This window comes from Salibacterium lacus (assembly GCF_042684865.1).
In the GTDB taxonomy this organism is placed as follows: domain Bacteria; phylum Bacillota; class Bacilli; order Bacillales; family Marinococcaceae; genus Salibacterium; species Salibacterium lacus.
On the sequence record NZ_JBHUML010000004.1, the window covers coordinates 1 to 54,790 of the forward strand.

57 protein-coding genes, 1 tRNA gene and 1 other annotated feature are annotated in these 54,790 nt (G+C 49.0%); of the genes, 1 reads left to right on the forward strand and 57 read right to left on the reverse strand.

Annotation, left to right across the window (positions count from 1 at the left end):
- Window positions 1-305 precede the first annotated feature (305 nt).
- The 47 genes from lysS to ACFSUB_RS13030 form a co-directional block, all read right to left on the reverse strand.
- Window positions 306-1,802, reverse strand: coding sequence for a lysine--tRNA ligase (lysS, locus tag ACFSUB_RS12800; protein WP_380713663.1), 1,497 nt, complete (start codon window positions 1,800-1,802; stop codon window positions 306-308).
- Window positions 1,803-2,107: 305 nt separating this feature from the next.
- Window positions 2,108-3,097 (reverse strand): tRNA dihydrouridine synthase DusB, encoded by a 990-nt coding sequence (gene dusB, locus ACFSUB_RS12805; RefSeq protein WP_380713664.1) that lies wholly within the window; start codon window positions 3,095-3,097, stop codon window positions 2,108-2,110.
- 20 nt (window positions 3,098-3,117) lie between these two features.
- Window positions 3,118-3,321: a helix-turn-helix domain-containing protein gene (locus ACFSUB_RS12810; protein WP_380713665.1), complete on the reverse strand. Its 204-nt coding sequence runs from the start codon at window positions 3,319-3,321 to the stop codon at window positions 3,118-3,120.
- Complete coding sequence (gene folK / locus ACFSUB_RS12815) at window positions 3,273-3,806, reverse strand: 2-amino-4-hydroxy-6-hydroxymethyldihydropteridine diphosphokinase (protein ID WP_380713666.1); 534 nt, start codon at window positions 3,804-3,806, stop codon at window positions 3,273-3,275. The genes ACFSUB_RS12810 and folK overlap by 49 nt, the downstream gene beginning before the upstream one ends.
- Window positions 3,803-4,165, reverse strand: a complete 363-nt coding sequence (gene folB, locus ACFSUB_RS12820; protein WP_380713667.1) for a dihydroneopterin aldolase — start codon at window positions 4,163-4,165, stop codon at window positions 3,803-3,805. The genes folK and folB overlap by 4 nt, the downstream gene beginning before the upstream one ends.
- Entirely contained in the window at window positions 4,158-4,979 is an 822-nt protein-coding gene (gene folP / locus ACFSUB_RS12825; RefSeq protein ID WP_380713668.1) for a dihydropteroate synthase, read from the reverse strand. Before folP ends, folB begins: the two co-directional genes overlap by 8 nt.
- Complete coding sequence (gene pabC / locus ACFSUB_RS12830) at window positions 4,954-5,874, reverse strand: aminodeoxychorismate lyase (RefSeq protein ID WP_380713669.1); 921 nt, start codon at window positions 5,872-5,874, stop codon at window positions 4,954-4,956. Before pabC ends, folP begins: the two co-directional genes overlap by 26 nt.
- Before the next feature lie 4 nt (window positions 5,875-5,878).
- Complete coding sequence (pabA, locus tag ACFSUB_RS12835; protein ID WP_380713670.1) at window positions 5,879-6,463, reverse strand: aminodeoxychorismate/anthranilate synthase component II; 585 nt, start codon at window positions 6,461-6,463, stop codon at window positions 5,879-5,881.
- Window positions 6,447-7,937 (reverse strand): anthranilate synthase component I family protein, encoded by a 1,491-nt coding sequence (locus ACFSUB_RS12840; RefSeq protein ID WP_380713671.1) that lies wholly within the window; start codon window positions 7,935-7,937, stop codon window positions 6,447-6,449. Before ACFSUB_RS12840 ends, pabA begins: the two co-directional genes overlap by 17 nt.
- A 66-nt stretch (window positions 7,938-8,003) precedes the next feature.
- The gene (gene cysK / locus ACFSUB_RS12845) at window positions 8,004-8,933 is read right to left on the reverse strand and encodes a cysteine synthase A (protein WP_380713672.1); all 930 of its coding nucleotides are present in this window, start codon (window positions 8,931-8,933) and stop codon (window positions 8,004-8,006) included.
- A 94-nt stretch (window positions 8,934-9,027) separates the two neighbouring features.
- Entirely contained in the window at window positions 9,028-9,924 is an 897-nt protein-coding gene (hslO, locus tag ACFSUB_RS12850; RefSeq protein ID WP_380713673.1) for an Hsp33 family molecular chaperone HslO, read from the reverse strand.
- A 307-nt stretch (window positions 9,925-10,231) separates the two neighbouring features.
- A complete protein-coding gene (ftsH, locus tag ACFSUB_RS12855; protein ID WP_380713674.1) occupies window positions 10,232-12,313 on the reverse strand; it encodes an ATP-dependent zinc metalloprotease FtsH in 2,082 nt (693 codons plus the stop codon).
- A 67-nt stretch (window positions 12,314-12,380) separates the two neighbouring features.
- Window positions 12,381-12,923, reverse strand: a complete 543-nt coding sequence (gene hpt / locus ACFSUB_RS12860) for a hypoxanthine phosphoribosyltransferase (RefSeq protein WP_380713675.1) — start codon at window positions 12,921-12,923, stop codon at window positions 12,381-12,383.
- A gap of 125 nt (window positions 12,924-13,048) precedes the next feature.
- Entirely contained in the window at window positions 13,049-14,455 is a 1,407-nt protein-coding gene (gene tilS, locus ACFSUB_RS12865; protein WP_380713676.1) for a tRNA lysidine(34) synthetase TilS, read from the reverse strand.
- Window positions 14,439-14,882: a threonine/serine exporter family protein gene (locus tag ACFSUB_RS12870; protein WP_380713677.1), complete on the reverse strand. Its 444-nt coding sequence runs from the start codon at window positions 14,880-14,882 to the stop codon at window positions 14,439-14,441. The genes tilS and ACFSUB_RS12870 overlap by 17 nt, the downstream gene beginning before the upstream one ends.
- 29 nt (window positions 14,883-14,911) lie before the next feature.
- Window positions 14,912-15,670 (reverse strand): threonine/serine exporter family protein, encoded by a 759-nt coding sequence (locus ACFSUB_RS12875; RefSeq protein WP_380713678.1) that lies wholly within the window; start codon window positions 15,668-15,670, stop codon window positions 14,912-14,914.
- 28 nt (window positions 15,671-15,698) lie between these two features.
- Complete coding sequence (locus ACFSUB_RS12880; RefSeq protein WP_380713679.1) at window positions 15,699-16,706, reverse strand: serine/threonine protein kinase; 1,008 nt, start codon at window positions 16,704-16,706, stop codon at window positions 15,699-15,701.
- On the reverse strand, window positions 16,666-17,409 hold the full coding sequence (locus ACFSUB_RS12885; protein ID WP_380713680.1) for a VWA domain-containing protein: 744 nt from the start codon (window positions 17,407-17,409) through the stop codon (window positions 16,666-16,668). The genes ACFSUB_RS12880 and ACFSUB_RS12885 overlap by 41 nt, the downstream gene beginning before the upstream one ends.
- 73 nt (window positions 17,410-17,482) lie before the next feature.
- Window positions 17,483-19,981: a stage II sporulation protein E gene (gene spoIIE / locus ACFSUB_RS12890; RefSeq protein ID WP_380713681.1), complete on the reverse strand. Its 2,499-nt coding sequence runs from the start codon at window positions 19,979-19,981 to the stop codon at window positions 17,483-17,485.
- A 372-nt stretch (window positions 19,982-20,353) separates the two neighbouring features.
- A tRNA-Met gene (locus ACFSUB_RS12895) sits at window positions 20,354-20,430 on the reverse strand.
- A gap of 161 nt (window positions 20,431-20,591) precedes the next feature.
- On the reverse strand, window positions 20,592-21,014 hold the full coding sequence (locus tag ACFSUB_RS12900) for a S1 domain-containing RNA-binding protein (RefSeq protein ID WP_380713682.1): 423 nt from the start codon (window positions 21,012-21,014) through the stop codon (window positions 20,592-20,594).
- An 84-nt stretch (window positions 21,015-21,098) separates the two neighbouring features.
- A complete protein-coding gene (locus ACFSUB_RS12905) occupies window positions 21,099-21,497 on the reverse strand; it encodes an FtsB family cell division protein (protein ID WP_380713683.1) in 399 nt (132 codons plus the stop codon).
- Window positions 21,498-21,528: 31 nt separating this feature from the next.
- Window positions 21,529-22,101, reverse strand: a complete 573-nt coding sequence (yabQ, locus tag ACFSUB_RS12910) for a spore cortex biosynthesis protein YabQ (RefSeq protein ID WP_380713684.1) — start codon at window positions 22,099-22,101, stop codon at window positions 21,529-21,531.
- Entirely contained in the window at window positions 22,098-22,337 is a 240-nt protein-coding gene (gene yabP / locus ACFSUB_RS12915; RefSeq protein ID WP_380713713.1) for a sporulation protein YabP, read from the reverse strand. Before yabP ends, yabQ begins: the two co-directional genes overlap by 4 nt.
- Before the next feature lie 132 nt (window positions 22,338-22,469).
- Window positions 22,470-22,727, reverse strand: coding sequence for an RNA-binding S4 domain-containing protein (locus tag ACFSUB_RS12920; RefSeq protein ID WP_380713685.1), 258 nt, complete (start codon window positions 22,725-22,727; stop codon window positions 22,470-22,472).
- A complete protein-coding gene (locus ACFSUB_RS12925) occupies window positions 22,714-24,228 on the reverse strand; it encodes a bifunctional methyltransferase/pyrophosphohydrolase YabN (RefSeq protein ID WP_380713686.1) in 1,515 nt (504 codons plus the stop codon). The genes ACFSUB_RS12920 and ACFSUB_RS12925 overlap by 14 nt, the downstream gene beginning before the upstream one ends.
- Entirely contained in the window at window positions 24,225-25,841 is a 1,617-nt protein-coding gene (locus ACFSUB_RS12930; protein WP_380713687.1) for a putative polysaccharide biosynthesis protein, read from the reverse strand. Before ACFSUB_RS12930 ends, ACFSUB_RS12925 begins: the two co-directional genes overlap by 4 nt.
- Window positions 25,842-26,104: 263 nt before the next feature.
- Window positions 26,105-26,644, reverse strand: a complete 540-nt coding sequence (gene spoVT / locus ACFSUB_RS12935) for a stage V sporulation protein T (protein WP_090928191.1) — start codon at window positions 26,642-26,644, stop codon at window positions 26,105-26,107.
- A 199-nt stretch (window positions 26,645-26,843) separates the two neighbouring features.
- Window positions 26,844-30,380, reverse strand: a complete 3,537-nt coding sequence (gene mfd, locus ACFSUB_RS12940; protein WP_380713688.1) for a transcription-repair coupling factor — start codon at window positions 30,378-30,380, stop codon at window positions 26,844-26,846.
- A gap of 194 nt (window positions 30,381-30,574) precedes the next feature.
- A complete protein-coding gene (locus tag ACFSUB_RS12945) occupies window positions 30,575-30,808 on the reverse strand; it encodes an anti-sigma-F factor Fin family protein (RefSeq protein ID WP_090928753.1) in 234 nt (77 codons plus the stop codon).
- Between the two features lie 71 nt (window positions 30,809-30,879).
- Window positions 30,880-31,443: an aminoacyl-tRNA hydrolase gene (pth, locus tag ACFSUB_RS12950; RefSeq protein ID WP_380713689.1), complete on the reverse strand. Its 564-nt coding sequence runs from the start codon at window positions 31,441-31,443 to the stop codon at window positions 30,880-30,882.
- Window positions 31,444-31,533: 90 nt separating this feature from the next.
- Entirely contained in the window at window positions 31,534-32,172 is a 639-nt protein-coding gene (locus tag ACFSUB_RS12955) for a 50S ribosomal protein L25/general stress protein Ctc (RefSeq protein WP_380713690.1), read from the reverse strand.
- A gap of 113 nt (window positions 32,173-32,285) precedes the next feature.
- Window positions 32,286-33,236 (reverse strand): ribose-phosphate diphosphokinase, encoded by a 951-nt coding sequence (locus ACFSUB_RS12960; RefSeq protein ID WP_380713691.1) that lies wholly within the window; start codon window positions 33,234-33,236, stop codon window positions 32,286-32,288.
- Between the two features lie 34 nt (window positions 33,237-33,270).
- The gene (glmU, locus tag ACFSUB_RS12965; protein WP_380713692.1) at window positions 33,271-34,635 is read right to left on the reverse strand and encodes a bifunctional UDP-N-acetylglucosamine diphosphorylase/glucosamine-1-phosphate N-acetyltransferase GlmU; all 1,365 of its coding nucleotides are present in this window, start codon (window positions 34,633-34,635) and stop codon (window positions 33,271-33,273) included.
- A gap of 214 nt (window positions 34,636-34,849) precedes the next feature.
- On the reverse strand, window positions 34,850-35,143 hold the full coding sequence (gene spoVG / locus ACFSUB_RS12970) for a septation regulator SpoVG (RefSeq protein ID WP_093338712.1): 294 nt from the start codon (window positions 35,141-35,143) through the stop codon (window positions 34,850-34,852).
- A gap of 173 nt (window positions 35,144-35,316) precedes the next feature.
- Window positions 35,317-35,691: a RidA family protein gene (locus tag ACFSUB_RS12975; protein ID WP_380713693.1), complete on the reverse strand. Its 375-nt coding sequence runs from the start codon at window positions 35,689-35,691 to the stop codon at window positions 35,317-35,319.
- Complete coding sequence (gene purR / locus ACFSUB_RS12980; RefSeq protein WP_380713694.1) at window positions 35,691-36,527, reverse strand: pur operon repressor; 837 nt, start codon at window positions 36,525-36,527, stop codon at window positions 35,691-35,693. Before purR ends, ACFSUB_RS12975 begins: the two co-directional genes overlap by 1 nt.
- A gap of 60 nt (window positions 36,528-36,587) precedes the next feature.
- The gene (gene ispE, locus ACFSUB_RS12985) at window positions 36,588-37,451 is read right to left on the reverse strand and encodes a 4-(cytidine 5'-diphospho)-2-C-methyl-D-erythritol kinase (RefSeq protein ID WP_380713714.1); all 864 of its coding nucleotides are present in this window, start codon (window positions 37,449-37,451) and stop codon (window positions 36,588-36,590) included.
- 188 nt (window positions 37,452-37,639) lie between these two features.
- Window positions 37,640-37,822, reverse strand: a complete 183-nt coding sequence (locus ACFSUB_RS12990) for a small, acid-soluble spore protein, alpha/beta type (RefSeq protein ID WP_380713715.1) — start codon at window positions 37,820-37,822, stop codon at window positions 37,640-37,642.
- A gap of 133 nt (window positions 37,823-37,955) precedes the next feature.
- Window positions 37,956-38,210, reverse strand: coding sequence for a Veg family protein (locus tag ACFSUB_RS12995; protein WP_090928728.1), 255 nt, complete (start codon window positions 38,208-38,210; stop codon window positions 37,956-37,958).
- A gap of 200 nt (window positions 38,211-38,410) precedes the next feature.
- Window positions 38,411-39,298 (reverse strand): sporulation peptidase YabG, encoded by an 888-nt coding sequence (yabG, locus tag ACFSUB_RS13000; RefSeq protein WP_380713716.1) that lies wholly within the window; start codon window positions 39,296-39,298, stop codon window positions 38,411-38,413.
- A gap of 104 nt (window positions 39,299-39,402) precedes the next feature.
- A complete protein-coding gene (rsmA, locus tag ACFSUB_RS13005; protein WP_380713695.1) occupies window positions 39,403-40,281 on the reverse strand; it encodes a 16S rRNA (adenine(1518)-N(6)/adenine(1519)-N(6))-dimethyltransferase RsmA in 879 nt (292 codons plus the stop codon).
- Window positions 40,235-40,846, reverse strand: a complete 612-nt coding sequence (gene rnmV, locus ACFSUB_RS13010) for a ribonuclease M5 (RefSeq protein ID WP_380713696.1) — start codon at window positions 40,844-40,846, stop codon at window positions 40,235-40,237. Before rnmV ends, rsmA begins: the two co-directional genes overlap by 47 nt.
- Before the next feature lie 125 nt (window positions 40,847-40,971).
- Window positions 40,972-42,180 (reverse strand): ubiquitin-like domain-containing protein, encoded by a 1,209-nt coding sequence (locus tag ACFSUB_RS13015; RefSeq protein ID WP_380713697.1) that lies wholly within the window; start codon window positions 42,178-42,180, stop codon window positions 40,972-40,974.
- A gap of 213 nt (window positions 42,181-42,393) precedes the next feature.
- A complete protein-coding gene (locus ACFSUB_RS13020; protein WP_380713699.1) occupies window positions 42,394-43,161 on the reverse strand; it encodes a TatD family hydrolase in 768 nt (255 codons plus the stop codon).
- A gap of 90 nt (window positions 43,162-43,251) precedes the next feature.
- Window positions 43,252-45,240: a methionine--tRNA ligase gene (gene metG, locus ACFSUB_RS13025; RefSeq protein ID WP_380713700.1), complete on the reverse strand. Its 1,989-nt coding sequence runs from the start codon at window positions 45,238-45,240 to the stop codon at window positions 43,252-43,254.
- Window positions 45,185-45,340 (reverse strand): hypothetical protein, encoded by a 156-nt coding sequence (locus ACFSUB_RS13030; RefSeq protein WP_380713701.1) that lies wholly within the window; start codon window positions 45,338-45,340, stop codon window positions 45,185-45,187. The genes metG and ACFSUB_RS13030 overlap by 56 nt, the downstream gene beginning before the upstream one ends.
- 22 nt (window positions 45,341-45,362) lie before the next feature.
- Window positions 45,363-45,626, reverse strand: a binding site (T-box leader).
- Between the two features lie 417 nt (window positions 45,627-46,043).
- On the opposite strand from ACFSUB_RS13030, the gene ACFSUB_RS13035 reads away from it, so the two are divergent.
- A complete protein-coding gene (locus ACFSUB_RS13035) occupies window positions 46,044-46,328 on the forward strand; it encodes an AbrB/MazE/SpoVT family DNA-binding domain-containing protein (protein WP_380713702.1) in 285 nt (94 codons plus the stop codon).
- Window positions 46,329-46,778: 450 nt separating this feature from the next.
- On the opposite strand, the gene rsmI is transcribed toward ACFSUB_RS13035, so the two are convergent.
- The 10 genes from rsmI to ACFSUB_RS13085 all read right to left on the reverse strand — a co-directional run bounded on the left by rsmI (window position 46,779) and on the right by ACFSUB_RS13085 (window position 53,714).
- The gene (rsmI, locus tag ACFSUB_RS13040; RefSeq protein ID WP_380713703.1) at window positions 46,779-47,648 is read right to left on the reverse strand and encodes a 16S rRNA (cytidine(1402)-2'-O)-methyltransferase; all 870 of its coding nucleotides are present in this window, start codon (window positions 47,646-47,648) and stop codon (window positions 46,779-46,781) included.
- Window positions 47,645-47,914, reverse strand: coding sequence for a GIY-YIG nuclease family protein (locus ACFSUB_RS13045; protein ID WP_380713705.1), 270 nt, complete (start codon window positions 47,912-47,914; stop codon window positions 47,645-47,647). Before ACFSUB_RS13045 ends, rsmI begins: the two co-directional genes overlap by 4 nt.
- On the reverse strand, window positions 47,901-48,641 hold the full coding sequence (locus ACFSUB_RS13050) for a tRNA1(Val) (adenine(37)-N6)-methyltransferase (protein WP_380713706.1): 741 nt from the start codon (window positions 48,639-48,641) through the stop codon (window positions 47,901-47,903). The genes ACFSUB_RS13045 and ACFSUB_RS13050 overlap by 14 nt, the downstream gene beginning before the upstream one ends.
- 97 nt (window positions 48,642-48,738) lie before the next feature.
- Window positions 48,739-49,086 carry a DNA replication initiation control protein YabA gene (gene yabA, locus ACFSUB_RS13055; RefSeq protein ID WP_380713707.1) on the reverse strand — a complete coding sequence of 116 codons (348 nt, stop codon included), beginning with the start codon at window positions 49,084-49,086 and terminating at the stop codon, window positions 48,739-48,741.
- Between the two features lie 31 nt (window positions 49,087-49,117).
- The gene (locus tag ACFSUB_RS13060; protein WP_380713708.1) at window positions 49,118-49,933 is read right to left on the reverse strand and encodes a PSP1 domain-containing protein; all 816 of its coding nucleotides are present in this window, start codon (window positions 49,931-49,933) and stop codon (window positions 49,118-49,120) included.
- A 2-nt stretch (window positions 49,934-49,935) separates the two neighbouring features.
- On the reverse strand, window positions 49,936-50,922 hold the full coding sequence (gene holB / locus ACFSUB_RS13065) for a DNA polymerase III subunit delta' (protein ID WP_380713709.1): 987 nt from the start codon (window positions 50,920-50,922) through the stop codon (window positions 49,936-49,938).
- Window positions 50,923-50,937: 15 nt separating this feature from the next.
- Window positions 50,938-51,267 carry a cyclic-di-AMP receptor gene (locus tag ACFSUB_RS13070; protein WP_380713710.1) on the reverse strand — a complete coding sequence of 110 codons (330 nt, stop codon included), beginning with the start codon at window positions 51,265-51,267 and terminating at the stop codon, window positions 50,938-50,940.
- 88 nt (window positions 51,268-51,355) lie between these two features.
- A complete protein-coding gene (gene tmk, locus ACFSUB_RS13075; RefSeq protein WP_380713717.1) occupies window positions 51,356-51,991 on the reverse strand; it encodes a dTMP kinase in 636 nt (211 codons plus the stop codon).
- Entirely contained in the window at window positions 51,991-53,442 is a 1,452-nt protein-coding gene (locus ACFSUB_RS13080; RefSeq protein ID WP_380713711.1) for an aminotransferase class I/II-fold pyridoxal phosphate-dependent enzyme, read from the reverse strand. Before ACFSUB_RS13080 ends, tmk begins: the two co-directional genes overlap by 1 nt.
- A gap of 80 nt (window positions 53,443-53,522) precedes the next feature.
- On the reverse strand, window positions 53,523-53,714 hold the full coding sequence (locus tag ACFSUB_RS13085; protein ID WP_380713712.1) for a sigma factor G inhibitor Gin: 192 nt from the start codon (window positions 53,712-53,714) through the stop codon (window positions 53,523-53,525).
- Window positions 53,715-54,790: the final 1,076 nt, after the last annotated feature.

Consider the following 54,790-nt stretch of genomic DNA (forward strand, 5'->3'; position numbering starts at 1 on the left):
CTTATCTGTAATGATCCAAAAGATCATTTGAATTGACAGACGCTTGACTTTCATTCAATTTTCAAAGGACAATGTCAGTGCCGTCTCAATGACGACTTTTTAATACTAACACCGTGCATACGGTGTGTCAACATATTTTTTTGATGATTTGTGTGTGCACTGCGTTTTTCAGCGACAAATAATAATATATCACCTGCGAAATCATTACACAACCCGTACATTGAATTTTTTATATTGATTTTTTACAAAAAGTACTGAAAACAGCAGGCAGGTCCGCAGTTTGAACTGCAGACCCCCTGTTTTCATCAGTCCTGAGACTGGCTGCGCATAAGCGGGAACAATAAAACATCGCGGATCGAAGCAGAGTTGGTCAAGAGCATAACAAGCCGGTCGATCCCAATTCCAAGGCCGCCGGTCGGGGGCAGTCCGTATTCCATCGCTTCCAGGTAATCGGTGTCCATCCGGTGCGCTTCGTCGTCTCCGCCTTCCCGTTCCTGAACCTGCGCTTCAAAACGACGGCGCTGATCGACGGGGTCGTTTAATTCTGTGAAGGCGTTGCCGTGCTCACGTCCCAATATAAACAGCTCAAAGCGGTCCGTGAAGCGGGGATCCTCTTCGTTCTTCTTGGCAAGCGGGGAGATGGCAAGCGGATGACCATAAACAAAGACCGGCTGAATAAGTTTTTCTTCAACAAAGTGCTCGAAAAATTCGTTAACAATATGGCCGAATGTCATCGTCTTTGTAACCTGCACCCCGTGTTCTTCTGCCAGAGCATGTGCTTTCTCATCGCTCATATCCTCCCAGAAGTCGATGCCCGTCTCTTCCTTGATGGCATCCACCATATGAATCCGTCGCCAGGAAGGGGAAAGATCAATCTCATAACTGTCGTATACAATAGTTGCAGCTCCGATTACTTCTTCTGCAATATGGGCAATCAGATTCTCCGTCAGCGTCATGATATCGGTGTAATCGGCATAGGCTTCATATAGTTCTATCATTGTAAATTCCGGATTGTGGCGGGTTGAAACCCCTTCATTACGGAACACACGGCCGATCTCATATACTTTTTCCATTCCACCGACAATCAGGCGTTTCAGATGAAGTTCAATGGCAATACGAATATAAAGTTCCATATCAAGGGCATTGTGGTGCGTAATAAATGGACGAGCAGACGCACCGCCGGGGATGGAATGAAGCATCGGAGTTTCCACTTCAAGATACCCCTGGTCATCGAGATAGCGCCGCATCGACTGGAGAATTTTGCTTCGTACGACAAACGTATCCCGGACTTCCGGATTTACAATCAAATCCAGATAACGCTGCCGGTACCGCTGCTCAACATCTTTCAATCCATGAAATTTATCCGGAAGGGGCCGCAGGGATTTAGACAAAAGATCAAACTCCGAGACTTTCACAGATAATTCACCGACCTTGGTTTTGAACGCTGTTCCGGTCACACCGACAAAATCCCCGATATCGGTATTCTGAAATAATTCATACGTTTCTTCCCCGACCTGATCTTTACGCACATAAATCTGAATCTGGCCGGAGATATCCTGGAGGTGGGCAAAGCCTGCTTTCCCTTTGCCGCGCTTGGTCATGACACGACCTGCCAGAGATACCGGCGTTTCCTGTTCTTCCAGTTCTTCTTTCGAAAATTCATCAAACTGCTCCGCCATGGAAGCTGCCATATGGGTCCGGTCAAAACGTTTTCCGAAAGGGTCCCGCCCCTGTTCCTGCAAGGATTCCATCTTTTCCCGGCGGACCGCCATTTGATCATTTTGTTCCTGTTCCTGACTCAACAACAACAACTCCTCATATCTTAAAGTTTAAAACCATGTTCTGCTCATATAAAGAGGACTGACCCTGATTCCCAGGGGCAGCCCCGTTTTTTTTGAGGACCACATTTATCCCGGTGCAGGTGTCCGTAAACGTTCCGCCGCCGTGAGCGGAACATGACGGCCGCTGCCACTCCGGCGAGGAGACAGCACCCGCAACGAGGGACTGCAGGATGCAGGTCCATTCGGTGCTGCCACAGGGCGCGGATGGCTCCGCCTTTGCTCCTCTGACCATCAGCAGGAAACAACCTGCTGATGGGCGTCTCCTTTTATACTGCCGCTGTTTTTTCTTCCAGCTGCTCGACGAAATCGTATAGGGCTTCTGCAACATCATCCCTGTCATCCAGGTGATTGATTTTATCACGGACTTTGTTATTGCCGCGCATGCCTTTCAGGTACCAGGCTGCATGTTTTCTCATTTCTTTTACAGCTACCGTTTCTCCTTTAAGGGCAATGAGACGGTCCATGTGTATCATACATACATCTATTTTCTCTCTGGATGATGGTTCTTCGGTGAATTCTCCTGTTTCCAGATACTGAATCGTGCGGTACAGCATCCATGGATCCCCAAGAGCTGCACGTCCGACCATGACACCGTCGACCCCGGTCTGGTCAAGCATAGACTTAGCGTCCTGCGGGGTCTTGACGTCTCCGTTGCCGATAACCGGAACATTCACTGCATTTTTTACATCTTTGAGGATATCCCAGTCGGCCACGCCTTCATACATCTGCACACGGGTGCGGCCGTGCAGCGATACAGCTTTGCCGCCTGCTTCCTCAATGGCTCTGGCGTTTTCCACTGCTAAAATATGTTCATCATCCCAGCCCATTCTCATTTTTACCGTAACAGGCTTATCTACGGCTTCCACCGCTGCTTTTACCATTTCATAAATTTTATCAGGGTCAAGAAGCCACTTCGCTCCCGCATCACATTTTGTGATTTTAGGGACCGGACACCCCATATTAATATCAATGATGTCGGCATTTGTCTGCTGGTCGACCACTTGGGCCGCTTCTGCCATAGTTTCTTTTTCACCGCCGAAGATCTGGAGGCTGAGCGGCTTTTCTCTTTCATCCACATAAAGCATCTTCATCGATTTCTCGTTTTGGTTAACAATGGCTTTATCACTAACCATTTCCGCGCAGACAAGACCGGTGCCAAATTCCTTGGCAATCAACCGGAAAGCGGGGTTGCAGACTCCCGCCATCGGTGCCAGTACCACCGGATTTTTCAGTTCAATGTTATCTATTTTCAGCAACGCTTGCGCACCTCCTGCATTTAATGAGATTGAAGTTCCTCCATTGACACACCCAGAGCGTCTGCTGTCTTCTGTAAAAATTCGTCATCGGGGACCCGGCTTCCACGTTCCACCTGTCCGAGGATCGAAACAGCGATTCCCATCTTCCCGGCAAGGCTGATCTGTGTGAATCCTTTCAGCTTTCGAAAAGCCCGAATCCTCCTTGCCCAAAGCAGTTCTTCCATACATGCACACCTTCTTTTTCCCGGCTGGATAATGGAGCCGCAAGCTCCTGTATCGTCTGCCGATAATGCGATACGTAATGAGATGCAGCAATTTCACACAGGGGTATCAGCACAAAAGCTCTTTCATGCATTCTAGGATGAGGGATATTTAATTCATTCATCTTAATATTTTCATCATTGAAGAGTAAAATGTCAAGGTCTATGGTGCGGGGGCCCCAATGTTTATCCCGGACCCGGTCGAGCCTGCGTTCGATGGACTGTGTGATTTCCAGCAGTTCAAGAGGTGTAATATCTGTGCGAAGAGAAAGAACCATATTCAGAAAAGAAGGCTGATCTGTTACTCCCACCGGGGCCGTTTCATATATGGAAGACAACTCTGTTACGTGAAGGCGCGGGTGCTCTTTAAGCTCCCGGACACCTTCGCGAAGATAATACTTACGGTCTCCGATGTTGGATCCCAGGGCGATATAACTGTAATTCATCATTCCTGCGGCCTCGTCAGTTCAATGGCGACGTATTCATAATGACCGTCTATCGGCGGGTTCGGTTTTTTCACCTTCACGGTTGCCGTCTTCACAATGGAAAAGGCATGTAAAACCTCGTCGGCTATCTCTTCAGCAATGGTTTCCACCAAATTGTAACATTTCTCTTCTACGACGGTTTTCACCGCTTGGTGTGCTTCAGCATAATTGACGCTCTTTTCGAGATTGTCTTCGGCAGCTGCTTCCTTTAAATCTGCTTCCAGAACAAGATCCACACAAAAAGGCTGACCCAGCTTGTTCTCTTCCGGAAACACGCCGTGATACGCGTAAAATTCCATTCCTTTCAGAAAAATTTTATCCAACGGTTGTCACCTTTCCCTTTCCAAGCATCGCATCCATCATTTTGACTGTCCGGCTCATCTCCAGTACATCGTGGACCCGCACGATATCAGCCCCCCGTTCAATGCCGAGACTAATAGTGGCGCCGGTGCCTTCCACCCGGTCCGAAGCGGGAAGATCCAGGGTTTTTGATACAAGGGATTTACGTGAGGTGCCGAGAAGAACCGGATAATCGAGTGCCGTAAATTCCTCGAGCCTCCGCATAACTTCAAGGTTCTGATCATACGTTTTGGCAAAACCGATACCTGGATCCAGAATGATACGTTCTTTTCGGACCCCGGCATTTCGGCAGATTTCAATACTTTCTTTGATATCTGTTATCATGTCTTCCATCACATCGTTGTAGTCTGTATTTTCACGATTGTGCATTAAAATAATAGGAGCATCATAACGGGCCGCCACACCGGCCATGTCAGGATCCGCCTTGGCACCCCATACATCATTAATGATATCGGCTCCTGCCTCAAGCGCCGCACGGGCGGTTTCAGCCTTATACGTGTCTATAGATATCGGGACTGTCAAATGGGCGCTCAGTTCTTCGAGTACGGGAATAACCCGGCGCCTTTCCTCTTCCCCTTCCACCTTGATGGAACCTGGACGAGTGGACTCACCGCCGACGTCAATCATATCGGCTCCCTGCTCAATCATATCCCGGGCGCGCTGCAAAGCATTTTCTTTTTGATGATACAACCCTCCATCTGAAAAGGAGTCCGGTGTTACATTCAAAATTCCCATCACATAGGTTTTATCTTTAAAATGAAAATCCTTGTTGTTCATTTCGACCTCTCTCCTTCTCCCTCTCCGGCTCTTTCATTTCCACCGCTTTCCACAGGAAGCAGCGGTACGCGGCATAACCCTTCCGCAGGAGACGGGATGCTGTCCGCTGCTCTTCTTTGTACCTGGAGGTTCCGACTGCTTCAAGCGGTACAATTTCCTGAACTGAATTGGTCAGAAATGCTTCTTCCGCCCGGTATACATGGTCAGCCGAAAAGCGGCCTTCCCTTACATAGTACCCGTGTGCTTGTGCCAGTTCCATTACAAAAGAGCGGGTTACTCCCTGCAAAATACCTGTTTCAGACGAAGGGGTGTACAAGGTACCGCCGCGTCTCCAGAAAATATTGGAGACAACTCCTTCTGCAACAGCCCCCCGTTCCGTCAAAAACAGACCTTCCACCCCGGGATCTGCACCCGTCTCGCGTTTTCCAACGATATTGTTAAGGTAATGGTGAGACTTCAGGCGTTCCGGCGTTTCCGGTGTGTTACGAAAAGTACTCAAAAACTCCGCCGTTTTCGATGGTTCGTCCATGTCTTCCGGAGCCGGAAGAGGTTTCATATATATAATGACAACCGGGTTATCATACACCTCTGTTGAAATACCGGAATCGGCAGGACCGGCGGAAATATTGTAGCGGACATAGGCATTGTTCCACCCGTTTGCTTCCATAAGCACCTGCAGCTGGGAGAGAACGACCTCCCTGTCATATGTCCAGGCTATATTCATCCACCGCAGCCCGTCCTCCATTCTCCGGAAATGATCATCCAGTAGAAAAGGGTGACCGTTGTAAATCCGAAATGTTTCAAACAGACCCAGCCCATACATAAAACCATGTTCAAAAACAGAAAGACGAGCATCGCCCGCCTCCTGTACCTCTCCATTTATATACACGTACATCGATTCAGACTCCCTGCGGACTTTTATGGGCTTCGATGAAATTACGCAGCAGCTGTCTTCCTTCACCAGTCATAATCGATTCGGGGTGAAACTGGACACCTTCCACCGCCTTGGTTTTATGGCGTATACCCATAATTTCTCCATGGCTGGTCTCCGATGTGATCTCAAAGCAGTCCGGAAGCGTCTCTCTCTCTACTATCAAGGAATGATAACGCGTGGCCGTAAAGGGATCGGGCAGTCCTTTATAAATCGATTGGCCGTCATGATGAATCTCAGATGTTTTGCCGTGCATCAATCTGCCGGCCCGGATCACAACACCTCCAAAAACCTGAGCAATGGACTGGTGACCAAGACACACTCCAAACACCGGAATACGTCCGGCAAAACGCTTCACCGCTTCCATGCTGATACCGGCTTCATCGGGACTGCATGGTCCCGGGGACACCATAAGAAAGTCCGGCGCCATTTCTTCTATTTCTTCTAGCGTTATTTTATCATTGCGGCGGACAACCAACTCTTCTCCCATCTCTCCCAGGTACTGTACCAGGTTATACGTAAACGAGTCATAATTATCAATCATTAAAATCATATACCTGCTCCTCCTCCGCTCTTCTCATTTTTTCGTGCTTCTCTGCTTCACTCTGCTCTTTGGCCTGCCACAGTGCCTGTGCTTTCCGCAGGGCTTCCTCGTATTCCGCTTCCGGATCCGAATCAATCACAATCCCTGCACCGGCCTGGACGTAGGTTTTTCCGCCTGTTACCACCATCGTGCGGATGGAAATATTAAGCTCCATATCATTATTAAATCCAATCCATCCGAGCGATCCGGTATACATGCCGCGCCGTACCGGTTCCATTTCCTCAATAATCTCCATGGTCCGGATTTTCGGGGCTCCAGTGATCGTACCACCGGGGAAAGCTGCTTTTATCATATCATAAACATCCACCTGTTCGGCAAGCTTTCCTTTTACATTGGAAACAATGTGCATGACATGAGAATACCGTTCCACCGTCATCAGCTCATCCACTTCCACACTGCCCGGGGTGCAGACTTTACCGAGATCATTACGCTCCAGATCCACCAGCATCACATGCTCTGCGCGTTCTTTATCTGTATCCATCAACTCTTTTTCATAAGCTCTATCCGTGTCATGTGAATGGCCGCGGGGTCTTGTACCGGCAATCGGACGTGTGGAGGCTTCCGTTCCCCTTTTTTTGATGAGAAGCTCAGGCGATCCCCCGACCAGCTGAAGATCCGGGGTATGATAGTACCCCATGTACGGCGAGGGGTTCAATTCCCTTAGTTTATCATAAATGTGAAGAGGCGGCGTGAGCAGGTCCTCCGACTGACGCACCGATAAGTTGACCTGAAATACATCGCCGCGGCGGATGTATTCTTTTACCTGCTCCACCGACTCGGCAAAGCCCTCCCTCGAAAAAGATGCTTCTTTCCCGGTCTCCACAGCAAAAAGCGCCCCGCATGCATTCCCTCTGGAAAGAGAAACTTCCTCCCATACCTCTCTCCACTCCTGCCACTTCCGGGATGCTGAAGATTCTTCTCCTTTTTTATGGTGCAGAACAATCCATAATTCCTTCTTCTCGTGGTCATAAATAAACACCTGCTGAAAAGCTAAAAAGGACAGATCCGGGGTTTGAAGATCGTCCACTGCTTTCACCGGCATCTCTTCAATAAAGCGGATGTAGTCGTAACTGATCGAACCGACCACCCCCGTTTGAAAATCAGGAGCCTCCGGAATTGTTTCCACTTGAAAAGGAACAAGCCAGCGTTTCATCTCATCAAGCGGATCTCCCTTTCGGTACAGTGTTTCCTGTTTTGTATCCACCTGCAGAACCCCGTCTTTTGCGGTGAACACAGCGAACGGTTCAAGAGCTGCTATACTGTAACGTCCTTTTTGTCCGCTTTCCAGAAAAACGTGGTACGGTTTTCCTTCACTTAAAGCAAAGTACGCTGGATAAAACTGTGCTTCCGGGTATGCAAAAGAGGAGGCCATCACGGTATAGGAACCAGCGGAATCAGGAAGCGGTGATATTCCCACATTCATCATCATCACCTTCCATACAGGAAAAGCAGAGCCGCCAGGCCCTGCTTTCCCAACATACGTTTTGTTTTACTCTTCTTCTTCAAACTGGTAAAGAGGAGTACTGAGATAGCGTTCACCATTACTTGGAATAACAGCCACGACTTTTTTGCCTTTGCCGAGTTTTTTCGCTTCCTCAAGCGCCGCATAAATCGCAGACCCTGAAGAAATACCACCGAGCACTCCTTCTTCTTTTGCAGCGCGTCTGGCGTAATCAAAAGACTGTTCGGTAGTGACCGTCATCACTTCATCATAAATATCTGTATCGAGAATCCCCGGAACAAAGCCGGCACCGATACCCTGAATTTTATGAGGACCCTTATTGCCACCGCTTAGAACGGGGGAATCCGCCGGTTCGAGCGCGATAATGCGGAGGTCCGGATAATGTTCTTTCAAGAGTTTGCCTGCCCCTGTAATCGTTCCGCCTGTTCCGATACCCGAAACAAACGAATCAATCTGACCGTCCACCTGCTCCAGAAGCTCCCGTCCGGTCGTCTCACGGTGGATTTTTGGATTTGCTTCGTTTTCAAACTGCTGCGGCATGAAATAGCCTTTTTCCTCCGCCAGCTCATTTGCTTTGCTGATGGCACCACCCATGCCTTCCGGTCCGGGTGTCAAAACGAGCTCTGCTCCGAATGCCTGGAGAAGATTGCGGCGCTCCATACTCATGGTATCAGGCATAACAAGAACGGATCTGTAACCTTTTGCGGCTGCTACCATCGCAAGACCGATTCCGGTGTTACCGCTTGTCGGTTCAATGATGGTATCGCCTTCTTTCAGATTCCCGTCCCGTTCCGCAGCTTCAATCATGGCAAGTGCAATACGGTCTTTTACGCTGCTTCCGGGGTTCATAAATTCCAGCTTCAAATATACATCCGCATCGTTTTCGCCGGTCAGGCGGTTCAGCTTAACTAAGGGTGTTTCTCCAATGAGTTCGGTAATGTTATTTGCTACTTTCATTTTTATCCGTTCCCCCTCATAATACCAAGTAAATTTATTGGTTTTGTTGTCTATATAGTACCAGCCTTCACGCAGCGTGTCAAATGAAACCGCCTTATTGCATGTTATTTTCCATATTCCATGCTTCATCTTTCAATTCCTGCAGATCGTCTGCAGAAAATTGATAGATCTCATTACAGAAATGGCACTGTGTTTCTGCGCCGCCGTCTTTTTCAATCATATCCTGGATTTCTTCTGTACCAAGAGACATTAAGGCATTCGCAACCCGCTCCGCGGAACAGTGGCAGGAAAAGGAAACAGGTGACGTCTCAAGCACGTTTACTTCATCTCCAAAAATGAGATGCAGAATCTCTTCTGGTGTTTTCCCTTTTTCGATAAGTTTGGAAACCGGAGGCATCGCCTCCAGCTGCTTTTCAATACCATCGGCAAGATCCTCTTCGGCATCGGGCATAACCTGAATAATGAAACCGCCGGCAGCCATGATTGAGTTGTCCGGATTAACAAGAACACCCAGCCCTACCGAGGAAGGAATCTGCTCTGAAGAAGCAAAATAATACGTGAAATCATCGCCGACTTCTCCGGATACAATTGGTACACTTCCGGTGAAATGTTCTTTCATGCCAAGATCCTTGACTACAGATAAAACTCCTTGTGTTCCGACAGCCTGGGCAACATCGAGTTTCCCTTTATCATTCAAATCAAAATGCACCTGCATATTGTGGGCGTACCCTCTCGTATCACCGTTCGAGCTGCTGTCCACGATAATCGGCCCCATCGGTCCGTCGCCTTCCAGTTTAATAGTCAGCTTATCATCGCCTTTGAGCATAGCACCCATCATGGATCCCGCGCTCATCGCTCTTCCAAGGGCGGCCGATGCAGTAGGCCAGGCCTGATGGCGCCTTGCAGCCTCATTCACCATATTCGTCGTCTGCACCGCGTATGCCCTGATTTTTCCGTTATATGCTGTGGATTTTACCAAATAGTCTTCCATAGAGGAAAACCTCCTCTCTTTCATTTTGTTTCAGTATTTATAGATACGGGTAATCTTGGAGGTTGTTTTGCCGGGAAAGATACAGCCGGGCACCCGGCCTGTAACCTTTCGGATTATATCGCATAAATGATAGGATTTCCAAGCAATCTGCTCTCATACCCGGATTTATATCCCGGAACTTCCGCCCGGCCCCGTATCTTCAGACAAAGCTGTGTCCGCCCTGCGTTCAATACGCCAGCGTACAACATAACCAATTCTTTTTAAAAAGGGATGCCTCATTTAAGGCATCCCTTTTCTGGACAGCTGTTTATCTTCGATCATTTTCATCGTCGGAAGAAGGCGGGCTGTTGGTTCCCAGCTTTTCCGAGTCTGTCTTGTCTTCCGCCTTTTTGTCATTTGAAGAGCTCTTTCCCTGCTCCTCGTCGGCAGAAACGGTCTCGTCTGTTTCCTGTTCCTGTTTGGACTGAATGTTCACTTTTACATCACTGTCGTCCGAATCGGACGCATTCTTTGCGCCGACTTCCTCATCATCTTTATTGGAATGATGATCTTCCGGAAGTTTTCCATACTGCACAAGAGATTCAATCTGTTCGGCGTCGAGGGTTTCAAGCTCCAGCAGGGAAGCCGCGACCGCTTCGAGCTTATCCTTGTTTTCCGTAAGAATCTGCTTGCATCGTTCATAACATTCGTTGACGATGTTCTGTACTTCTTTATCAATTTCGTGAGCGATAGCATCGCTGTAGTTTTGTTCATTCTGAATGTCCCGTCCCAGGAATACCTGACCGCCGCTTGAACCGAACTGAATCGGACCAAGCTTTTCACTCATGCCGTATTCGGTCACCATTTTACGGGCGATTTCCGTTGTACGCTGGAAGTCGTTATGAGCCCCGGTACTGACTTCATTGAACATTACTTCCTCCGCTACCCGGCCGCCGAGAAGTCCGGTGATCTTATCAACCAGTTCCGGTCTTGTCATAAAGAAACGGTCTTCTTTAGGGAGCATGACAGCGTAGCCGCCTGCCTGACCGCGCGGCACGATGGTTACCTTGTGTACCATATCAGCGTTCTCGAGCTTGACGCCGACCACGGTATGTCCCGCCTCGTGGTGGGCCACAATATTCTTTTCTTTCTCAGAAATGACCCGGCTCTTCTTAGCAGGACCGGCAATTACGCGGTCAATGGCTTCTTCAATATGACTCATGCGGATTTTTTCCACGTCCGACCGGGCTGCCACCAGTGCAGCTTCGTTCAGCAGGTTCTCAAGGTCCGCTCCTGTAAATCCGGGAGTCCGCTGCGCGATAGCTTTCAGGTTCACGTCATCAGCAAGCGGCTTGTTGCGGGCATGTACTCCAAGAACCTCTTCCCGGCCTTTCACGTCAGGACGGCCGACCATAATCTGACGGTCGAAACGGCCCGGACGAAGCAGTGCAGGGTCGAGCACGTCGGAACGGTTGGTAGCGGCAATGATAATAATTCCTTCATTGGCACTGAACCCATCCATTTCAACAAGAAGCTGGTTCAACGTCTGTTCGCGTTCATCATGTCCGCCGCCTACACCGGCACCGCGTTGACGGCCGACAGCATCAATTTCGTCAATGAAAATGATACATGGTGCGTTTTTCTTCGCGTTTTCAAACAGGTCACGGACACGGGATGCCCCGACACCAACGAACATTTCCACAAAGTCTGAACCACTGATGGAGAAAAACGGCACACCGGCTTCTCCGGCTACGGCACGGGCAATCAGTGTCTTACCCGTTCCAGGAGGGCCTACCAAAAGCACCCCTTTTGGAATGCGGGCCCCGATGCTCGCAAATTTGCGCGGATCTTTCAGGAAATCAACAACTTCGATGAGTTCCTGCTTCTCTTCTTCGGCACCTGCAACGTCTTTGAAGCGTTCTTTCTTCTTATCATCCTGCTGGGAAAGCTTGGCCTTGCTTTTGCCGAAGTTCATCATTTTGCTTCCGCCGCCTTGAGCCTGGCTGAGCAGGAAGAAAAAGAGAATAAAGATAATCACAAAAGGAATGATGGAAGTGAAGAAGGTTACCCAGGCGCTTGGCTCTTCGGCAGGCTTTGTATCCAGTTCAAGCGGACCGCCCCCGGCTCCTTCTGCTGTCATCAGCATCTGTGTATTCTCTTCGGAAATCGGAAGGTACGTCTGGAAGGTTTCGCCTTCAGACTGACTGGCTGTCTGACCTTCGACCAGGTATACTTCCCCTTCCGGCTGCAATGTCACATTAGCTAGTTGGTTATTCTGCAGTTGTGCTACAAATTCCTCGGTTGAAATCTCTTCCGTATCCGTCTGGTCATTACTTAGAAAACTGATGATTCCTATAATGACCAGGAACAATAACAAGTAAAAAACAGTGTTTCGAAAAATTCGGTTCATTCCTGACCTCCTCCCGCGGGCATTGACAACTTAGGTAATAGTATCATATTTGTTTTCTTTCTCACAATCATGACCCCTTGTAAATCTCCGGCTTTAAAATTCCAATGTAAGGGAGGTTACGGTACTTTTCTGCATAGTCCAGTCCGTACCCCACGACAAACTCATCAGGTACGGTGAATCCAGCAGTATCCGGCACCAGCTCCACCTGCCTGCCTTCCGGCTTATCCAAAAGAGTGACGATCTTCAGGGAAGCGGCGCCTCTGTGTTGAATCATGCTGATGAGATAATTGAGCGTCACGCCGCTGTCAATGATGTCTTCAAGAATGATAACGTCCCGGCCCTTCACCGATGTATCAAGGTCTTTGATAATCTTCACTTCACCGCTCGAGACAGTACCGCTGCCGTAACTCGAAACATCCATCACATCCATTTCAAGATGGTCATCGAACCGCTTGGCCACATCCGACATAAAAGGCAGTGCTCCCTTCAGCACTCCAATAACAAGCGGGAAGCGCCCTTTATACTCTTCCGTTAAATCACGGCCGATCTCACGGATTTTATTCTGCAGCTGTTCTTCATCAATTAGTACCTGCTGAATATCATTATGCATTTGTTTTTATTTTACCCTCCCGAGTGCTGTATGCGCTCTGCTTTTTCCTCACAAAAAATGTGCGCCTTCCATCATATCATGAACACAGGGACGATTTCATCCCAAACGAATGCAGGGCCCTGTTTCTATCCTCGCATCAGCCGGCATACGAGAAAAACCGGCCGCTGCCGCGTAGTATAACCGGCATGCAGATGGTACGATGATTTTTTTACGAAGGGGAGCCATAAAACGGTGCCCTCCGCGTCGGTAACAACCGGCTGAAACGGGCGCCGGCGGAGAGGAATCTTTTCATCGATCAGGATGCGGTTTACTTTTTTACTCCCTGTCATCCCGGCCGGACTCAGCCGGTCCCCCTCCCGACGCGGACGGATGTGTAAGGGAAAGGAGACTTCTTCCTCCTCTAAAATCAGGAGATCCTCATTATGTTTCACATCTTCTGGAAGGTCATACGCGGCTTCCACCACGTAACCGCCATAGGAAACGGTTCCCGGGACACGCAGGCGGACCGGATCAGGTTCTGCCCGGTTTTCTTCCTGTGCAGCATGGCGCGCAAATGTAACCTGGTCATAATTACGACGCACAACCAGACTGCCGGGCCAGTCAAGAACGGCGGATGGTTGATTCCCATGCAGCAGTGCCAGAAACTGCTCGATATGTACAACGGACAGTTCTAACGTATTATATGTGTATAGATACTTTAATATTAGAGGAATCCCTCGTCTTTGTAAAGGAAGCGGCAGCGCTTCCATTCCTTTTATGGAAATCGTCACGGAATGTTCATCGCTGGAGATAATACGTCGTGTCCACTCTTCTTCTGCCAGGTTTTCCATGTAGCTTCGTTCTTCTTCCATCCAGTCCGCAAACCGCTGAAAATGACGGTGCACCAACGGCTCTTCTTCCTTTAACGCCGGAAGAACGCGCTGTCTGATCCGGTTTCTTGTGTATTTATCCGATTGGTTGCTCTCATCTTCCTGAAAAGGAACATGATACAGGCGGCAGTACTCGTAGATCTCCTCTTTCGTCACGCCAAGAAGCGGCCGGATCAGCGTCCCGCCCGCAAACGTGCGTTGTGCCTTCATGGAAATGTCTCCAAGTAATGCCCTGCCGGCCGACTGCTTCATGAGCATGGTTTCGATCTGATCATCTGCGTGATGACCCGCAGCCAGAACAGATACCGATTGCTCCTCCATCAAACCGGCCAGATACTCATAACGCAACATCCGCGCCTGTTCCTGAACACCCCCGCCTTCTTCAGCTATTTTCTCTCCAACAAAAACCCGGGTACAGAAAAAAGGAATGTTCTGTTGTTCGCACCACTCTTTCACAAACCGTGCATCCCTGTCTGCCATTTCCTCCCTGAGTCCGTGATGAACATGTGCTGCCATGACAGTAAGATTCCATACCGGTTCCATTTCTTTTAGAAAGTGCAGCAGCGCCATCGAGTCAGGTCCGCCGGAAACAGCAGTGAGAACCTTCGATCCGGAAGAAAGCAGACGCCGGTCCCTTATCCATTGTTCAGCGGTCTGTTTCATAACGTTGTCCAGCTCCTTTCCCGATTGAAAAGAGCGAAAGGGCGAATCCGACCCCTCCTGCAATGGCTCCTGCCTGCAAAAGCGTCTCTACACTCAGACCGAGGCCGTTCACATAGTTTTCTTCCACAAACGCAAGCATGCTTTCATACGCACGTCCTCCGGGCACAAGTGGGATAATGCCCGGAATCATAAAGGTGGTCACCGGAACTTTTTTAAACTTAGCCAGGCGGTGGGAAGTAAAAGCGGCAGTAAATGCAGCCACTGCCGCCGCATTAACCTGGGTTAAACCAATTTCAGGAAGAGTTCCGTAAATAAACCAGGTTAACATGCCGATTCCTCCACCCCACCAGACAAGGCGGAGTGGAATGTTGAAAATAATTCCGAAAGCGACGGTCGACATAAAACAAAATATCAGTTCAAGCCACATCCATACTCACTCTCCCCTGAAATCAGCCGTTAAAAATAGAGAACGGACAAAGAAACAACGGTCCCGGCAGCGATAGACAAAGAAGTAACCGCCGCTTCCGCCCCGCGGGCAACCCCGGCCATCAAATCCCCGGACATAAGGTCCCGGACCGAGTTTGTAAGCGGAACGCCCGGAACGAGCGGAATAAGGGTGCCGATAACGACCTGATCCATATTCTGCACCAAGCCGCCTGTTTCCAGACCCACCGCTGCAAGAACTCCCGTAGCGGCTGCCAGAAACTCAGCAAAAAACTTCACGTTCAGGAATTTCTGATAAAGAACCAGCGTGAGAGTCGTAATGAGTCCGCCGATAAAAGCTGGAATAATATCGATAAAACTACCGCCAATTAAATAGGAGAAAGCAGCCCCGCCGATTCCGGAAGCCAGATTAATGAGCCAGACCGGATAATTCATCGGCGCCTTTTTAATCTCCCTGAGCTTTTCAGCCGCTTCTTCAATGGAAAGTATACTGTGAGTAAATTCCCGGGATACCTGATTTACCGCGGTCACTTTACTTAGATCCTGATACCTCTCCCGGACCCGGATCATCTGAAGGAAATCATCTTCATTATCCGTGCGGAACGAAAGAAAAATCCCCGTCAACGTGACGAACGTATTGACATTGTGCATTCCGGCGGCTTTTGCCATACGATACATTGTTTCTTCGACCCGGTAGGTTTCGGCTCCGTAGCGCAGCAGCAATTTACCACTTGTAAGACAGAGCGACATTGTCTTCTCCGCTTTTCCCATGCAGGGTCCTCTCCCTCTCTTTTTCCTTTTACATCCATTGTCCCATAAAGTATAGAACAGATGACAGGAAGAGAAAAGAGGTTGTAAGAATTATTTCCGGACGGTAGGATGCCTTCTCTTTGGAAGAGCCGGCAGATCCGCGCCGGACCCTTGTATTTTTACGTGAATTCCCTGTCCGCTGCTGATTACGCGGGGGTTTTTGGCTTGTCTTTTTTTCGATGGTTTGGATCAAATCTTTTTTCATAAGCTGGGCGTTGGGATATTCTCCTTTCAGCGCACGAAGCAGCACATTTTGATAAGCTGCAAGCGGCGGGGAATGTTGAACATAACGACGCAGCAGCGAAAGCGTTTTTTCCGGAGAAGCACCGACAGGTTTGTCAAAACGGCGCGGGTAGGCTGTTTCTATAAGTATCATGGCTGCAGCAAATAAATCATAGGATGGTTCTGCCTTCCGGTCGCCAAGCCCCCAGTACCCCCGGTCATAAAACTCTGTATATTCTTTGACAGCCCGTCCCTGTTTCGTCGTTCCACCGACATCGAACCACCGTACCCGGGAAGGCGGTCCCGTAATAATTAAATTGTCCGGCTTCAGATCCCCGAAAATCCATCCTTGCTGATGGAGCCTATCCAAATCCCCAAGCAGCTGTACCATAAAAACCGGAATCCATTCCGTGCCCCGCTTGCGCGCAAAATCCAAAAGGGTTTCCCCTTCCAGGTATTCCATACAGAAAAAGGGGTACACTTCTCCCTTCCATATCAAATCATCCACATCCAGAAGGGAGGGGCCGAGAACATTTCCCTGCACCTTCGAAAAGGCTCTGAGCACGTTCACCTCAGAGGTCAGAGACATCTTGTCCTCCCCGATTTTTACCGCTTTCTGCCCTGTTCGTGTATGCACCAGATAAACGACACCGTTTGCCCCTTTGCCCAACGTCTTTATTATTTTGTACGGATTTTGGTTCCACTTGCCGGTCCAGGCTGTCCCCGGCGCGAGATCAAAAGCCTGATTCTTCGATTGGGAATTCATCTTCTCCATAACGTTTCAGACTCCTTTTTGATAAGCGCTTGTCAAAGTGCTGAAGCGCAGCTTGCAGCGCAGGCCCGGTCGGGGTAATACCTCCCGTTGTCATCCGCTGAAAAACACCCGTTAGCGAATTCATTTCAGGGGTCCAGTCCAGTACCTTTTCTGTATCCTTTCGTTTACCTGGAAATACAAACAAGGCAAAATGGTTTTCCCCTGTTCTCGAATGGAGACTGATTGATAAATCGGTCAACGCATCCTGCACCATCGGAAGTTTTGGTTTCATACTCGCACTCGTATCAACGAGTACCAGCACATCCAAATCCACTGTCTCTCCCAATTCATCAACAACATCGATGACTTCTCCTCTTTTATCAGGGGGGAGATCGTCCACTTCCTGATCGCTGCCCAGTATTTGACTGAGTTCATTCTGCACAACACCGTGAAGGGTATGTGTCATCGACTGTTTTGTCACCATCTGAACGGTCCGGGCCAGTTGATTCACATTTACAATCTGACTCACCCCTCCTCCGGAAGCCGCGATACTTTCCACTTCCTGCAGCCCATGATCGCGTGCAGCTCCATGATCCAGTACCCCGATCACATTTACGGTGATGCCTTTTTCCCTGGCAAAAGCTGCGACAGCGGCAGGGTCTTCTCCCTGATTGGAACAGCCGTCGGTCAAGAGTAAAATCTGTTTGATCTTTCCGTGATTCATCTATTTTCCCCTCCGTTTCTGGTATTATTTACATCTTTGACGGAGGAGAAAAAATATATACCCGCTTCCTCCCTCATGCTTTCTTCCGCTTTAGTGGGATGGTTCGTCCTGCAGGAATAGCCGCCCATTGTGGAATGTTGCGCTGAATAGATGCTGCCATGACCGTCATATCATCCCGGATATTTCCGCGCGAGGCCTTAATCACCTGTTCAAGCAGATAATCAGCCATATACTGCGGGTCATCTGTATTCTTTTGAGCGATCATTCGTTTCATCCATATTTCCTTATTTTCAATGTCAACGGCTGCATCAAAGAGTCCGTCGCTCATCATAATAACCATATCGCCCTCTCTCATCTGCTCTGTGACGACATCTAGTTCAGCGTGTTCCACCATGCCGATCGGCAGATTTCCGGCTTCCACCTGTTTTACTCTTTCAGCCCGTTTTATGAAACCAGGAAGGGACCCGATTTTAATAAACCGCCCCCGGGCTGTCTGCAGATCCATTAAAAAGAGATCAAGCGTTGAAAACATTTCTTCATGCGAACGCAGGCTTAACACCGAATTAATGGAACGAACCGCCGTCGTTTCATCCATCCCTGACGCAAGAATAGTTTCTAAAATTTCAAGTGCGGAACTGCTCTCCTGGTTGGCTTTGCCGCCGCTCCCCATGCCGTCGCTTATAGCCATAACGTATTTTTTCGTACCGATATCCATAGCGGCATGGCTGTCCCCGGACACCCATCTCCCCTCTTTAGCGACAACAGCGGCACCGGTTTCGACAACGAATGTGCGGGCGGAGGTGAACGTAACATTCATATAATCGGTTATTTCTTCATACGGTTCTTCGCGGTCCACCACGATATGTTCATGTAAAATATCCGACAGCATTGGAGCGATGATTTTTTCGGCCTTTTCCCTGCCGGAAGGTTTCGAGACGCTCATTTCCACTTCCACATTCCCTTCATCCAGCCTGTATATATCCACGTGTCCGATATCCAGCCCGGCTTCCTGCAGTGCTTCATGAATCTCTTCTTCCTGAAGGTGGTGGGCTTCTTTTTCCTTCTGGATTTCTCTTGCAAAGTTGTTCATCACATGCGAAACGCCCTGCAGTTGATCAGCCACGAGCCGGCGGCTTTCATTCATCTGCCGGGCAAGTACTCTTTTTGTCTCCTCCCGCTGCATTTCTTCGGACATGACGTCTATCATCCGTTTGTCATAATGACAGTAGTTTTTCCAGTAGTTTGCCGTACGCGGTGTGACACGGCCGTTTTCCTCCAGTTCCCGGGTCAGTTGTGTCATCCCGTCGTAGGTCTGCTGAAACTGTCTGACCCAGCACCGTTCTTTCAGAAAACACTGCTGGCATGTTTTTTCGGTCACCCTGCTCAACATATCATCGTTCTCCCGGCTTTTTGTCTGTTCCTGGTTGTCTGTATCCGCTCCCGACTCAAAACTCGTTGATAGCGTTTGAAACAATTGGGAAAACTGTTCGACTTTCATGGCCGTGACATCCCTGATTTTTTTCGTATGTTTCTGCTGCTCGCGGGCATATTCAGGGGTGCCTGGAATATACTTTTCAATAAACGCTGTCACGACCCGCGGCGTCAACAGAAATACACCGACAGCGGCAGCTGATTCAGCCAGCGTGAGCGAAACACCGCTCAGGCCGTCCCCGTAAAGGGCAATTAAGGCTGTTCCAAGCAGCATGCCAATACTGACACCGATCTTTCCCCCTTCTTTCAGAAGTCCGCCCAGAAGTCCTGCGAATGCAAGCAGGCTCATTTGATATAAATTGGCAATCGAAGCGAGACTCAAAACAAGTCCGGCTATCACACCGACAGACGCTCCTATCGCAGCACCTCCGGTAAAAGCGAACAACATCACCAGATAGCGGGCCAGCATATGCTCTGCCGCCATCCCGTATACCACCCAGCCGATAGCACCGGTCATCACCGAAGCAAGAAGAATAATAAAGCAGATAATCTCCTCATGTTTCAACGGCTGTCTCCGCTTTTTCGTTATAAGCAGAGGAAGGCTCTGTAAAAAAATCATCGTCAGCATAAAGCTGAGCCCGGCTTCCACACCGGCCATGACGACTGCATACGGAGTGAGGGCTCCTTCTGCAAGCCAGACAACCACAGTACGAGCACCTGCCGTAGCGGTAAATACAGTTATCGGAAGAGTAGACGCCGTCTTCCATCCGTATCTGCTGATCCACTCATACAGCGCGATAAAAAGCGGAACCGCAGCAACTGCAAAAGCAGCATGCAGCACAGGACCGCTCAGTATCCCAACCATTAACCCGGCAGCTCCGATCACCGCTTTTTCCCGGCGCCACGCATATACTACGGCAAAAAACGGTACGGCAAACGGAAATAACTCAGCCAGCAGTACGGCCCGTCCAAGCAGCACACCTGTAATAAACACGAGAGCTCCCCACTGGAGAAACAACCGTTCCATCCCGGCTGCCATCCTTTTTTTCCAGCGGTTTCGAACGTTCAGCATTTTCTTTCCGGCCGCTTCAAGCAGCGGCTGCACTTCTTCAGCACGACGAACCAAGTCTTTTCCGGACATGACATGCACCACCTGCTTTTTGAATGATAGAACTTATTATACGGGCAGCGGTTTTCAATGTTTGTCAAAATAAGCAGTCGCGTCCGAAAAATCCTTCGACGATTTCCTGTTTTGTGCAAAACGGGGCACAGCGGTGGTTCATAAGGGAACAGCAACAGAAAGAGGCCAAATTGAAACAATATCTTACAGCAGACAAACAGGAAAAGTGGAGGAGAATGAAAAGAATCATAGAAAGAGAGGGAAATAAAGAAAAGTGCGGGGCGGCCGGGCGCTCCAGCTGAATCTCAAAACGCCGCTGTTAAATACGTCCTACTAAAAAAAAGCCTGCCTCCCGCGCTTTAAGCTGCGGAAAGCAGGCTGTAATATTATGTATGGTAGCGGCGGAGGGGATCGAACCCCCGACCTTACGGGTATGAACCGTACGCTCTAGCCATCTGAGCTACGCCGCCTCATGCCGGACAACAAGAACGATTATATAATGATAAAAGGGGGAGCGTCAACCTCCTGATTAAAAAAACTGCCGGACGTTGCACTCCGGCAGCAGGAAGAAGGATAAATCCTCGTGTATGAACGGTTTTTTCCCTATTTATCGCTTCTGGAGACAGTAGGTTTATTTTCTGGAACCACCGCCGCGTTTAGAGTCTGTCTGTTTCCGAAGGGAAGAGAGACGTTCTTCACTGTCTTTCATGAACCGGCTCATCTTTTCTTCAAAAGATAACGGACGCTGGCCTTTGTTTCCATTTCCGCTTCCATTTCCGTCTCCGCCGCGTCCATTTTTGGGACGGTCCTCTTTCGGACGGTCTACTGCTTTACGGATGGAAAGACTTATTTTCCCATTATCTTCCACCTTTAACACTTTCACCGTCACTTCATCGCCGACACTTACGTACTCATTAATGTTCTCTACATACTTGTCCGCTACTTCACTAATATGGACCAGTCCCGTTTTACCTCCCGGCAGCTCAATAAATGCTCCAAAGTTGGTGATTCCCGTGACCTTCCCCTGTACCTTGCTGCCTTCTTCAATTGACATTTAAAAAATGCTCCTCCTTATTTTCGCGCTTGATCTTAACTGCGTTAAAATCACTATTATTATACCCGTCCGCTGAAAATAGTGTCAATCTGCGCCTCCCGCGGTTTTTTCCGGAAGTTTATACAGGGTTTCCCCCGGCTTGGTTAAATAATAATCCCGTCTGGCAATTTCGGCTATGTAGTCCAGGTCATTATAGTTTTTCACTTCCTGCTTTAATTCCGTTTCTTCCGCCTGCAGGTTCTCCATCTTCTGTTCCAGCTGCGCCCGTTCCGTTTTTTTTGCCTCCAGTGTCGTCAGCTGCGACGTGAGCAGAACGGCAAACACAACGGCAAGTGCTGCTCCGACAGCTCCTAAAGCTGTCAGACGACGTGTCAGACCGCGTTTATGCTTTCCGGCTTCCACCTGCTGTCTTTCCTGCTTCTTTTCTTCCTGCCGGACGTAGGAACGGTTCATTTCGGTAACTTTTTTTTCTTTTGATACCAAGCTCTATCCCTCCGGTCTAAAGTACTTGTGATTAATCTTTTTTACGGTGCGTCAGAACATCGGTTGTTTTTTTTATAAAGGTTTGGACTGGGGCGGGGAGTACGCGTTTCGCAGCGGGGCGGAACACGTGAATCAATCCCTTCAGCGGCATGAGAAGAATCCGGAGACAAAGGAACAGAAAATTTCTAATTATCGTTAGTCCTATCATAACGGAGGAGACGACCAGTTGCAATATGAAGTTCAGCGGATGCAGGATGAGCACCTTCACAACAGCGCTGAATATTCGGTACATCCGGTTCACCCTCCGGCAGAAAAACTCAAGTACCCGAAGAAAAGAAGCCCGTCCCAAGTGCCGGTATAAGAAAAATCCCGCCGCCAGCCCCGGGAAAATATAAAAACGAAGATCTCCGCCGTTCGCCCAAAAAAGAACATAGAACACGACCAGAGCCTGCAGGAACCAAAACAATATATCGCCGCCGGCTCTTATCCAGAAGCTTTTGATCAGCCGTACAAACAGACGTTCATATATATCCAGGGACATGCCGGCGCCCACTCCCATGACAAGCATGGCCGCCATTGTCTGAAACTGCACCGCCAGCGTCATTTAAACAACTTCCCCAGAAAACCTTTTGACTTCTCCTGTGCAGCATCGACATAAACAAGATCATCCACTTTCCCTTCAATGGATATAATCCCTTCATGAACATCCAGATTCTTGATATGAAGCTGGTTTCCCCTGACAGACAAAAAACCCATCGACGTTTCCAGTAAGAACTCTTCGTTATCAAAGCTTTCAACTTCTTTCACACCGGTTATTTCAAGACTTTTCCGGCTTTTCATGACAACCTCGTGAGTCGCTTCGGACTGCTTGAATACCGGTTCTTCAGAAAAGGACATAACAGATGCTCCCTTCGCGGATATAGCTTGTATTTCATCTATATGTCCTTCCCGCCGAAGTTAGTCCTGGATTTTTTACGAAAGCGGTTCTTCTTTCAGCAGAGTATACATGGATTCTGACGCTTCTTTTTTCGTCGAGTCCTGGATTTCATCCACACGAACCGTAATCACTTTGGTTCCAAACTGGATGGTGATTTCATCACCGGGAGTGACTTCCGTTCCTGCTTTTGCCTTATTGCCGTTCACTGATATTCTTCCCTGCGATGCTACTTCTTTGGCAAGGGTTCTTCTTTTTACCAAACGGGAAACTTTCAGAAATTTATCGATTCTCATTACGTTCCTCTCCTTTGCTTTCCTTTTTGGCCTCTTCCCAGAAACTGTCCATCTCCTGAAGCGTGGCGTCTTCCGGATGGCGCCCCTGCTTTTTCAGCGCTTCTTCAATATAGACAAAGCGTTTTCTGAATTTACGATTGGTCATATGCAGTGCTTCTTCCGGGTACAGTTTATAAAACCGGCCGAGGTTCACGATAACAAACAGTAAATCGCCGTATTCTTTTTTCATGGATTCCACCGAACCGTATTTCACTTCATACAGCCATTCTGCCAGCTCTTCCTGGAGTTTTTTCCACATCGGGGCGTCATCGTCCCAGTCAAAACCGGCTCTTCCTGCTTTTTTCTGCAATTCATACGCCTGCATCAGTGCCGGCATGGAGGCCGGGATATCCTCAAGCAGCGAAGCAGGAGGGTTGTTCGTTTTTTCCTTCTCCTTCACCGCTTCCCAGTTGGCATTCACCTGTTCCTCGGTATCCGCCTGCTGCCCGCCGAACACGTGGGGATGGCGGCGGATCATTTTTTCCGTTAACGTCCCGATCACATCATCTATGGTAAAGTACCCGTTTTCTTCGCCGATGCGGGCATGGAGCAGCACCTGCAGCATCACATCCCCGAGCTCTTCCTCAAGATGCTCATCATCCTGCTCATCGATGGCATCCAACACTTCATACGCTTCCTCGAGCATGTATTTTTTCAGGGATTCGTGCGTCTGTTTTCTGTCCCATGGGCACCCATCCGGCGCCCGCAGCGCATCAATGACCCTGCGAAGCGTGGAGAATTCCCGGTACATGAGCTCTTCATCCGGCACCGGAGGCAGGTAAAGGGCAGTCAGATTATCCACCTGCGCCATGCGGTCCAGTTCATACAGCGGCAGATTACGAAGGGTTTCTGCATTCGTTCCAGCCGCGGTGACCAGGGTAACACCGTAGTCATCCGGATATTTTTCCATCAATGTCAGTTTTACTTCCGAGGCGCTCATTTGATCATAGACCTGGCTGATGATGATATGCTGATTCATTCGGATGTCATCGACGTGCAGCGCCGTTGCGTCCAGCAGCTGAAACCCGTCATTTGGATCTATCTGCAGCGCGGTAAACATAGGATCCAGAAAGCTCTGTCCGCCGCCTGCGGTGACGTGGAGGTGTCCGCTTCTCTTTTCTTCCAGCAGCCTCTGCACGGTTTCCTCGGCTGTCATCGGATGGCCGGGAACCGCGTAATAAATATCGTGGTACTGCCCGGCCGCCTCCAGGAGCTCTTCGGTGATGGAAGCATACACCGCTTCAAACGTATCATGCTGTTCATACAACTCATCAAAGCTGTGAAACGAAATACCTTCCTGTTTCAGTTCTTTTGCAGCAGGGTGCTCTTCTGTCCGGAGATACAGCCGCTCTGCTTTTGTCAATGTCTTGTACGTCCCAAGCGGTAGACCTGATAAATCACCAGGACCGAGTCCGACTATATGTATGACGGGGACATCAGGATACGTGTCTTGTTTTGTCATCGCTTTTTTTCTCCTTTCGGTTTCAACGGGTTGTCCAGATGATGAAAAAACGGCAGATGCATCCTTTCTTCTTCTGTGAACAAGCCCCATTTTTTCACCAGAACAGCCTGCAGTACAACCCCTGCCGCCGTGGCAGTCAATGCATGGGCTGCTGCCGGCAGCCGGTGCGTTCCGGTAGAAAACCATTCATACCCGAAGTTCATGCACGCTAAAAGCAGCATCATAAGGCCAAGAGACGCAGTAAGCTTCATTATCCACGTTCCAGACGGCAGCCGGACCGCCTGAATGCCGAACATAGAAATGCTGCTGCACCCTGCCGTCACCGCCATCCCAAGCACCGTGGCTGCCGCTGCTCCCTTGATACCAAAAGCCGGGAGAAGCATGATATTTCCCACCGCTTTCACCACGACGCCCAGTCCAAGAAACAGAATGGGACGGATGAAATGATAGTGCCCCTGCATGACCGCAGACGTAATCATGATCATTCCGCTGAACATGAGTGCCGCCGCCAGTATGCGGAGAGCTCCGGTCCCTGCTTGATTTTCAAACAGCATAATGTTTACCGGTTCAGCTACCATCATCAAGCCGGCCGCCGCTGCACTCCCGGTAAAGAGAGTGAGCCGCAGCGCGAAACCAGCGTATGCTGCGGAACGATCAGGACCCTCTGTCGTTTTTTCTTTTTGAATAAGCGGCACGACTGTCATCGCAAAAGACACGGCCAGGACAGTTCCGAACTGCAGAAGCGGCTGTCCCCGGTCAAAAATGCCTTTCAACGCTTTCGCCTGCTGCGCACCAGCGGCGTGTTCTGTTAAGCCCCGCACCACAGTGAAGGCGTCCACCCATTGGTACAAAAGAAAAATCATAGCGCCGGACGCAGCCATCAGTCCGCGGACTAAAAAGGTCCCCCGGATTTCCTTCACCCGCTGGATGACCTCAGAAACAACAACTGGACGAGGATTGTCTCTGCGTCTCCAAATAACATAGAGATACCCGGCGCACGCGGCAGCGCCAAGAACCGACGCAGCTGCAGCAGCCTCTCCGGCGGCATAAGGACCAAAGCCGTTAAACACCACCAAAGCTGTACATCCTATAATCGCTCCAGACCGTATGACCTGTTCTGTAAGATGGGAAACCGCAGCAGGCTGCATATTCCCAAGACCCTGATAGTAACCACGAACCATGGAGATAAATGGCACCAACACAAGCACCAGACCAGCCTGGCGCAGAATACCCGCGAGCTGCGGATCACCCATCCAGGAAGCAATAAACGGGGATGTAAAGACAAGCCCCGTGAAGAGAAGCCCGTGAAGGAGAAACAGCAGCACAAACGCAGCACGGGCTGTCACTTCAGCTTCTTTTGGTTTTTGATCGGTTCCCTGTTCCATCATCATACCGGAAAGAGCGACCGGAAATCCATACATTGCTGTAATCATTGCTGTCCCGAGCAGAGGGTAGACCTGCTGGTAGACGTACAGGCCCTGGTCCCCTGCCATATTTTGATAAGGCACCCGGTACAATGCACTCAGTACTTTTCCTGTAAAAGCAGCTGCCGTCACAAACATGGCGCCTTTCCACCATCTGCTGTTATTACTATCTGCACCGGTCATCATCATCTCTTCCTTCCTCTAGTCCCCGAGTATATCATATGAAAAACGCAAGCGCCCCAAATAGCAGAGGTTCGGCCAAAAACGCCACGTCCTGTGGCAGCGTCGAACGGATCAGATCCATTGAACCCTGAGCGGCTGGGTGCTGGAGCTGGACCTTAAAACGCCGACATGCTTACCTGCCTGGCAGCTATGATAAACAAAAAGAAGGAACCCCGGCTGTTTCAGGTTCCTTCTTCATTCGGATGAGGCGGTAATTAGTCTTTTCTTTGTTACTGTTCCATCTGCCTGGCCAAAAAGCCGGAAGCGGTCTCAAGCAGTTTGCCCGAAATGGCTTCATCGACTTTGTCATCTTTGGCTATCATGACCACAGCACCGATCGGATCGCCATTTGCAATAATCGGCGCGACGGCGTAGCCTTTCATTGTTTCCTCGTGATCGCTGACCATATTATAGTCGCCTTTCATGGATGTTACTTTCGTTTTTCGTTCCGTAATCGCGTCTTCCACCACCCGGCCGATGCTTTTGTTGGCATAGTCTTTTTTGGCTCCGCCCGACACCGCAATATAAGTGTCACGATCTGCGACAAGGATAGGGTGGTGAAGAGTGTCGTATAATGCTTCCGCGTACTCTTTTGCAAAGTCGCCCAGCTCGGAAATCGGGGAATACTTCTTCAGAATTACCTCACCGTCGCGGTCGACAAAAATCTCCAGCGGATCCCCTTCCCGGATACGGAGGGTGCGGCGGATTTCTTTGGGAATGACTACTCTCCCCAAGTCATCAATGCGTCGTACAATACCAGTTGCTTTCATCACGTTACGCTGCCTCCCTTTCTGCTGTTGGTTTTCCTATGATGGATAAGAGACAAAATAAAGGCTGCTTTTCGAATTCTGTGCTCTAACCAGAGACAAAAAACGCTGTGCCTGATTCCTGTATTGTCTTTATTATCCACGAGCAGAAAAGAACTATTCACCCATTTTCAAAAAAGGAGGGACTTTCCACAGTATAATGTCAGGAAGAGGCTGTCTCTTCGGCTTCTTTTTTTGTCTCCGGAAGTTTTGTCATCAGTGCTTCCATAATGTCCAGAAACTGCCGGCTGGACATTTTACGTTGATGCACTGCCAGCTTGATCTGCTGTTCTTCCGCACCGATGCCCACTTCTCTTCCAAATTCGTGAACGGCTTCAAAAAGAGCCGCGCCGTCTGTGGCCTTACTTGCCTGCTCAGAAAGCAGGATCGTCGTTTGACCGGACTGCTGGGTGATGGACTGCACGCCGTTCTGCTTTGCCAGCAGTTTGATTTTTGAGACCGCAAAAAGGTCCGCCGTTTCCTGGGGATATTCACCGAAACGGTCGATCATTTCATCCTTGAGGTCCTCGAGGTCTTCAAGACTCTCCAGCCCCTTAAAGCGTTTATACATTTCAATCTTCTGTTTGGAATCATTGATATAAGACGCAGGGATATACGCATCCAGCCGCACATCCATCTCCATCTCCGGCTCCGTTTCTTTCGGCGCTTCTCCTTTTTGTTCTTCAATCGCTTCTTTCAGCATTTCAGAATAAAGATCAAAACCGACGGATTCAATAAATCCGTGCTGTTCCGCGCCGAGCAGGTTCCCGGTACCCCGGATGGACAGATCCCGCATCGCAATTTTAAATCCGGAACCAAGTTCGGTGAATTCTTTGATCGCCTGCAGTCGCTTTTCTGAAATCTCCGTTAGTATTTTATCGCGCTGGTACGTGAAATACGCATAGGCCACCCGGTTGGAACGCCCTACTCTTCCCCTGATCTGGTAAAGCTGGGAGAGTCCCATGTTATCGGCATTATAAATGATGAGCGTATTCACATTCGGAATGTCAACGCCGGTCTCAATAATAGTCGTCGTGACGAGCACATCTTTATTGCCTTCCAGAAAATCTATCATGACCGATTCCAGTTCCTGTTCATTCATCCTGCCGTGGGCATAGGCTACTTCTGCATCCGGAACAAGCATCGATACCTGATCAGCCATCCTGCTTATATCATCCACCCGGTTGTACAGAAGATACACCTGTCCGCCCCTGCTTATTTCCCTCTCCACTGCTTCTTTCACAAGCGATGGATTGTAGTCCATCACGTACGTCTGGACAGGAAAACGATTTTCAGGCGGTGTTTCAATGACAGAAAGATCGCGGACGCCGAGCATCGACATGTGCAGCGTACGCGGAATCGGTGTGGCTGTCAGCGTCAGTACATCAATGTTGGCCTTCAGCTGTTTGATCTTCTCCTTGTGTGTCACCCCGAAACGCTGCTCCTCATCAACAATCAAGAGGCCCAGGTCTTTAAACGTAATATCCTTGGACAATACCCGGTGGGTGCCGACAACGATATCAAGCCCTCCGGTTTTCAAGCTTTTAATCGTATCGGACTGCTGTTTTTTCGTCCGGAAACGACTGAGCATGCCGATGTTAATGGGATAGTCCGCAAAACGTTCCGTCAATGTATCAAAATGCTGTTGTGCCAAAATGGTAGTCGGAACGAGCATAGCGACCTGTTTTCCGTCCAGAATCGCCTTAAAGGCCGCACGGATGGCCACCTCTGTTTTACCATAACCGACATCACCGCATAGAAGGCGGTCCATCGGGCGTTCGCGTTCCATATCTTCCTTAATCTCCTGAATTGCTTTCAGCTGATCCTCTGTTTCCTGATAGGAAAATGTGGCTGCAAATTCCTGTTCTTCTTCTTCATGATTACTGAAGGCATGACCTTTGGAGGCTTCCCTGGCCGAGTAGACCTTAATCAGGTCGTCGGCAATGTCCTTCACGGAGGATTCCACTTTCCGTTTCACTTTTTTCCATTCCGATCCTCCGAGCGCATGTACTTTCGGCTCTTTTTCCTCCGACGCGACGTATTTCTGGACAAGGTCAATCTGCTCCACCGGAACATACAATTTGTCATTGCCCCGGTAGGAAATATTGAGATAATCCTGATGCACCCCGTTGACTTCGAGTGTTTCGATGCCGAGGTATTTTCCAATACCGTGATTAACATGAACAACAAGGTCGCCGGTCTTCAGCTCGGAATAGCTTTTGATTCGTTCTGCGTTCGATAACTTCTGTTTCCGCTGCGGCCGGCTCACCTTTTTCGTGAATGTCTCTTCCTCGGTAATGACAGCCGTTTTTTCCATCGGCAGCTCAAATCCGCTGTTTAACTGTGCTTTTACAATCGAAGGACGCTCCGGTGTGAAAGGGCCGCCGGGATCTGCCTTATCAGCTTCCATACCGTAGTCATAAAGAACGTTCTGCAGTTTGTTCATCCGGTCCTCATCTGCTGCAGCGAAGATAACAGTGTATTGGTCTTTCTGCCAGCGCTCCATCTCACTTTTTAAAACATGCATCTGCCCGTGGAACTGCTGCATCGCTTTGCACTGAATGTTAGCAGTGTTTTGAGGATGGATGGATGGTATATTTCTAAGAAACAGAGAAAAATAGACAATCGGATGTTCTTTTTCTTTAAACAAATCCTCAAACGCCGTGGATAAGGAAAGCCCTCTCGGCGCCTGGCCCTGCTCCAGCACGTCCGCCGACCACTGAGCTTCTTCCTTGTCCAGGTTTTCCGCCATATCCTGGACTCTGCTGATTTCATCCATAAAGAGGACCGTGTCGTCCGGAAAATAAGACAGTAACGTGGCAGGCTGTTCGTAAAAATACTGCATATATTTATACATGCCCTGAAAACGGTTCTTCTCCTCGAGCTGTTCTTTTTCGTATCCGAGGTAAGACCGCAGTTTTTCCTTGATCTCCTCGTCCTGTACATGCTGCAGCGTTTCTGCAAGGGACTGCTCCAGATGTTCTGCCGCTTTTTCAAACTGTTCTGTATATAAAACAGTCTCCTCGGCGGGGCCGATTAAAATTTCCTGGAGATGCTCCAGGGAGCGTTGATCCGCTGCCTGGAAGTAGCGCAGGGAGTCCACCTCGGTATCAAACAGTTCAATACGAACCGGGTATTCTTCGGTAAGAGGATATATATCAATGATACCGCCGCGCAGGCTGAATTCTCCCGGTGCCGACACCATGTCCGCCCGTTGATACCCAAGAGACAAAAGCCGCGGCAGCAGTGTTTCCGGTTCCACATCTTCCCCCATTTTCACCGTAACCTGCGACTCTTTCCAGAGATCAACCGGCGGGAGCAGCCTCCGCACGCCGGCTACCGGAGCAATCACAATTCCCCGGAAGCCATTGGTCAGTGCATCCAGCACTTCAATCCGCTGTGCTCTCATTTCCGGACTGGCCGACGCTATTTCAGAAGCTATCAGTTCATTGACCGGATACAAGTAAACGGGCGCATCCGTCAAATCAATGAGATCCTCGTACAGTTTCTGAGCCTGCAGCAGCGTGTGGGTGATAATAAGCTGGGGCCGGTCCACTTCCGTTTTGGCAAGCGCCATGAACAGAGAGCGGGCAGAGCCGCTCAATCCCGCTGCCAGTTGTTCTTTCATTCCATGTTGAATGCCTTCCAAAACCGTTTTTACATGGTCATTCGTGGACAGAGCGTTCTGCAATCCCTTCATGACACTCGTTCCTCCTTCATTCCCGTACCGCGGCTGCAGCCGAGCCGCGCATTCCTGTATCTTTCCATCTATCATCCCATGAATGAAGCAGACAGAAAACAGGATTCTTTTTTTAATAGAAAAAGGGCTGGTCTTTTCCCCGCATTCTGTTGACGAAAGACCAGTCCCGATGTTTTTTGCATATGCCGGAAAAGTTACTGAATCCACCTGTCCAATTCATGAAAATGGGGATTCTGCCGGAGTGCTTCTTCACAATGCTCACACGTCACTCTCACATGAACGTGACCGTCCGAGCCGTAATGAATCATCTGCTGCTGCTCCTCATCTGTCAGCTGGTCCAGCCCGAGCTTGGACGACACGAGCAGTTCCTCATCTTCCAACGTCCCGATATCCTTACTACAATGCCTGCAGTAATAACAGATTGCCATACAAAGAGCTCCTTTGAGAAAGGTTTCTTCCTAGTATGACCGGCACAGGCGATGGTATACAGACAAACCGGCTAATTTTTCCTGTTATAGTGATTCATCACTTCCGCAAAAGAATGAGAAAGCCAGGACTCAGCCGCCTTGGCTGCAAGCGGTACAGATTCCTGCATTTCTTTTTTCTCTTCCGGCGCAAATGTTCCGAGAACGTGGGAGACGACATCGTTTCCTGAATCCGGACGTCCAATACCAAGCCGTATGCGTTTGAACTCTTTCGTTCCCAGTTCCTGAAAAATAGACTTCAGACCGTTATGCCCCCCGTGTCCTCCATTCAGGCGGAGACGAAGCGCTCCCGGTGATAAATCCAGATCATCATAGATCACCAAAAGGTTCTCCGCGGGAATCTGGTAGAAATCCATAAGAGGCTGAAGGGCCTCTCCGGAAAGGTTCATATACGTAAGCGGTTTTACGATAAAAACTTTTTCTCCATCGATGACCGTTTCGGCAGTCCGGCTCTTTTTTTCTTTTTTCCAGGAAACGTTCAGATTCTCAGCCAGACGATCCACTGCCAGAAAGCCCACATTATGCCGTGTTTTTTCGTATTTCCGGCCGGGATTGCCAAGACCTGCAATAACCTTCATGGGCTGTCCCTCTTTTCTGCCTGCTTCGTTTTGCACAGTAAAAAGGCATAACCGAGCCACGGCTATACCTTTTCCACTGCTGTATCCTCATTAGTTGTTGTTGTCTGCCTCGTCCTTGTCTTCAGCGCCGACAAGTTCAGGTTCCGTTGCATCTTCTGTTTCTTCAGGCTCTTCCTGCTCCGGCGGCTGAATCGTTACAACCGTTTCTTCCGATTCGTTCACGAATTCATATGCTTTGCCGGCAGAAAGGTCCCCGATCTGCACAGAATCTCCGACGCCCAGTTCCGAAATATCTACAGTGATTTCTTCCGGAATATCTGTCGGCAGAGCCCGTACGGTGATGTGGTAAAGAAGCGGGGAAAGGATGCCGCCTTCTTTTTCACCAGGCGCATTGCCTGTAAGATTAACGGAAACATCTGCTTCCATTTCAGATTTGAGGTCGACTTCAAAGAAATCGATGTGTACGAGATAATCTTTGATTGGGTCCACCTGCATGTCGTGGACAATCACCGTATGCTTGCCGGTTTCTCCACCTACATCCAGTTCAATAATGCCGTTGCGCCCCACTTCACGAATCGTCTTGATAAACGTGATATTGGGAACGGAGACTGCTGTGCTTGCTGTGTCTTTCCCATAAACAACAGCCGGCACCTGTCCGTCGACGCGAAGTTGTTTAGATACGGATTTTCTTAAATCCGTTCTTGGATTGGCTTCCAGTACTACAGCCATAATTATTCACCTCGTTCTATTATCATTTAGGGAATCTATTTTCAAACCCACCTGAGAAAGGATTATACCATTTTGCTTCATGAATATCAATATGCTGCGGGGTTTTCAAAACGTTAATCGAACAACGTGCTGACTGATGTCTGTTCATGAACACGGATGATGGCTTCTGCAATAAGCGGAGCCACCGACAGCTGCGTAATTTTGTCTGTCTGCTTTTCTTCCGGGAGAACAATGGTATTCGTTACAGCCAGTTCTTCAATATTGGAGTTCTCTATCCGTTCGATGGCAGGTCCGGACAATACAGGATGTGTACTGCAGGCATATACCGCTTTGGCACCTTTTTCAAGCAGAGCATCTGCCGCGAGCGTCATCGTTCCCGCCGTATCAATGATATCATCCACAATGATGGCTGTCCGTCCCTCCACGTCTCCGATAATGTTCATCACTTCCGAAACATTCGGCTCCGGACGGCGTTTATCAATAATGGCAATCGGCGCATGCAGACGGTCCGCCATTTTTCTTGCCCGGACAACGCCGCCGTGATCCGGGGATACAATCACAGTATCTTCCACGCCTTTATCCTGAAAATGTTTCGATAAAATCGGCTCACCAAGCAGCTGGTCCACCGGAATATCGAAAAATCCCTGAATCTGGGAGGCATGCAGGTCGACACTCAGAACCCGGGTGGCCCCTGCCTTTTCGATTAGGTTGGCAACGAGCTTGGACGTGATCGGCTGTCTCGATTTAGCCTTACGGTCCTGGCGGGCATACCCATAATACGGGATAACGACATTAATAGTTGCTGCCGAAGCCCGTTTCATCGCATCAATCATGATCAGAAGTTCCATCAGATGCTCATTTGCCGGTTCGGATGTGGACTGTACAAGGAAAACGTCACAGCCCCGGATGCTTTCTTCAATATTTACCTGTATTTCCCCGTCACTAAAACGTTTAATAGAACTTTTTCCCATCTCGACCCCGATTTGATCGGTTACCTGCTGGGTAAGTTCAGGGTTTGAGTTCAGAGTGAACACCTTCAGATAAGGGTCGTCGTAAATTGGCATGGATTATTCCCTCCGTAAATATAATGTGAAAACCTTATTCCCTGTTTTTCACGTAACCTTCTTTGTTGGTCTGCCTCGACCGTGCTATCGACAGAGAACGTTCCGGAACATCATCTGTGATGGTGGATCCGGCAGCAACATAAGCACCTTCCTCCACCTTCACCGGCGCAATCAGGTTGGCGTTACAACCTACAAACACATCGTCTTCAATGGTTGTCGTGTACTTTTGAGTCCCATCATAGTTGACTGTAATGGAACCGCATCCCATGTTCACCCGGTTACCGACTTCTGCATCTCCGATATAGCTGAGATGAGGCGCTTTACTTCCATTTCCAAAGGATGATTTTTTCACTTCGACAAAATTACCGATTTTCACATCATCAGCCAAATCCGAAGCCGGTCGGATATGGGCATAGGGGCCGATCTTCACGCGGCATCCGATACGGCTGTCCGAAACCACTGACTGCCGTACGGTGGAGCCGTTTCCGATACGACTGTCTGTAATCTCTGAATACGGACCGATGACGCAGTTACCTTCAATCTCTACCGTCCCGTTCAAAGTAGTGCCGGGATGCAGGGTCGTATCACGGCCTATAACGGCGTCCATAGAAATATAGGTGTGATCCGGATCCACAATCGTCACTCCTTCTTTCAGCCAATATGTGTTGATCCGCTTTTTCATTGCCTTTTCTGCCTCGGCCAGCGCCACCCGGTCATTCACGCCGATAGCCTCTGAAAAGTCAGCTGTCTGCCAGGCCGATAATACTTCCCCGCGGCTTTTTAGTATCTCAAGAACATCCGGCAGGTAATACTCTCCCTGGGCATTCTCATTTCCAACTTCCCGAAGTGCTTCAAAAAGCAGCTTGTTGTCAAAACAGTATGTGCCTGTATTAATTTCGTTGACTTTCTTATCCGCTGGACCGGCGTCTTTTTCTTCCACGATGCGCTGCACCTGTCCTTTGTCATTTCTGAGGACACGGCCGTAGCCGGAAGGGTCCTGTGCATGAGCAGTCAGAACAGTTGCCCCGGCTTTTGTCTGCTCGTGATGCTCTATTAACGACTCCACCGTTTCCGCGCGTATCAATGGCGTGTCCCCGCAAAGAACAACCGTCACTCCTTCTTTATCCTTCAGATGATCCTCTGCCTGCATCACAGCATGCCCCGTTCCCTGCTGCTCTTCCTGAAGCACATAAGAAACACGATCACCAATATGCTCTTTCACAGCCTCGGCACCGTGTCCTATAACGGTCACAATATCATCAAGCCCAGCTTTGGCAGCCTGATCGACAGCATGCTCCACCATCGGCCTGCCGCATACAGGGTGAAGTACTTTATACAGATCGGATTTCATTCGTTTCCCCTGGCCTGCGGCCAGCACTACCCCATAACGATTGTTCATTGCTCTGCCTCCAACTCACCGTTTTTCCCCTACGAATATATCCTAAAAGCCTTCACATTTCAAGGAAAGACGCTGGATTAAACACCACTGGCGATAATGGAATATTATTGAAAGGAAAGAGAAACAAAAATCAGGCGGCCGCTCTGTAAACGGACTCCGCCTGATAACGTAAGTATAATAGTTGTAATGATACCTTCGCGCTCTATCCAGCTCTTCAGGAAGCACCGGCTTCTTCGTATTCCGGTTTTTCAAACTCTCCCTGACGCTCATACTCACCCAGGACAGCTGTCTGAATTTTCTCCCTGGTATGGGATGAAATTGGATGGGCGATGTCGCGAAACTCTCCATCCGGCGTCCGTTTGCTGGGCATGGCAACAAACAGTCCATTATTGCCGTCAATCACCCGTATATCATGCACAACAAACTCACCGTCCATCGTAATCGATGCGATAGCACGCATCCTGCCGTCCGTATTTACCCGTCGGAGCCTGACGTCTGTAACCTGCATTTTTTCACCACCTTTTTCCATATAAAAATAGTTCTGCCATACCCTTCAACAGGTAGGCAGGGTTTTCCTTCTTTTGATAGAAAAAAATTATTTTTATTTTATGTCATGGTGAGACGGCAGACTCTCTTTCCACGTAAAAAACCCGCCATTGGGCGGGGGTAAATAGTTGTTTCTTATTTCACGAAGGCGGTGACTTCTATTTCGATGAGTGCTCCTTTCGGGAGCGCTGCCACCCCGACGCAGGAGCGCGCCGGCTGGTGCGTCTGAAAGTATTCGCCGTAGATCTCATTGATGATAGAGAAATCTTCCATCCTGGTGGTGAAGACAGACGCTTTCATCACAGTATCCAACGAAGCCCCTGCCTCCTCGAGCACAGCCTGCACATTTGAAAACACTTGATGCGTCTGTTCACGCAGCCCGCCTTCCACCATCTCACCATCAGGTGTCAAAGGAATCTGACCGGAACTGTAAAATACGCTGCCTGCCTTGATTCCCTGCGAATACGGTCCTATCGCTTCCGGTGCTTTGTCTGTATGAATGGGTTCCATCACGTATTCACCTCTTTTAATGTATCAAGAAAATTTCCCGGAACTGCCTTTACCTGTCTTTCTCTTTCGTGAACTTTTTCCAGACGGGCAATCGAGACGTAGTCTTCTACGAGACGTTCCTCGACATCTTCAGCCTCGACCAGAACGCCGACACCGACAACGTTGGCATTGAATTCATGGAGCAGGTCCATCATACCCCGCACGGAGCCGCCTGCTTTCATGAAGTCATCTACAATCAGTACATTGGATCCTTCCTGCAGGCTTCTTCTCGAAAGCGACATCGTCTGAATCCGTTTTGCAGAACCGGAGACGTAGTTGATGCTTACCATGGATCCTTCCGTTACGCGGTGGTCCCTGCGGACAATACTGACCGGTACATCGAGATGGGAAGCAATCGAATAAGCGAGCGGAATGCCTTTCATCGCCACCGTCATGACCGCATCAATGCGGCGCTCGGCATACACTGAAGCAAACAGCCTCCCAATGTCATTCATAAGCCGCGGGTTGCCGAGAACGTCCATCATGTATAAATAACCGCCCGGCAGCAGTTCTTTATCCTCCAGTTTCGTGCAAAGCGATTCAACGAGCTCTGTGCCTTCTTCCAGCGATACCGCCGGCACATACTTCACTCCGCCGCCTGCACCGGGAATCGTCCACAAAGAGCCAAATCCCTGCGACTCAAAAATATCTTTAACAATCGTTAAGTCTTCGCTGATGGAGGACTTGGCTGATTGGTACCGTTCTGAAAAATAGCTGAGGGAAACCAGCTGGTGTGGATGCTGGATCAAATAGTAGGTCATATCCACCAATCGGCCGCTTCGTTTCATTTTCTGCATCACTTCCTCCATAAAAACCGAATAATATAATCAGAATATACCATTTTTGTACGGATTTTATCAAGGTTGTTTCTCTCCCAGCAGCCGCACGGCGTACACTTGGTCACAGAAACCTCGGAGCGCGTTATACACCCGGTGCAGTTTCGCTTCTTTTTTGACAAGGCCGAATACTGTAGGGCCGCTCCCGCTCATCAAAGCGGCATCGACTCCCGATGCTTTCATCCGTTCCTTAATCTGCCTGATTTCCGGATACATCGGTAGGGTCACCTGCTCCAGTGCGTTATGAAGAGAGCGGCAGATAGCAGAGTAATTGAAATCATGAACAGCAGCATTCATCGCATCGGCAGACGTACTGCTTATATCCTCGGCCCGCATTCGTTTATAGATATCCCCTGTGGAAACTCCGACCGGTGGTTTTGCAAGCACCACCCAGCATGACGGAGGATCGGGAATCTTTTCAATACATTCCCCCCGTCCGGTGGCAAGGGCGGTGCCGCCGTGAACACAAAACGGAACATCCGAACCAAGTTCAGCACCAAGGTCTGCCAGTTCCTCCAGCGAAAGGCCAAGCTCCCAAAGCTTATTCAATCCTCTAAGCGCCGCTGCCGCATCACTGCTCCCGCCGGCCAGACCGGCAGCCACCGGAATTTTTTTGTATATGTAAATAGATGCCCCCATCTTTGTGCCGCAGTGCTGTTTCAAAAGGACAGCAGCCTGGTAGGCAAGGTTACGCGAATCGGCCGGGAGAAACCCTTCCGACATTTCCACATTGATCAAACCGTCCTCCCGCCGCTGCATATCAAGTCTGTCGGATAAATCCACCTGGGTCATTATCATTTTTACTTCGTGGTAGCCATCATCCCGCTTCCCCAGCACATCGAGGCTTAAATTTATTTTGGCAGGAGCTTTAATTGATTGTTTCACCATTCACTTCCCCTTCTCTTCGCTGCCGCGCCGCATTTCCTGTTCTAACGTTTACATCTTTGTATATTTTAGTTTAAAAAAAGAAATGTGTACAGCTTGAACTATTACACACGGGGGTTATGCTTTGTGCCAACGATGAAAAGAAGGCTCCGGGAGAATCTCCCGGAGCCCTCTTTTATGCCTGCGGGTTATGAACGGTTGGAATCCTGCATGTGCTGCTCCGCCATCTGTACAGCGCGTTTCACCATATTACCGGCGTCACGGGATTTAATGCCGCCCCAGCCTTCACGCTGGACTGTATCATAAAACCCTAATTCCTTTGCCACTTCCGTTTTCAGTTGATCTGACATGATACCGCGTCTCCGGCTCATCTCATCCATCTCCTTCACAGCTGAATGAAAACCCGGCAGGCATGGTTTAGTATGTCCGGAAGCAGACATAAATATAGCCTTCTGCTTGTCTGCAGAAAGCCACTTTATTCCGTTTCCTGTAGCATGTCCTCTTTTAAGCCTGAAGTTCTTCTTCACCAAGCATCGTCAATTGAATCGATTTGGTGAGTACATCGGTATAGCTGTACGAAATTCTCTCCACGGAATGCTTGTCCTTGTCGAGTTTCACAATAAACACCGAAGGATATGTTTCTTCCAGCAGACCGGAACGTTCAATTGTTTTCTTGCGGCCTCCATTTGCTGTGATCGTGATCTTTTTCCCTACATTGGCATCCAGTGATTCTTTAATTTCAATCAATGTTTTTCCCATAGTTACAGACCCACCTCACTACTTAATAGTGTAACAATCCCCACCCGTTTTGTCAAGTAAACGTATTATGTTATCAACTTTCCGACTCGTTTGTCAAACGATTTTTTCTGGAGAAATGATTTCCTTCTCTAAGTTTATGCTTGTTTTTCCATTTTATTCTACAAAAATAAAACCGGAACGAAGCCCGTTCCGGTTGTGTTTTACTTTTTCCTATCTCCGGACAGAGTACGGGCTTCTTCTTTCCAGGGTGATCCACGCCTTAACACTCCTCTTGTCTCCAGCCCCCCCAATCCATCCTGCCCGGTGAGGGTGTGCCGGATGAGGTGCAGGGCGCTGATTCGGTCCATAAAAGGAGTCAGACTGATTTTGGCGGCGATATAGACAGGATCGAGCGCGTGAATATTGACTCTTTCCGGAGCGCTCGCAAAATTGGAACCAGCCTTGATGAGCCATTCAAAATAAGATTGGCAGGCTCCGGCAAAAATAATCAGCTGATCAAGCTGGGGCACCATTTTCCGTGCCTCCCGCACCGTTCTCCCGAAGACTTTGGAATGTTTGTAGGATTTTATATCATTTTCTTCTCCCCGGGAAGAGATGTAAGCATCGTGACCTGTAATAACCAATATATCAGGGCGCACCATTTCGATCAGGGACGATATCTGCTCCGGCATTTCCTTTTCGGGAATATGGACACCGTAGACAGGAATGCCGAGCCGTTCATACAATGCGGTGCATTTGGAGAGGTAATAAGCATCTCCATCCAGATGCAGAACACGTCCGCGCATTTCAAAATAAGAGGTGTCTTCCTTATACCCTTCCGATGTTTCATGTTCATTCCGCTCTTTCATCAAGCGCGCTTCCTGCCGGAAGAGGCGGTAAATCCGTTCTTCTTTTTCATGGAGGTTCTTTTCGTGGGATCTTCGCTCTGTTTCATCCACTTTCTGTAAATCCTCAATTGGAGCATCTGCTGCCAAGCGTAGTTCCTCTCCGGCCAGCTCAACGTTTCTGCCGTCCACGGAAGTCACCCGGAATATGATGTCCCCGTTATAGGAATACCGGGTCACAAGATCTCCTGCTTTTAATTCCACTTCCACGTCAGCTTCCCCCTTCCCCCGCCAGCCTATTCCAAAATAAAAGAAATGTGCCCATAAAAAACGCCTCCTTCGAAAAGAGGAGACGTTCACTGCATTTATTACTGTGGAAGATGCCGCTTCAAAGAGGTGCTGAGATGGGCAAATTCCTGCATGGTTAATGTTTCACCGCGTCTGCCCGAATCAACCTCGGCCTCCTGCAGAGCGGCCGCCAATTCTTCACGCCGGTCCCGTCCGGTAAGATTGTGCTGCAGGTTGTTCCAGATTGTTTTGCGGCGCTGGGCGAAAGCCGCTTTGATCACGCGGAAGAAAAAGGTTTCGTCCTCCACCTCTACAGGAGGAGTATCCCGGATCTCAAAGCGGACGACGGCAGAGTCCACGTTCGGTTTGGGCATAAACACCGTTTTGGGAACAACCATGGTTTTCACCGGATCGGCAAAATACTGCGCGGCAATGGAAAGCGATCCGTAATCTTTCGAACCGGGGTCGGCCGCCAGGCGCTCGGCTACTTCCTTCTGCATCATAAACACCATTCGCGAAATAGGGAGGCGCTGCTCCAACAGGTTCATGATTATCGGTGTCGTAACGTAGTAGGGAAGATTGCCTGTTATTATGATATCCTGCACATGCTTAAAGTTCTCAGACAGCACCCGGCCTATATCTACATTCAAAATATCTTCATTCCATATCCTTACATTCGGATAAGGAGCCATCGTCTCTTCCAGCACCGGAAGCAGACGTCCATCGATTTCAAACGCTTCCACCTGCTTCGCGGCTTTGGCAAAGTGTTCGGTCAATCCTCCAATACCAGGGCCGATCTCGACTACGCCGTCCTCCGGCCCCGCCTTCGATGCAAGGACAATCTTCTCGAGAATATTCCGGTCCATTAAAAAGTTCTGGCCCAGGCTTTTTTTAAACGAAAATCCGTGGTGTTCAAGTATTTCTTTCGTCCGTCCAGGCACTGCTATTTCTCTGGGCAAACCTTTCTTCCTCCTCCAGTACAGCGGCGGCAGCCCGTGCAAACTCCGCACGTTGAATATTAAAGGCATGCAGCCGGTGTAAAAACTGTTTTGCGTTGGAATAACCGATATTCAGTTTCTCCCCCATTTTTTCGCGGCGTCGTCTTGAGTCCGGGCCCGCCATCATTCCCGCATCCAATAAATCCTGACGCGTGACAGGCTCTGTCTTTTCGGCTGTTTGAGGCATTTCGCTGCGTACCACCTGCAGGGCGCGGCGGATTACTTCAGGCGGGGCATGCTCTACGCCAAGACTGCCATCTCCGCCCGAATCAGCATCTGCTTTTGTCAAAAAGGCATGCCGGCAACCCGGGACTTCTCTGCTGACAATCCGCCGGATTCGTTCGCCCGGAACGTCAGGATCTGTGAATATGATAACGCCGCGCCGCTCCCGGGCAAGTGCAATCCTTGCAAGTACATCTTCCCCCACAGCAGCACCGTTTGTTTCAATCGTATCGGCTTCCACGGCACGCTTTACCGCCATCGTATCCGCTTTGCCTTCCACTACAATACATTCTTTGACATTCATTCTTATGTCAGCCTCCCGAACTTTCAGCCAGCATTATTATACTATGATTCAGAGCGAAAAAAAAGGCGGAAAGAGAAGGGTCGGACCCCTTCCTGCTTTCACGCCCGGATAAGATAAATATAATATTATTCCAAAATGGTTACTTGTACGTTTCGTCTTCCAAAACTCATAGCCTGCTGGTTGGTAGGCATATGCACATCAATACGATTGCCGTTGATAGCACCGCCGGTATCAGCTGCAACGGCTTCCCCGTAGCCTTCCACATGAACTCTGGTTCCAAGCGGAATAACAGCAGGATCCACAGCTACGACATTCCGGTTAGGATTAGCGTTCAGATTAATACCTGTCGCGGTAATTCCGGAACATCCGGTACAATCAGCTGTGTATGCTGTAGCTTCCATCGAAATGGTCCGTCCACCGGAACTGCTTTCGGAGGGGCTGCTTCCACGCGAGGCAATGGATGTCTGATCAGTCGGACCGACTGCTACAACTTTATCCTGACTTTCTTTCACTTTTGTCTGATCTACAAGCTCTCGTGATACTTCTTTTCCGTTTTCGAGCACCACTTCATACTTTTTTTCAACAACACCTTTGCTGCCGCTTTTTACTACTTTCTCCTGTCCACCTGCAAGAGAATCATCTTTGCGCGTCACCGTAGCAAATTCCTGTTCCTCCTGCACGACGTCTGTCACTTTTTCCACGCGGACAACATCCAGTTCTGTCTCCTCGGAAACCGTCGTATTTTTTCCCTCTTTCAGACGGTCATTGCTGTCCAGTGATATCCCTGCCTGTTTCAGGATGTTTTCTGCCTTTGCTGTTGTTGTCATGACTTCTTTTGTTTTTCCATTATCCTTAACGGTAACTGGAAAAGCAGATTCGTAAGCCACCGTCATTCCGTCTTTTACCGGTGCGGTAACTTCTTTATTCAGTTCGTCATATGGACCAAGGTCAATGTTTTGATTGTTGATCACTTTACCCACGGAAGCGGCCGTCGTCCAGATGCTGGAGGCCTCGCCGTTTTTTGATACAGTTATTTTCCGTGCCGGCTTCCATTCCAAATTCATATTGCCGGTAATGGGTTCGGTGATCGATGAGCTGAGTTCATCCTTCTCTTTTACATCCAGGTTCTGTTCTTCAATCATGCCTTTGACTGTGTCTGCGTGGGTGGCGACAGTGAATGTCTCTTCCCCTTTTGAAATCGTCACCGTTGCCTTGGTCGTTTCATGCACGGCATAAAACAATCCGGCTGCAGTCAGCAGAAGAAAAGCAAAAGCCAGAACCATGCCTTTTCCCGGCTTTCTTACGGGAAAAGGAGCGCGTTGTTTCAAACTCATCTACTAACCCTCCTTTACAAGGAACAAATTGTAGACCCTCCCTATGTCCTTGTCAACTCTTTTGTTCATACAATGTATATTATTGCCTGGTGAAAACATGAAGAAAAGAAAAATCGTTCGACGATTTGTCAATACAAAAACAGGAAAAAGAGAGAATCATTCCGAATAAATAAAGCGGCGCTGAACGCCGCTGTCTTTCAACAGAATATCCTGTCAGTTTATACGGAAAAGTTTTTCCGCGTTTCCGGTTGTTCTCTCTGCCAATTCTTCAAACGGAATTTCTTTAAGTTCGGCTATTTTTTCTGCAACCAGCTTCACGTAAGCAGGTTCATTCCGCTTGCCGCGGTTCGGATGCGGTGCCAGAAACGGGCAGTCGGTTTCCACCAGCAGCCGGTCCATTGGTATTTCTTTGGCTACATCTTTGGGCAGCTGTGCATTCTTAAATGTAACCGGCCCGCCAAACGATATATGAAAGTCCATATCAAGCGCCTGCCGCGCAATGTTCAGATCGCCGCCGAAGCAGTGCATAATGCCTCCTGTTTCTGCAGCATTTTCTTCTTTCAATATATCTACAATGTCCTGATGAGCTTCGCGGTCATGGATCACAAGCGGCAGATTCACCTTTTTCGCAAGCGCAATTTGTTTTCGGAATGCTTCTTTCTGTACGTCGGCAGGAGATTTGTCCCAGTGATAATCAAGACCCGTTTCCCCGATGGCAACCACTTTGGGGTGGGCCGACAGTTCTTCAATCCATTCCAGATCCCTGTCGGTCATATCCACCGCATCGACCGGGTGCCAGCCGATGGACGCATACATAAAGTCGTAGGTGTCAATCAGTTCCATCGCTTTGTTGATCGTCTCATGGTCAAAACCAACAACGTTCATCTTTTCTACACCGGCTTCCTTGGCTCGGTCTATGGTGGCCTGAAGATCCTCCTGAAACTCATCAATATTCAAGTGAACGTGGGTGTCAAATAACATTTTTTCCACTCCTTTGTTATCCATGAAAATAAAGGCTGACCTAAAAGGGGAATGTTCCTCTCAGGTCAGACCCTGCTGCCTTTGTATTTATTAATTTACTTCCGATCCGCTCGGCATGTCTTGATTCACTGTGGCAAGGGTAAGCTCATCCCCGCGCGACGCTGCCAGAATCATTCCCTGTGACAGCTCCCCGCGAAGTTTCACCGGTTTTAGATTTGTGACACAGATGACTTTTCTGCCCTCCAGGTCGGCCGGCGCGTAATGTTCTGCAATCCCGGAAACGACCTGACGCTTTTCACCACCGACATCAAGTTGGATTTTGAGAAGTTTATCCGTCTTTTTCACCGGCTCTGCAGCAATAATTTCAGCTACTTTTAACTTCACTTTGGAAAAGTCATCAATCGTGATTTCCTCTTCCACTTCTTCAGCTTGTTCGGCTTCTTCGTCTTCGGTGGTTTTTACCGTTCCGCCCATGTCTTCGATAATACGGGCCACCTCTTCATCGACTTCCAGACGAGGAAAGATCGGTTCTCCCTTTTTCACTACGCGGGTTCCTTCCGGAAGCTGAGCGAATGTCCGCATGGATTCCCACTCGGTACAGGCCGCCGGAATGCCGAGCTGATGCCAGATTTCCGATGGTGTTTTCGTCATAAATGGTTGAATCATGATGGAAATATAACGCAGTGATTCAGCCAGATGGTAGAGCACAGTTCCCAGTTCTTCCTTCTGATCTTCTTCCTTTGCCAGCATCCACGGCTGGGTTTCATCGATATATTTATTCGTACGGCTGATCAATTGCCAAATGGCAGTGAGAGCCACGGAGAATTCCATTTCCTCCATAGAAGATTCCACTTTATGGACCGTCGCATGAACCAGTTCCACCAACGATTCATCATACGGTGTTCCGTCCTGCAGATACGCCGGAAGCTCTCCATCAAAATACTTGTTGATCATGGCAACCGTGCGGTTCAACAGATTACCAAGATCATTGGCGAGATCATAGTTCAACCGTTCAATGAAGCTTTCCGGTGTGAAGACGCCATCCGAACCAAACGGCACCTCCCTGAGCAGGTAATAACGCAGGGCATCCAGTCCGTACCGGTTGATGAGCGGCACCGGATCGACAACGTTGCCTTTGGATTTGGACATTTTGCCGTCTTTCATGAGCAGCCAGCCGTGGCCGAATACTTTTTTTGGAAGCGGCAGATCGAGCGCCATTAACATAATCGGCCAGTAAATGGTATGAAAACGAACAATCTCCTTACCGACCAGATGAACGTCTGCCGGCCAGTATTCCCGGAAATCTTTATCATTTTCTGTGTCATACCCAAGAGCCGTAATATAGTTGGAAAGTGCGTCAATCCAGACATAAACAACATGCTCCGGGTCACTGCTTACTGGTATTCCCCATTCAAACGCGGTTCTCGATACAGCCAGATCTTCAAGGCCCGGTTTGATAAAATTGTTAATCATCTCATTTTTGCGGGATTCCGGCTGAATAAACTCCGGGTTCTCTTCATAAAACTGGAGCAGCCTGTCGGCATACCGGCTCATCCGGAAAAAGTACGACTCTTCCTGGACCCATTCCACAGGATTGCCGCTTTCCGGACTGTATCCGCCGACAATCTTTCCGTTTTCAAAGATTGGATCCTCCAGCTGGCGTTCCGTGAAAAACGATTCATCCGAGACCGAGTACCAGCCTTCGTATTTATCAAGGTAAATATCACCGTTTGCTTTCAATTTCTCAAATATGCGCTGCACCACTTTTTTATGGCGTTCTTCGGTCGTACGGATAAAATCATCATAGGAAATATCGAGTGTATCCCATAAATTTTTAATTCCTGCCACAACCTCATCCACAAAGGCCTGAGGTGTTACTCCTTTATCCTCGGCTTTGCGCTCAATCTTCTGTCCGTGTTCATCGGTTCCAGTCAAATACCGGACGTCAAAACCACGGAGACGTTTGTACCGCGCCATGGCATCGCCGGCTACTGTCGTATAGGCATGACCGATATGAAGCTTGTCACTTGGATAATAAATCGGGGTTGTAATATAAAATGTATTCTTTTCTTCTGCCATTTTCATCCTCCTTCTGCCTGTAGAAATACTCCGTCCCTTCAAATAGCGGGAGTTCGATTAAAAACGCCTGCTGCTGTACACGCACCAAGCGAATCTGCATCCTAAAAAAACTCCCGCCCTTACAAAGGGACGAGAGTATCACTCACGCGGTACCACCCAAATTTCTTCATCTAAAGAAATGAAGCTTTGTGCACTGCCCGGTTTCATGGTTCACCGTAAAACAGCACGCTCTCTATAACGCGAGATCTGCGTTCTTCCCTTACTGGTACAGCTCGGAAAGAAAATCCTCCCGGGACCATGTTCAAGAGTGCTTTCTGTACCGGCTTCCACCATTTCCGGCTCTCTTTGACAGTTTTCCTCCCTACTCATCCCTTCATCGGAATCTTATGGGTTGATATTGTTCGATTCTTCCAACTAAAACTATAACGAAGCTCTCTTTTCCTGTCAAGACAAGCACGAAAGCGTTCTGTTATCCATGCTGAATCTGTATTATCTCTGTTTTATTCGACATATGTCGACATTTTATAAATTCCATGTCGAAATGCGTTTTTTGTATAAGTTTTACATGATACAATAACTTTATATTCTAAAAGTTTCCTCTCTATACCTCTCTAACATGCATGTTTCCCTTGCATGAGGTTATCTCGCTGCTTTTAACAATTTTGAAATTTCTTCAAGGTTTTTCAGTTTTTTTTCTGAAATAATTGACGTGTTTTGGAAAGATTGGTATCCTTAGCACAGGTAGAGAGAGAAATTTGTCGAACGATGACACCTTTCATACTATATTTCGAGGAGGAACCAAAATGAAATCAACTGGAATTGTAAGAAAAGTAGACGAACTCGGCCGGGTCGTAATCCCGATTGAACTTCGCCGTACCCTGGATATCGCGGAAAAGGATGCTCTTGAAATTTATGTCGACCACGATCGTATCGTGCTAAAAAAGTACAAGCCGAACATGACCTGTCAAGTGACCGGTGAAGTTTCCGATGACAACATTTCACTGGCTGACGGTAAAATCATCCTCTCCCCGGAAGGCGCCGAAGAAGTTATCCAAAACCTTCAGACTTACGTAGATCAGCATAAATAAACCAAGAGACTGGGACAAAACGATTCATAGATAACAAAACGCCGAACGATCCTTAAATGGATCGTTCGGCATTTTGTTGTTCATCAACTATCGCTGCGTCAAAATACTTCGCTTTCACTCCAGAGTACAAGGGCGACATCGATTCGCTGGGGCTCATCGTGTCTTCTATGCCGCGGGCACGGCTCGAAAGGAGGAAGATTGGCTAAGATCGGCACCTCCTGGCGGGCGCCGACCTGACCCGCATCCTGCGGGCCCTCGGAAGAAACCCGCTTCCTGCGGGGGCTCGAGACACGTGCTGTTCCCGCAGGAGAAGAAGTATTTTGACTACGCTATATAAACTGCTCTCACCATTTCATCCGAAATGTTCGTGTTTTTCCTATCGTCGATCTCTTTTGTCCCAAACTCTTTATACGGCCGCAATTGTTTTTTACTCTGAAAAGATCTGCTTACTTACAGCTGGTGATAGGCAGCATAAACCTCCTGCTTGGGCACCCCGCGGTCTTTTGCGGCAGCCTTGATGGCATCTTTAACTGACATTCCCTGCTCCTTGTACACTTGGACGTGTGTCCGGGGCTCCAGCGTCTCCCACCAGGCATCTGCCACAGCAGCACTGTCTTCCTCTGCGCCCTCCACAATGACGCAGCACTCTCCCTTGACGGTATGCTGGTGCAGATACCGGGTAAGTTCCGACAGCGATCCGCGCAGAATCTCTTCATACTGCTTGGTTAGTTCTCTTGCCAACACGGCCTGCCGGTCTCCCCAGCTCTCCTCCAGATGAGACACCATCTCTTTCAGCCGGTACGGGGATTCGTACAAAAGAATCGGCACGTCCACACCGGAAAGTTGATCGAGACGAGCCTGTCTGTCTTTTTTCTTTCGCGGGAGAAAGCCGTAAAAATAAAACGGGCCGCCGCCCATACCGGACGCGGTCAATGCCGTGACAGCCGCGTTTGCTCCGGGAAGGGAAATAACGGCGATGTCTTTTTCCACCGCCTGACGGACAAGGTCCCGGCCGGGGTCGGACACAAGCGGCGTTCCTGCATCACTGACGAGTGCAGCCGTGCCGCCTTCCTCGAGAAGCGCGAGGATTTTTTCCTCTTTTCCTTCTGAACTGTGTTCGTGATAGCTGTCCAGCGGTGTTGAAATCTCAAAGTAATGACACAACTTCCGGGTATGGCGGGTATCTTCAGCAAAAATCTTATCTACATCCTGCAGCACCCGCACCGCCCGGTATGTCATATCTTCAAGGTTCCCGATCGGGGTAGGAACGAGATACAGTGCACCTGATGTCTCCTGCCTGAAGCTCTGCTGATGATTCATGACAATCCTCCCTCTTTGTTTGCAAGAAACATGTCCTTCTCTTTCCGTGTCCATTGTTTGATTTCATATTCCATCCGCATGGCGTCGGATTTTTTGTCGAACACTTCGTGATAGACGATTCGAAACGGCCCCCGTCCTCTCGTATATTTTGCTCCTCTGCCTTGTTCATGCATGCGCAACCGCTGCACAAGATTGGTTGTATATCCTGTATAATAAGAACCGTCTTTGCATTCAAGTATGTATACGTGATGTTCAGCAGCCTTCATAGCAGTTTCGAAACTCCTTGGTATAGACTCCCTTTTCATCATAAACCGTTAAAGGGGGAAGACACGTCAGTCCCGTTTTTCCATCTTTCATGCCTTCTACCAGCAGTATATTTGCTTCTTTGCCGTGCTTTGGATAAACCATCTTCATCCGCTTTGGTTCTATCCTGTACTTTCGAAACGTTTCAAACAGTTCCACCATACGTTCCGGGCGAAGAACCATCGAAACTTTTCCCTTTTGCTTCACCATACCAGACGCCGCACAAATGATGTCGTCCAGTGTGCCATGCTGTTCATGGCGGGCACTTGTAAAAAATGGATTCGTGTTTTTTTCGGTATCCTGCGGGGTCGGAAAGTAAGGGGGATTGCAGGTGACCAGATCGGCCTCCCCGATTTTTGTACGAAGCTCCGGCTCGCGGACATCGGCTTCTTTCACCGCAATCTGTTCCTGTTTGTGATTCCAGGCTACGCTTCGCTGAGCCATATCCACCAGACGCGGCTGTATTTCCACGCCGGTTATCGACACCCTGCTGCGTGTTGATAAGACAAGAGGAATGACTCCGTTTCCGCTGCATAAATCGATAATGGATCCCCTTGTTTTCGGTACATATGTAAAACGGGCAAGGAGCACAGCATCAATAGAAAAAGCAAACACAGAAGAACTCTGAATAATGGAAAGCTCCTGTGTAATATAATCAAGCCTTTCCCCTTCGTGTAACGATGATCTCATCTTTTTCACCTGCCTCCATCCTTTATTCTATCACGAAAAAAAGTTCCGGGATAAAAGAGGCTGCCCCTGTCGACAGGAGCAGCTTCTATGAAGTGATTTATTTTTGATTGAGAAAAGAAAGACAAAACAAGCAGTCTCCGTTGGTTCTCAGGCTGCCATAATGCATATTGCAGATATGAAAACCTTCATGGTAAAGGCGGGCTAAATTATCGTGCCCTTCCCCTACACTTTTTGTACCGCCGGAGGAAGTTTGTGCGCTGTTTTCCGGCGCTTCGGCCTCTTTTTCTTCAAGAAGCTTACGTAAATGCTGATTTTCAAGTGCCAGCGAATGATTTTCTTCAATGAGCATCGCCAACTGTTCTTTCAATTCTCCAAGCTCATCATGAAACGTTCCAATCCGCTCTTCCATGTGTATAACCTGCGAGAAAATTTCTTTCTTCTCCACGTTCCTTCCACCTCAATTAATCCCCTTATCTTCAGCTCACAATATGACCTTCCTCCATCAATTCATCGAGACTGTATTCAAGTACATTCTGTTCTTCTCTCAGTTCCACCTGAACCAGACGCTCCAGAATGTTCACACCGACTACTCTGCCTTCTCCCTGCGGTGTGCTGATATGTTCTCCTGTATCCGGGAGTTCCTTTTTCGCAGTCTCGTAATGGTCATTTTCATATTTCAGACAGCACATGAGCCGTCCGCACAACCCGGAAATCTTCGCGGGATTCAGCGAAAGATTCTGGTCTTTAGCCATCTTGATCGACACCGGTTCAAAATCACCAAGAAACGTCGAACAACAAAGTACGCGGCCGCACGGTCCAATACCGCCCAGCAGTTTTGCTTCATCGCGGACACCAATCTGGCGCAGTTCAATCCGTGTGCGGAACACCGAGGCCAGATCTTTGACGAGATTCCGGAAATCAATCCGGCCTTCCGCGGTAAAATAAAAAAGCACCTTATTCCGGTCAAACGTGTATTCAGCATCGACCAGATTCATATCCAGCTGATGTTCTTTAATTTTGGCTTCACATACTTCATATGCCTTGTTCGAAAACCCCTTGTTTTCTTCGATGACGGTTTTATCTTCTTCTGTGGCAAGCCGTACAACTTCTTTCAGCGGCAGTACGACGTCATCTTCGCCCACCTGCTTTTTCCCGAGAACGGCTTTCCCGAATTCCAGCCCCCGGGACGTCTCCACCACAACCCAGTCGTCTTTTTCTATCGTTAAGGAACCGGGAGAAAAATAGTAAATTTTCCCCGCTTTTTTAAACCTGACTCCTATTACATCATGCAACGCTAAGATCCCTCCTGTAAACGGAGCAGTAAATGCTCCATAAGAAGCTGGGCATTTACATTGGCACGAAGTTTCCGCTTCGCATCCAGGATCAGCTGCAATATACGGGCGATTTCTGTTTCCGGCATTTGCAGACCCTGGTTTTCCATTGTTTCCCTTTGATCCGGGTAGGCAAGATCCTGCCCATTATGTTTCACCGTCAACAGATCACGGTACCAGAAAAGCAGCAAATCCAGGCCGATGTCCAGTTCTTCTCTATCCTTGAAATGTGCAAGCCACTTTTCCTGCAGTGTCAAAAGTACCTGATGAGGTCTGGAGTGAACCTCTTCCACTAATTGTATCACTAGTGCTCTGCCCTGTACAATCCAGTCTGTGGCTTCTCCCTGGTAATCGCCGGCAGCTTCATCAGGCAGCCTTGCAAGAAGCGGCGCCGCTGTTTCGGAAGCGCCTTCTTCCCGGTAGAACCGCGCCCGCTTTTCCGGTGCGGGGGGAGCAAAGGAAAGTTTCTGGGCCCGGGAGAGAATGGTATCAAGCATGAAGTGGACATTTTCCGTCAATAAAAGAGCTAAAATAGGACTTTCCGGCTCTTCAAGAAACTTGAGCAGACTGTTGGCAGCCCCTGCTGTCATTCGATCCGCGTCGTTTATAATATATATTTTAAAAGATGTTTCCATTCCTTTATACGTCATTTCCTTCTGCAGTGCTTCCACCTGAGCTTTTTTGATGGAAGCTCCATCCGGTTCGACTACAATAATATCCGGATGGTTGCCGTGTTCAATTCTTCTGCATTCCCTGCATTCTCCGCACGGTGCCGCGTTCTCACGATACGGACAGAACAGGCTCCGGGCAGTGAGCCACGCTGCGTGTTTTTTGCCTGCACCACGCATCCCTTCAAATATATAAGCATGAGCGAGCCTGTCCTTTTCCATGCTTTGTTTCAGCATCGTCATCACGACAGGCTGGTCTTCCATCATCCGGTTCCAGTCCATAATGATCCCTCGTTCTTAAAACTGATTAAACTGTTCGACCTGCATAATAAAGACCGTCGCGCCGCCCACCTGTACTTCGACTGGATATGGAACATAGGAATCGGCATTGCCGCCCATCGGAGAAACCGGGGCTACCAGCTGATCTCTGGCCTGACAGTTGTTTTTAATAATATCAAGCACAGATTGCACCTTCTCATCATCCACCCCGACCAAAAAGGTGGTGCTGCCCGCTCGTAAAAATCCTCCGGTACTGGCTAATTTCGTAGCGCGGAAGTCTTCTTCCACCAGTGCATTGGATAAACGGCTGCTGTCTTTGTCCTGCACGACCGCTACAATTAATTTCATGAGAACACCCTCTTTCTGTGCTTGTAAAATACGTGTTTATTATATATTACTGTACATACTTACAAAAAGAAAACCCTGTTTGTTCCGGTCACGAAGAAAGAACGTTCAAAATCAGATGTACAGCCTGATGCTGAACTTCTTCCATAGGTAACGCGGCATCGACTTTATGTATGCGTTCCGGAAACCGTTCTGCCAGCGTTTCATACGCTTGGTATACATTATGATGAAAATCGAGATGTTCCTGGTCCAGTCTGTTGAATTCCCGTTTTTTATTTTCATGGATACGGCTCAGGCCTTCCTCGGGATCAATATCGAGATAGATGGTCGCATCCGGCATATGGTCCTCCACGGCAAATTCATTGATAGCAAGTACTTCTTCGACTCCGATTCCCCTCGCTGCCCCTTGATAGGCCAGACTGCTGTCAATAAAACGGTCACAAAGAACGATGATCCCCTTCTCCAAAGCCGGAATCACTTTTTCCGTAAGATGCTGGCGCCTGGCTGCAGCATAAAGCAGAGCCTCTGTGCGCCGCTCCATCGCTGTATGCTCTGGATCAAGAATCAACGTCCGGATTTTTTCCGCTATATCAATACCTCCCGGTTCCCGTGTTTTCAGGACGTGGTACCCTTGCTCTTCCAGTTCGTGATGCACCTTGTTTAAAACGGTCGTCTTCCCTGCGCCGTCACAGCCTTCAAATGTGATAAAAAACCCTTTGTTTGTCATCATGTTTCCTTCCTTTTCACTATACTGGTCAACCACTGTCCGTTCTCCCCCCGCCAGACGCCCTGAACATCCCCGCCTTGTTCCAGACGCTCCAGCAGCACATTCAATCGTTTACCGGTTAGTATCTCACCCTTTAGAAAAAGAGGGATTCCAGGCGGGTAGGGAATAATATCAATAGCAGCCTGCTCCTGTTCAACCGCTCTCAGCGCCTTTGTTTGTGTCTCTCCCCTGCCTGCCTGATACCAGTCTGCAGGCATTTGCTGCATACCCATTGGCGGAAAAGACCGTACCCCTGAACCGGAATACAGGGACGGATTTTCCCTGCGCAGACGGGCTGCCCCCCGTTCGATCCGCTGCAATGTGTTGGTGGAAAGGGGCTCGAAGGAAAGAAAAAATACGACATGCTTCTCATCTGCCAATTCCGTAAATACCTGTTCCTCTTCCAGATACCGCTGCAGTGCCCACCCGGTATATCCCTGCGGAGCCCGCGCCACTATTTTCAGTGGATCAGTCCGGATATGCTCAGGAGGTATCCGTTCCTCGAGAGCTCCAGCCTGCAGCACAGCATGCTTTGTCTGCTCCAACTGTTTCTGCAGAACAGCATCTTCTGTGCGCATCAGCTCGTACAGGTATTTTCTCGCCGCGTCTAATGACGCCAGCAGCAGATAGGACGGGCTGCTGGACTCCACCATGGCAGCAGCCTCCTGGACTTGGGCCGGACTGATGGTGCCCGCCCCTCCGACATGAAGAAATCCCGTCATCGTAAGTGCAGGAAGTGTCTTATGGGCGGAATGGACGACAAGATCTGCTCCGAGGGAGAGTGCACTGTCCGGAAACACATCTCCCGCCGGAAAGTGGGCCCCATGCGCTTCATCAGCAAGAACCACCGCACCGTGATGTTTGGCTTCTTCGATAACCGCACGGAGCGGAGACGTCCATCCATAGTAGCCGGGCCGGTTTACAATTAATCCTGCCGCTTTCGGATAAGAGTAAAAAGCCTTTTGTACCTCATGAACGTTTAACCCAAGCGACAGACCCGATGCTGCATCATACTCCGGATCCAAAAACACCGGCTGCGCTTTGACAAGCCGGAGGCCGTTAATGATCGATTTATGGATGTCCCGCTGTACAAGCACCACATCACCTTCCTGCAGGGCAGCAAGAATCATAATGAGATTCCCAGCGGTGGATCCTCCAATCAGAAAGAACGCCGAGCGGCTTCCATAGACTTCAGCTGTCAGCTTCTGGGCCGAGGCGATCACGCCACGTGGGTCATGCAGATCATCCAGACCTGGAAGCTCCGTTTGATCATAACGGGCCGCCGACAGGATATCACGCGCGTAAGCCGGCTGTACGGTACCGTTTTTATGACCCGGCACGTGAAAAGAATCCGGCAAGGATTCTGCATGCTGCTGCAGGGCTTCAATGATAGGGAGTGATGATTGATCCATGTATGGTCCCTCTTCTTTTTTATATGAATATCTGTAACTAAAATTATGACGTAATCCAAGCTTTCCTGCAAATGTTCCATTTACATTAACAGCTTGGAAGCTCTCGACCGGCTTAACGTTTTGACTGCCTGATGATAGGTGGGATCTTCTGCTTCCAGCTGAAGCAGTTCTTTCTCACAGTCCCGGCATAAAAAGATATCCAGGATGTAGATCCCTCTGCTTTCCTCCCGCCGGCATAGAGTACAAGATTTCGTTTCTTTTTCATGACCCATTGCGTCCTGCACCTCCTCTATGAATCTTATTCTGCCCGCTGCTTCTGGTTTTTATTCCCCGCCTGCTTTTTATAGGCTATGCACAACACGCTGAAACGTTAGTATTCTTTATATACTGTGACATTCAGAAAAATCCTGAACCACACAGAGCAGCAGCTTTCCAGATCAAGGTACGGATTCATCATTCTAAAAGCTCAAGAAGCACCGATGCTGGGTTATTCCCCAATATCTGTCCTCCTTTTATATGAAACAACCAAAGGTGAAAGTATTCATTATCAGATTAGTATTGATAATAAATACCCGCTGAATGCAGTCTTATCCATCGACCAATACCGGACTCGAAGCGAGGTCAAAACGGCTCATAAAGACGTGCTGACGACCATTTCCGGAGAGGTACACCGTTCAATTGGCCGGTAGAAACAGTCTAAGAACCATTTCTCCCCCGGCTCCGGTGGAAAATTAGCTCCCGGGACAAGTCTATCGACCAAGTCCATGAATTTTCGAATCCCAATGTATCATCCCCTGCCGTGCCGGAGAGGCATCGACGCTGGACGCAGGTACATTCCTACGGCATCTCCGGACGCAGCGTATTGCTATGCTCCACCAGCAGCCTTTTTTCATACCAACTCTGTGGGGATCGGTCGTTAAACAGCAGCTTACGACCGTGTTCCTCCGGCTCGCGCGGGGAAAACAGCCCTCAGGCCGGATCTACCGGCCACTTCAGATCTTCTTGAAGGTTCTATTGGTCCCGGCAGACGGGGTTCGGGCCCTCCATCTATGGAAGGATAATGGACTTTTCGTGCGGGGAACTGTCCGTAACTTTGATGTTAGGGACATCCTAAGCCGGCGGAAGCGGAAAAATGGCCGGTATCTCAAAATACCAGACACCTTCCGGCCCGCCCCCCGGGAAAGTGTCTCCTAAATCAGGATACCGGACACTTTGGCACGGATGGTGTCCCTAAAAGCTCTCCCAAAACCTGCCATATCCGACTTCTATCTTCTATGCGTTCCTGTGCCTAAAAAAAGACCGCCGGATTCAATATCCGGCGGTCCTGCTGGTTGCCTGGCGGCGTCCT

Coding starts and splice junctions, on each gene's coding strand:
- ACFSUB_RS12810 (WP_380713665.1), bottom strand. CDS start 3,321: ATGGAAGAACTGCTTTGGGCAAGGAGGATTCGGGCTTTTCGAAAGCTG.
- folK (WP_380713666.1), bottom strand. CDS start 3,806: ATGATGAATTACAGTTATATCGCCCTGGGATCCAACATCGGAGACCGT.
- folP (WP_380713668.1), bottom strand. CDS start 4,979: ATGAACAACAAGGATTTTCATTTTAAAGATAAAACCTATGTGATGGGA.
- pabC (WP_380713669.1), bottom strand. CDS start 5,874: ATGTACGTGTATATAAATGGAGAGGTACAGGAGGCGGGCGATGCTCGT.
- pabA (WP_380713670.1), bottom strand. CDS start 6,463: ATGATTTTAATGATTGATAATTATGACTCGTTTACGTATAACCTGGTA.
- ACFSUB_RS12840 (WP_380713671.1), bottom strand. CDS start 7,937: ATGAATGTGGGAATATCACCGCTTCCTGATTCCGCTGGTTCCTATACC.
- cysK (WP_380713672.1), bottom strand. CDS start 8,933: ATGAAAGTAGCAAATAACATTACCGAACTCATTGGAGAAACACCCTTA.
- hslO (WP_380713673.1), bottom strand. CDS start 9,924: ATGGAAGACTATTTGGTAAAATCCACAGCATATAACGGAAAAATCAGG.
- ftsH (WP_380713674.1), bottom strand. CDS start 12,313: ATGAACCGAATTTTTCGAAACACTGTTTTTTACTTGTTATTGTTCCTG.
- hpt (WP_380713675.1), bottom strand. CDS start 12,923: ATGCATAATGATATTCAGCAGGTACTAATTGATGAAGAACAGCTGCAG.
- tilS (WP_380713676.1), bottom strand. CDS start 14,455: ATGAAACAGACCGCTGAACAATGGATAAGGGACCGGCGTCTGCTTTCT.
- ACFSUB_RS12870 (WP_380713677.1), bottom strand. CDS start 14,882: ATGTGGCTTGAACTGATATTTTGTTTTATGTCGACCGTCGCTTTCGGA.
- ACFSUB_RS12875 (WP_380713678.1), bottom strand. CDS start 15,670: ATGGGAAAAGCGGAGAAGACAATGTCGCTCTGTCTTACAAGTGGTAAA.
- ACFSUB_RS12880 (WP_380713679.1), bottom strand. CDS start 16,706: ATGGAGAAGATGAATTCCCAATCGAAGAATCAGGCTTTTGATCTCGCG.
- ACFSUB_RS12885 (WP_380713680.1), bottom strand. CDS start 17,409: ATGAATCACGGAAAGATCAAACAGATTTTACTCTTGACCGACGGCTGT.
- spoIIE (WP_380713681.1), bottom strand. CDS start 19,981: ATGTCCGGAAAAGACTTGGTTCGTCGTGCTGAAGAAGTGCAGCCGCTG.
- ACFSUB_RS12900 (WP_380713682.1), bottom strand. CDS start 21,014: ATGTCAATTGAAGAAGGCAGCAAGGTACAGGGGAAGGTCACGGGAATC.
- yabQ (WP_380713684.1), bottom strand. CDS start 22,101: ATGACGCTGGCGGTGCAGTTTCAGACAATGGCGGCCATGCTTGTCATG.
- yabP (WP_380713713.1), bottom strand. CDS start 22,337: ATGAAAAGCCGGAAAAGTCTTGAAATAACCGGTGTGAAAGAAGTTGAA.
- ACFSUB_RS12920 (WP_380713685.1), bottom strand. CDS start 22,727: ATGAGAATCGATAAATTTCTGAAAGTTTCCCGTTTGGTAAAAAGAAGA.
- ACFSUB_RS12925 (WP_380713686.1), bottom strand. CDS start 24,228: ATGACAAAACAAGACACGTATCCTGATGTCCCCGTCATACATATAGTC.
- ACFSUB_RS12930 (WP_380713687.1), bottom strand. CDS start 25,841: ATGATGATGACCGGTGCAGATAGTAATAACAGCAGATGGTGGAAAGGC.
- spoVT (WP_090928191.1), bottom strand. CDS start 26,644: ATGAAAGCAACTGGTATTGTACGACGCATTGATGACTTGGGGAGAGTA.
- mfd (WP_380713688.1), bottom strand. CDS start 30,380: ATGAAGGGATTGCAGAACGCTCTGTCCACGAATGACCATGTAAAAACG.
- ACFSUB_RS12945 (WP_090928753.1), bottom strand. CDS start 30,808: ATGGCAATCTGTTATTACTGCAGGCATTGTAGTAAGGATATCGGGACG.
- pth (WP_380713689.1), bottom strand. CDS start 31,443: ATGAAGGTTATTGCAGGTCTTGGCAATCCCGGCCGGAAATACGAAAAA.
- ACFSUB_RS12955 (WP_380713690.1), bottom strand. CDS start 32,172: ATGGCTGTAGTACTGGAAGCCAATCCAAGAACGGATTTAAGAAAATCC.
- ACFSUB_RS12960 (WP_380713691.1), bottom strand. CDS start 33,236: ATGCCAATTTACGACGACCCTTATCTGAAGGTGTTCACTCTGAACTCA.
- glmU (WP_380713692.1), bottom strand. CDS start 34,635: ATGAACAATCGTTATGGGGTAGTGCTGGCCGCAGGCCAGGGGAAACGA.
- spoVG (WP_093338712.1), bottom strand. CDS start 35,143: ATGCAGGTTACAGACGTCAGGCTCCGACGGGTAAATACGGACGGCAGG.
- ACFSUB_RS12975 (WP_380713693.1), bottom strand. CDS start 35,691: ATGGAACCCATTCATACAGACAAAGCACCGGAAGCGATAGGACCGTAT.
- purR (WP_380713694.1), bottom strand. CDS start 36,527: ATGCAGAAAATGAAACGAAGCGGCCGATTGGTGGATATGACCTACTAT.
- ACFSUB_RS12990 (WP_380713715.1), bottom strand. CDS start 37,822: ATGAGCCGGAGACGCGGTATCATGTCAGATCAACTGAAAACGGAAGTG.
- ACFSUB_RS12995 (WP_090928728.1), bottom strand. CDS start 38,210: ATGGGAAAAACATTGATTGAAATTAAAGAATCACTGGATGCCAATGTA.
- rnmV (WP_380713696.1), bottom strand. CDS start 40,846: ATGAATGTCAAAGAATGTATTGTAGTGGAAGGCAAAGCGGATACGATG.
- ACFSUB_RS13015 (WP_380713697.1), bottom strand. CDS start 42,180: ATGAGTTTGAAACAACGCGCTCCTTTTCCCGTAAGAAAGCCGGGAAAA.
- ACFSUB_RS13020 (WP_380713699.1), bottom strand. CDS start 43,161: ATGTTATTTGACACCCACGTTCACTTGAATATTGATGAGTTTCAGGAG.
- metG (WP_380713700.1), bottom strand. CDS start 45,240: ATGGCAGAAGAAAAGAATACATTTTATATTACAACCCCGATTTATTAT.
- ACFSUB_RS13030 (WP_380713701.1), bottom strand. CDS start 45,340: ATGCAGATTCGCTTGGTGCGTGTACAGCAGCAGGCGTTTTTAATCGAA.
- ACFSUB_RS13035 (WP_380713702.1), top strand. CDS start 46,044: ATGAAATCAACTGGAATTGTAAGAAAAGTAGACGAACTCGGCCGGGTC.
- rsmI (WP_380713703.1), bottom strand. CDS start 47,648: ATGAATCATCAGCAGAGCTTCAGGCAGGAGACATCAGGTGCACTGTAT.
- ACFSUB_RS13045 (WP_380713705.1), bottom strand. CDS start 47,914: ATGAAGGCTGCTGAACATCACGTATACATACTTGAATGCAAAGACGGT.
- ACFSUB_RS13050 (WP_380713706.1), bottom strand. CDS start 48,641: ATGAGATCATCGTTACACGAAGGGGAAAGGCTTGATTATATTACACAG.
- holB (WP_380713709.1), bottom strand. CDS start 50,922: ATGGACTGGAACCGGATGATGGAAGACCAGCCTGTCGTGATGACGATG.
- ACFSUB_RS13070 (WP_380713710.1), bottom strand. CDS start 51,267: ATGAAATTAATTGTAGCGGTCGTGCAGGACAAAGACAGCAGCCGTTTA.
- tmk (WP_380713717.1), bottom strand. CDS start 51,991: ATGACAAACAAAGGGTTTTTTATCACATTTGAAGGCTGTGACGGCGCA.
- ACFSUB_RS13080 (WP_380713711.1), bottom strand. CDS start 53,442: ATGGATCAATCATCACTCCCTATCATTGAAGCCCTGCAGCAGCATGCA.
- ACFSUB_RS13085 (WP_380713712.1), bottom strand. CDS start 53,714: ATGGGTCATGAAAAAGAAACGAAATCTTGTACTCTATGCCGGCGGGAG.